This is a genomic window from Rossellomorea sp. GQ25, from assembly GCF_059758515.1.
In genome coordinates this window covers 1-57,671 of sequence record NZ_JCAXEQ010000006.1, presented here as the reverse complement: position 1 = coordinate 57,671, position 57,671 = coordinate 1, and the positions used below count along the sequence as shown (strand labels likewise).

The following is a 57,671-nucleotide window of genomic DNA, read 5'->3' as shown; positions in this document are numbered from 1 at the left end:
CAACGAAGTCTTATCCCTTTCATCCATCATGTTCCGGATGAAATCGAACGCCTTATTGCTGACAATCATCACGACGGTATCGGCACTGGCTATAGCGTTATTGTCCCTGAGCTATATAGGCTATTATTCTGCTGAAAAAACAGCTCAAAATAGTGTTCCGACCGATTTTTCATTTACAAATACACAAGACTTCCAACACTTTAAAGATGCCTTACTGGACAATGGCATCCAATACAAGAAGGAAGAAATCGAAGTCATTGAAGTATTGGTCAACCTAAAAGGTATTACAGACTCTGAATTTGGCGAACTGAACGGTTCTTTAGATGCCATGCCAAACTCCGTCATCAGCGAAAAAAGCGTTGAAGGCGTCGATGTAAAAGAAGACGAAACGATCTTTACAGGCTATAACGACTTACTTCAAAAGGTCATTCCGTTACATGATTCAGGGGTGACAGAACTGAAAGGAAAAACGGAGGTCACCAAGCTCAAGTACTTGGGAATGCGTGATGAATACCCTATTTCATGGTATTTTACAGCAGGGGGATCACCTGTGGTGATCGTGGATGACAATGTATTCAAACGCCTGAAGAATGATTTAGATCCTGCTATACAGAAGGAATCTTCTCTCTACATCGGGGTGACGATTGAACAAGAAAAAGATATCTTGAAAGCAAACGACCTCTTTCATGAGTTAAGCCTGGACGGGGGATGGGCAAACGACTCCCAGCACGATAGGAAAGCAGAACAGAAACAAAATATCGGACTCATCATGTTCATCGTCGGGTTCCTTGGTCTCACCTTCCTGATCACATCCGGATGCATCCTGTACTTTAAACAAATGGACGAAAGTGAAGATGAGAAACCGAACTATACAATTTTAAGAAAACTGGGCTTCACTCAGGGTGACTTATTGAGAGGCATTCAAGCCAAGCAGCTTTTCAGCTTCGGAATCCCTTTGCTCATCGGTCTCCTGCACAGTTACTTCGCGGTTCAATCCGGGTGGTTCCTGTTCGGTGCCGAGGTTTGGACGCCGATGATTATTGTGATGGGGTTATATACGGTGTTGTATTCGATTTTCGGTGTGTTATCTGTGCTTTATTATAAAAAAGTGATCAAAGCATCACTTTAATGGAAAGAGCCATCCCTTAAAAGCTGGGATGGCCCTTTCTCTTTGCCTTTCTTTATGTAGTCCGGGGTTACTTCCTTTTCTGGCTTTTCAACTTATTCATTTCAAGTTCGGCAGCATATTCTTCCTGGGATTTTCCTTGTTTGAAGCTTTCAGATTGGATTTTTTTGAATTTGTTATCATTTTGATTTGGCATGTCCACACCTCCTGATATTTGGTTATTATGGACATGTCTTTGACATTTATTCTTATTTTTCATAATCCAACTTTATTCTTTTTATCAAGGATACTTACTATCTCTCTTAGGTGAACCGAAATCAGGGAAAAGTCTTTTTACAGTTTTAATATTTCTTTTTACATAAAAGATGTATCTACTTTATGATCGACGTAAACAAGCAATAAACGATAAGATAATAAGAAAAAAAGACGATAGGATCATTTGCGCCAATACATAGCCGATACCAGAGGCAGCAGTAATAGGAGAAAGGTTTAAAGTCTTTTTTCCTTTTTGAAGTCGTGAGTAAGTACCGGAATTCAATGAACGTATGTTAATCCAATTCATTACTAAAAGTAGCGAAATAAACATTATCAGCCCTATAACTGCTGGTACTACCCCATTCATTTGAAAATGAATATATATTAATTTTTGTATAACTAAAAAATACACATATGTATTAATAACACCATACACACCGAAAAAAAGATAATATGATTTTTCGAATGTATATGGGGCAACAATAAACTGAATTGCCCATAAGTGAATAAAAATTACTGGATACCAGACCAAAAAAACAAGGGAATCAATGGTTCACCTAAGAGGAAAATCACCCCAATGATATCCAGAAATATTTAAAAAAAGACAAGTATATTCCCTCTATTATCTCTCGGTTTTTGAAACCTTAAATAAGACAATGTAATCTCATCTATTTTTTCTTTCTTCAAATAAGCACACCTCCTATAACAACATCATTCATATTGAGTTTTAGTTATGCTTTTGTTTTTCTAGAAAAGTAACGACTTCTTCAACATTCTTTGTATAAAGAAGGACGTATCGGAAATCAAACATGGTTTTTGTTTCGACGATAAGGTATTCTTCATGAGGAATTGAATTAAAGAGTTTTTTCCACTTGAATTTTTTCTCCATTTTCTTTGTTTCTTCTTTTATCCTATCCATATCCAACCTAAGTACCGCAAAGCTTGGAGAAGAAATTTCAGTTTCTGGAAATCTTTTTTTTAGAATCTCTATATTTTTTTCTGATAGATTTACCTCGGAAACCACCTCAATGTTTCCCGCCTTTTCGAACCTATTACTGTAATCGTCTAGCTCATCAAAAGTTAACTCTTTTTCTGGAAAGACAGCTATACAAAAAATATCCTCTGTATCCTTCTTTTTTAAAAACAATGTTAAGCCACCCTTCTAATTCACTTCTTGTTTCATTTTTACTCTCTCAAAAACTCCTGCTATTTCCTGTACTAACGCTTCTCCCGTTGCCTGACGGGCACTCAACCACTCCATACCGTCTTTACTAACTATTCTTAATGTCCAATTATAGGAGGGTGAGGAGAGGACATGTACACCTTCGATATTCCAATCATGTTCATCTTTGTAGAACATCATTAATCGAGTGGTATGAATTATCCTTTGTAATGATCTATTAAACTGTTTGACTATTAAACTATCTTGGTCCATTCCATTATTTAAAGATAATTCATCCAAGTTGAATATGGCTTGTTCTTTACAGTAGAGAAGATAATCACTTGGGAGTATGTATAAGAGATCATTTAAACGTATAGATCGATTTTCAATACCTATAAGCATTCTAGGAAAAATGACTTGCTTAAGGGTCCATTCAGGAGCCAGATGAGTATAGATTTTATAACTTGTTTCATTCTCTTTCATGCATTCGATGACCTGATTGTCACTGAAATAGAAAATGCTTTGTTCCAGCTGATCCGTTACAATTTCTGCGACCAAATTGCTCTTTGCAATAACCCACATGGCCCCAATGAATTGATCCTCGAATCTAAGTTCACCTTCAATATAATCCACCAGTTTAAACTTTTGCAGCTTTTTAAACATTATTTCCCATTCTTTTTCCAGTTCATCATCTCGGTAGTTAGGAAAAGGGTTATTTATACCTATCAGAACTTTTCCACCTAACATCTTTACAAGTAAATATAAATCTTTGTTAGTTAATGTCCAGTTAATCAATCATAATCCCCCTTAACCGAATTTTCTCGACGCTTTGGGTTTTCCAAATTCAGGATACATTTTTAGTACTTTATCATAATTTTTTCGAATGTATATAAACCGGTGGATAAAAGTAGCTAAATAGGCTGTCAAAATGGATACAATCGAATATGCGATAATCATTGCAATCATAAAAGCTGAGTCAGTAACCAGATAGGACATAAGAAACTGTGCAATCACATACCCAAAACTTGAAGCAGCAACTATAGGAGTAACATTAATCTTAGATTTTCCATTTTGAAGCTTGGCATATGTACCTGAATAGAGCATTTTCACGTTGAAAATTTGAAAGAAAGCCAGTATAAAAATCATAAGCAATAGTCCCATATAAAAGTAGCTGTTGCTTTCTACACCAATGTGCATATATAAAAATTTCTGAATGACAAGGAAATAAACGTAAGTATTTACAACCCCAAAAATACCAAGGTATAAGTAGTAAGACTTTTCAAATTTATAGGGAGCGATTATATAGAGAATGGCCCAAAGATGAACACATATGATGGGTGTTAGAGCTGCCCAAAAAAAGGGGGCAAAAAAAGGAATGCTAAGTAATGGCAGTAACCCTACAAAGTCCATGCATATTAATAAAAAGCCTATTACGTTTCTTCTGTTTTCTTTAGGGAATTGCATATTATTTAGATAAGACATTGTAATATCATCTATATCTCTGTATCTTTTCAAATTCTTTCACCTCAATAATTGGAATCTCTGTGACTAGCTAAACCAAGACCCTACCTTATTAATGATTCCAGTAGTCCCTTTTTTAATAGCATCTCCGATGGAATCTCCTTTACCATCATTATCAACATCCATAAATTTCAAATCACTTAATAATGATGTTGTAATCATCCCAAAAGCAGCACCTGCTACAGCCCCCACAGCCAAACCAACTGGGCCTCCGATAGCGCCACCTGCCAGTGCACCAACATATGCTGATGAAGCTATAGAAGCCCCTGCTACGGCAACATCTCCTGTAACATTCCCCGCAATTTCACTCGCTGATTGATCATTTTGAACGCCATGTACAATATCACCGACCACAGTAGTTCCAACTCCAATATATCCAATTTTATTTCCAGCCCATTTAAAGGATTGTTTTACCCCTGTCATGGGGTCAACTAACTTATAAAGCTTAGGATAATTAGTAGCGTTGGTCCCGCTATAGTTATTTTTCTTAAAGTCCATCAGTTCAGGATTAGTTAATGAAACACGAACACGTCTTTTCCCTTGAGCCGTCGTATAATAACTTTTGGTTGCCCCAAATCCTTTTTGAGCTATGTTCACACTCTTCGCAGCCCCATACCCGGCTGCAGTCGTAATACCCAAATTCGTCGCAGCATTAATCGGCTGCTCACGCCACTGATCAAAATTGATTCCCAACGTCGGTGTCGGGTCCCATTCCGGCTGCAGTCCATTCACGGTATCTGCTGCTTCAACGCCATTTTCGACAAATCGGGGATTGTTGGTTAACTCGAAATAAGGGTTCGTCGACCCGCTGTCAGCCCTATAATTAGGGTTATAGCAGCTATTGGGCTGATACGTATCGATTGAGATTTTCCCGTTGGAGAAGAGACCTTGAATTTGGTGAATGTATTGGTTCATCGTGTGGACATCCTGTTGGATTGGCTCTAGGTTAGCAGATTGACTTTGATCAAACTGGTGGAGTTTTTCGACGGTTTGATCTTTTTGCTGCCTCGCAACGTGAACCTGTTGAAGAAAAGAATCGTCCTGTAATCTTGGTAATGAGACGATATCCTGAACACTTTGAATCGTTTCATTGGACTCACTTGTTAAGTCCATGACAATATCTCTTCCTCGATTTAATCCATTTTCCACATCGTGCTGCAAAAAGTTTTCCTGTATATATCCATTTTGGGCTGGCTCCAACCCTTGTAGTTCATTTTTAATGGCTTTCAGGGTAGATTCATATGTCTCCACCAGTTGCTGATAGAACTCCAGGAAAGATTGATGGGAATCCTGATAGAAAGCCCGTATCGATTGCCCCCCTTTTCCTTTGAAAGAGGCATCTTGAGAAATAAAGTCACTTATGGCTGATTCGATTTCAATCATCTGTTCTTTTTGCTGATTTAACTTTCGAAGAACTTGTTCTAATCCTGACTCCAGAGACATGACATCCAGTGTTTTCATCCCTATTTCTCTCCTTACCTGGCTTTGATATGTGAAGACAGTTCCTGATCGGCAAACGCCATATCCTGTACAGCCTGTCGTGTCAATTCTTCATTTCTAATAAGCAGTTCTTTATAACTCTGTACCATCTGTTCCATGCTTTGGTTCAACTCGTTTAATTTTGTTACCACTTCCAGGTGATTTTCAAGACCAATGTTTTTAGGTACATCCGGTTGAAGAGATTCTGCAGAGGATTTAATTTTTGAAAGGTGTTGGTCTATCTCACCTTGTACTACCCTGATTTCATTAACCATACAAGCTACCTCCCGCTATATTAAATACATTTCTTTCTATTCAGTTTTTGCTTCTGCCTCAGATTCCAACCTGCGAATGGTATGTTCAATCGCCTGGATTTCACTTCGTATGGTTTGCATCTTACTGCTCAGCATAGAGAACACTTCACTAAACTGGTTATTTTCAATGTCCGTAAAATAATGAAGCATACCTTCAAGCCTTATTTCATCAAATTTATTTGCAAGCGTTCCTTGCCAAGTGAATGTTGATAATTCAGGATTTGTAATAGATTCCTGATAACTTGAAAATTCCTGTTTGTTGCCTTGAAGTTTGCTATGACATTCCTGAAGCCTTTGAAGTTGCTCACGCTTCTCTCTTAACAACCCGTAGTAAAAAAATAAAGACAAGGACCTTCACCTCAATTGATTACTCTAATTTATAAAATTTTCCAATCTTTTTAACTATAACATGGATGAAATCGTGTCAGAATGATAGAATCTGTTTATTTTTAGACCATGCGAGTAATTCTTTTTACCTATTCTATTCGTTTTTTATCAATGAATAATACAAATTATTAATTAAGTATCACAGTTTTTGTAAAATGAAACCTATTTCTTAACTATTATTTTCCATATTATGAAACTTTTCTTTTGCTAAACGCGTATTTTAAGTCAGAGGTGAAAAAAATGTACATAAACATACATGAACCGACTCAAACCATATCAAAAAAGGCCACTAAAGTCTGGCGGATATCCAACACGATAGGACATACAACAGCACTGATCATCATCGGGGTCCTGATTATGTGCAGTGTTCGATTCGATTGGTATGACTGGGTTGGGATTGTTCTTTACGTTCTGGGTGGGCTGTTCATTGTTTCTTCCATTTTCTCTATCTTCATTGAACCCATTTATCTTCAAAGAACCTGGCGCTATCAGGTCGATCAGGAATTCGTTCAGTTGAAATTCGGGAAGTTTCAGCGACAGCACATCCTGATCCCCATGGAGAAAGTGGAATACGTCCGTACTGAGCAGGGACCCATCATGCGTCGGTACGACCTTTATGACCTTGAAATCGGAACTACGACCTCTAACCACAAAATACCTGCCATACCGGCAAATGTAGCGAAGACATTAAAAGCAGAGATTGCCACCTTCGCAAAGATTCGGGAGAAAGATTCAAAGGAAGGAGAAATAGGAGCATGACCCATTCTGCCAAACGATATCACCCAGCCTATATCATCGTGGAATTGGTATCATCTGCAAAGAATCTCTTTGGATTCTATATCTCCTGTTCCTTCTGAAGGCGAATTCAACAGCCGGATGGGTAATATGGGGCCGCTCCGCCCTGTTGATTGCAACAGTGGGGGCTGTACTATCCATCTTTGCCAAGTGGGTTTTTAACCACTATGAATTAGGAAATAAAACTATCCTCTTCAGAGAAGGGATGTTCGTTAAAAAGCAAAAAACGGTCTCCTGGGATCGGATCCACAGCCATAGGTCCAATACGGCCTTCATTCATCGCTGGTTCGGATTAACTTCTTTAACCATGGAAACAGGGACGAGTGGAGAAAATGCCCAATTTGAATTTCCCGTCATCACACAAGGAGAGAAAGATCGCATTTTATCTTACCTCGAACGGAAGCAAGAAAGAGATGAATCGGAAGAAGGTATAAAGCCAAAACGCACGGTACACTTTCAAACAACCAGGAAAGACCTGATTAAAGCATCCTTCACATCACTCAGTTTCCTGGCGATCTTCCCATTAGTAAGTGCCATCTATTTCAATCTGGCCGATTTCTTTGCCATCGAAGAATCAGCAGAAAGTGCCTGGCACTACTTACTGAATCATGTGTGGATCCTGATCCTCCTTTTCCTCGCTACCATGACCCTGTCCATCTTGATCGGTTTCGTCAAGACTTCTATCAAGTACGGAAACTATGTCATAAGTGATGACCTTGAACGAATTTATATCGAAAAAGGGATTGGGAATGAGGTCAGCTACTCAATCTCAAAGAATAAAGTACAAGCTGTCAGAGTGGAACAAACCATTGTGAAAAGGATTCTCGGCCTTGTGTCGATCAAGTTGATCAGTGCCGGCTCCTCTGAAGGTGGAAAAGAGGAAATAAGTTCTTTATATCCCTTTATGCCAAAACGTGAAGCTTATGACATGCTGCACACCATCCTTCCCCACTACCCAATCAAAGAGGAGATGGTACGCTTTCCACTAAAGGTCCTTTGGCTGAAGCTCTTCCAACCTTATTATTTGACGATTGCTGCTGGAGTGGGCCTATGGATCTTTAAAATGGAATGGATATGGATCGCAGGGATTGTCTTTGGAGTATCCATCCTCCTGCGAATCCTTGATTACTGGTTTACAAGTTACACCCGCAACGGTCACACCGTGCAAATTCGAAAAGGAGGCTGGTTGAACGAAACCTTCGTCACCCATCGGGACCGGATTCAGCAGGTGACCGTGAAACACTCATGGCTGGAGCGGAAGGTTGGAGTGGCTACCATCATGTTCTCGAATCGGTCAAATCCGACCCACGAGAGTTTATTGTTTGGGGTGTCGAAAGAGGAAGCGGGTACGTTTTATGAGTGGTATCATAAGAAATCCACCCCAGGATGAGGTGGAGCTTTACACATTGTTTATATGCATTCGTTCGATAAAGGATTCATCACTCACCAATAAAAAATCCGTATGAATATAATCTGTTCCAAACAAATTTTTCAGGTCCATATGGTTGTAATGGACTGCCTTTACCAGGCTATGGTCTTCCTTATATACGTAGATCGTAAAGTACGTTTGTAGAAACAGGAGAAACTCATCTACACTGATACCCAGCTTTTCAAGGTACTCACTATTAAACTCAATGAATCCAAGGATTGACTTACTTGTTTTGAATAAGTTGGTCATCCCTTTTAAAACAAACGCTTCATATCCTTCAACGTCCACCTTAAAAAGGACTGTTTCATAGGTTTGATCATGACAGATGGTATCAATGGTGATGGACTGGACAGGTACCTTATCTATTAACTTATGAGAAGGTTCATAAGTGGCTGAAGAGGTTCCTGACCAATGCCTATCAACAAAGAAAACTTTTTGTTCATTGTCTCTATCCGAAGCGATTGCGTTGTAGATTGCTATTTGTGACCGGTTAGGATGGGCTTCTTTGGATTGTTCAATAAATGGTAATAAACGGCTGTTCGCCTCAACGCCTATTATCCTGGTCTCGGATGAATACTGAATAGAGAAGATACACTCCCCATAATTCACGCCTACATCTATGACCAGGTCGGGATTCATTTTCTTCACAGCCATGGACCAAAATCGAGCGAGCCTTTTTTGAGTCACCCCATTGCTGATCAGTAGTGCCCTTCCCCGATTTTCCCCAGAATCTATATAGAGAACAGTGGAACTGGGTAGTGTTAACGTTTTAGGCAGCTTTTTTCTATTCAACGTTTTGTACTTTACTAAAATTCCTACATCAATCATAAATTTCCAGGTCTTCGGATAGTTCTCCCACCCTCTCATAAGAAAAGGTTTGCGAATAGCTACATTCCACTTCATGTTTGACTCCCCTTTTAATAAACCTGTTTTAAAGGTATACATTCTTAGATGCCAATGGAAAATCCTTTATAATGGGGGTTTCTTCATGAAATCTTTACAAAAGAATGGAGAAGGCGCACTTTCTTAATTTACCGGCTTTTCTATCTACCAGTAACCTAGTGTAGATTTACCAAGATAGAATTCTGATAGATTACAATAAATAAACCCAAGCCGATATTGATAATAAGCTTGGGTTTATTTCGAACATATTTACCTGTTAAAGGTTTGCAGGGAATTAACTGTAAGCTAACTCTTTCTCGCTTAGACCAAGCGTCTCTGCTGTTGAAGAATGAATTTCTTTAAACAACTCTGGGTTCTCCACTAGTGACACCCCATATGAAGGAATCATTTCTTTCAGTTTCGATTCCCACTCATTCATATGCTGCGGGAAACATTTTTCGAATAACTCAAGCATAACGTGAACGGCAGTAGATGCTCCTGGGGAAGCACCAAGTAATGCAGCTACCGAACCATCAGCGGCACTAACCACTTCCGTACCGAATTGAAGTGTTCCTTTCCCGCCTGCCTCAGTATCTTTGATTACCTGCACACGTTGGCCGGCCACTACGATATCCCAATCCTCAAGTTTAGCATTAGGGATAAACTCCCGTAGTTCTTCTATGCGCTTTTCATTCGACAACAACACTTGCTGGATCAGGTATTTGGTCAATGACATCTCTTTGGCACCTGCCGCGAGCATCGTGAGGACGTTATTCGGTTTGACGGAACCGATTAAATCCAAATTTGATCCCGTTTTTAAGAACTTGGGCGAAAATCCGGCAAACGGTCCAAACAGTAACGATTTTTTGTTATCAATATATCGTGTATCAAGATGTGGAACGGACATTGGAGGAGCCCCCACCTTGGCTTTACCATATACTTTGGCATGATGCTGCGCTACTACTTCCGGATTGTTACATACCATAAACAGTCCACTTACCGGGAACCCTCCAATATGTTTCGATTCAGGAATACCGGTTTTTTGTAGTAAAGGAAGACTTCCGCCCCCACCGCCGATAAAGACAAATTTTGCGGTGTGGTGTTCGATTTTACCACTGTCGATATTATGCACCTTGACTTCCCACGATCCGTCACTGGTACGTTTAATATCCTTGACACTATGCTTGTAGTTTATCTCGACATTTTGCCTCTTTAAATGGTCAAACATCATTCGTGTTAATGCCCCGAAGTTGACGTCCGTCCCAGAGTCGATTTTGGTTGCCGCTATCGGTTCATTCGATGTACGGCCTTTCATGATGAGCGGCATCCACTCTTTCAGTTTTTCAGGGTCATCGGAAAATTCCATCCCTTGAAACAAGGGATTGCTTGACAGCGCTTCCAATCGTTTTTTCAAAAACGATACATTTTTTTCCCCTTGTACCATACTCATATGAGGGATAGGCATGATAAAGTCTGTCGGATCACCTATCAGATTACGGGTTACAAGATACGACCAAAACTGTCTTGAAAGCTGGAACTGTTCATTGATTTTAATTGCTTTACTTATATCTACCGATCCGTCAGATTTCTCGGACGTATAGTTAAGCTCGCACAATGCAGCATGCCCCGTACCCGCATTATTCCATTCGTTCGAGCTTTCTTCTCCTGCACTTGCGAGCTTCTCAAACACTTTGATTTCCCATTCAGGTGCTAACTCTTTCAGCAAAGATCCCAAAGTCGCGCTCATGACTCCGGCACCAATTAAAATAACGTCTGTTTTTTTCTGTATGCTGCTCATGATAACCTTCCTTACTCTTAATATTTTCAAAAAAGAGTAAGCGCTCCTGCTCGGGTCTCACTTAAAGCAAGGCGCCCCCCTGGAATTCACTTGTTCTGTTATAACCATACCATATTCTATTATAATGATTTAGGGATCAAAATATCTACCATTATCTGATAATTATATACTATTTAGAGCTCTTAAAAAAGTGCAAAGTCCACTTTCAAAGATCTGGAAACCTAGTAAACAAAAATATGGAAATAGGAATCTTCCCACGCCCATCAACTCAGCCCCTGGGGATATTAAACGGATCGTACTTTTTGTTCACTCGGTCCAATCTCTTTGCATTGCCTCCAAAGTACTCATGAGGGTGGGGAGGGGTGTGGATTTTGGGAAAAGCATCCTAACGACAAAGGGCTGTACTGTCATCAGTACCGCCCCCATTATTAATCTCTTTCTCTAGCCAACTGCGTATCTCGAATATTTTTCTGAATGGTGATTGCCGCAAATAGACTAAGAACAAATGACATACCATAAAATCCTTTTTCACTTAAGATGATACTACCGGCATTGTAAAGTCCGATCGCCATCAAGGAAATGGCTACAATCACTGCAAACCAACTTAGCCCGTAATAGATGCCCGAAACAGGGATATCCTCTTCCTTGTCCCTTACTGCTTTTTGCAGGGATACAGCTGAATACAATCCGAATACCAGTACAGCAAAGTAATACCCCTTCTCATTCAGTTCCATTCCCGCATTGAACAGGCCGATCAGATAAGCGGATACACCTATTACCAAAGCTGCCCAACTTGCCCCTTTGAAAGCAGAAGTCGGTTCCCCTTCTTTTCTTTCCGCCTTAATCTTTGGTTTCTTTTCATCGCTCTTCATTAACGGGTTTTCATTCAACTCAGACATTTACCGCTCCCCTTTACTTTCATTCAATATGCAGGAGTTACCCTGCTAACCTAAAAATCATTATAGCAATTTTTTACAGAATTTGTTTACTATTATTGAGTGAAATTTTCATTTTCAGGTATGATTTTTAAAGCAAAAAGAGCCAGTCCCCAATGTGCGTAGCGTTAGCTGACTGGCGGACCGACTCTTTTTTCGTCTATCTTTTATAGTTTTTCTTTTATTAATGAGGAAACAAGACGACTCGTCCCCTTGCACTTTTCGTATATTACTATTAAAGTATATACTGGTTGAAATCCAGCCTAACTGGGAATGGATAAAACTATAGCACTTTACTTTTTAATTTTGGGAACATGTTTTCCTTAAGGAAAGGGTTTAAATATATTATGAAAGATAATTTTTGGCATGAGTTGCCTCGGCCGTTTTTTGTTCTGGCACCGATGGAAGCCGTAACCGATATCGTTTTTCGCCATGTCGTGAGTGAAGCGGCGAGACCTGACGTGTTTTTTACAGAGTTTACGAATACGGAAAGCTACTGTCATCCGAAAGGAAAAGACAGCGTGCGTGGGCGTCTGACGTTCACGGAAGATGAACAGCCGATCGTCGCCCATATTTGGGGGGACAAGCCCGAATACTTCCGTGAAATGAGTATCGGTATGGCAAAAATGGGCTATCGCGGAGTTGATATTAATATGGGCTGCCCTGTGCACAATGTCGCAGCGAATGGGAAAGGATCCGGCCTGATCCGCCGTCCGGATGTCGCAGCGGAAATCATCGAGGCAGCCAAAGCGGGAGGACTTCCCGTCAGTGTGAAGACCCGTCTCGGTTATACCGAAGTGGAGGAATGGCGCGACTGGCTGAAGCACTTATTGGAACAGGATATTGTCAATCTTTCCATCCATCTCCGTACAAAAAAGGAAATGAGTGATGTCGATGCTCACTGGGAGCTGATTCCTGAGATCAAGAAACTTCGTGACAAAATCGCTCCTAATACGCTTCTGACCATCAACGGCGACATCCCTGACCGCCAGAAGGGACTTGAACTTGCGGAGAAATACGGCGTGGACGGCATTATGATCGGACGGGGGATCTTCCATAATCCGTTCGCTTTCGAAAAAGAGAGGAAAGAGCATACCAGCCAGGAACTGCTCGACCTTTTAAAACTCCAGCTCGATCTTCATGATAAATACTCCGAAGAACTCGAGCCGCGGCCCTTCAAACCACTCCGCCGCTTCTTTAAGATTTACGTACGCGGGTTCCGGGGAGCGAGTGAGCTGAGAAATCGTCTGATGGACACAGAATCCACCGGTGAAGTACGTGCTCTGCTAGATGAATTTATAGAGAAAGATGGATTGAAAGAAGAGGGAGGCTTTTCTGTGTCTTAGTAAAGCTCATCTCTTTTGAAAAAAGGGGGCAGATCTCCAGTGAGCATTAACTTACCGGCGGTCTGACCCCTTTTTCCCTTATTTAAACTTTTATTGCCTTTTTACAATTTAACTGATTCCTAAACCACTCTATGTTCCTTTTTGCTATCAGAACTTTTGGATGACCATATTAATATTGCGATACCTAGCATTAAGAGGAAAATTCCTAACCAAGAAGTTAAGCTTAAGTATTCGCCTAATATGAAAACTCCTAATAATGCTGCCGTTAATGGTTCTAAACAAAGATGTAATAAAGAATTGGAAAAATAAGGGCGAGGATTGATTTATATCTCGTTTAATATATCTTTTTGATAACAACTTCAACCCTCTGTTTTACCACTATTTGTGGTACGGTTCACCGTGAATATTCTAAATGAGGTTAATAATCTTTGAGTTTCAATTATAGGGGATCATATATTCTTTATTTCTACTTCACTATTATTTCCTATAATTAATCAATATGCCAGATTTGGACATAAAATCTACTCCAAGGATACCTTTAAATCCATGAGTTTCCTTTGTTATTCCTAACTAAACCAACCTAAAATGACCTTATATGAAGTTCACCTTCATCTATCCCCATCAGAGTCTTCTCTATGATTACAACCAACATCTTCCTATTTCATAATAATAACAATAGTGGACATTCTATTCCAATTAGAAAATTTGTCCAAACCAATGTTTACCTTGACCATAACATAAAAATAAGAGTGAACTTACTATCTTTCAGAAAAAAATCTATGAACGGATGGTTATCATCATCTTAATATTACGTTTCTCATTACTCCATTCTGCCTGGATTAGCACTCCCCGGATATTTACTAGCTAGATCGTGATGAGTAACATCTTACATCATCTACAACTATTATCTTTTTTCATTAGATTTGTTTTGTTTTGAATGATAGGCCTCTTAACGAGTTTTTAATCAATTTTATAAAAGGAGAGGAATAACCATGTCCAATGGATGTAATCAAAATCCTATAGGAACTTGTTCGGAAGCAGAAGGAATTGGCACAGTCGCCAATGGGTCAGCCTCACATGCGGAAGGAATCAATACAAGAGCTGTGGGAAATGCTTCCCATACAGAAGGTTATATTACCGAAGCGACGGCTGATATAGCACACGCCGAGGGTGCCTCTACCACAGCCAATGGAGTGGCTTCCCATGCAGAAGGATACGCCACAACGGCCGGTGGAGCACATTCTCACGCTGAGGGAAACCATACAATGGCTAGTGCTCAGGACTCTCACAGCGAGGGGCGGTTTACAACAGCTATAAATTTAGCTGCCCATGCAGAAGGAAACTTGACTACAGCCTCAGGCATTGCGTCTCATGCCGAGGGAGAAAATACGGTTGCTAGCGGGCTCGTTTCTCATGCAGAAGGACAAGGTACGATGGCTCAAGGAGAATCTTCCCATGCAGAAGGCGACCAGACGGAAGCAAACGGAAGAGCTTCTCACGCTGAAGGGAACTTGACAGTGGCTAGCGGCATTTTTGCCCATGCGGAGGGGCAGCGCACCGTGGCTTCTGGCGATCTTTCCCATGCTGAAGGAAATCAGACACAGGCAATCGGCCAAAGCTCTCATGCAGAAGGCGCTCTTTCCATTGCGAGCGGTTTCACTTCGCACGCGGAGGGAGTGAACACAATTGCCTCCGGATTATTCTCCCATACGGAGGGGCAATCGACGGATGCGGATTTTTTGGAGGGCGTTCATATCATGGGACAATTCGGCGCGGCAAACGAGCTTCCTTATTCGTGGTACTTGGCTAATGGTACAGATGCTTCGAATCCAGGTTTGGCAGCTAAAATATTAAGCGACGGTAACGTCAAAATTGATGGCGCCGTCACCACCCCGGCAGCAGACTATGCGGAAATGTTTGAAACGATGGATGGAAATCCGATTGATTTCGGCTACTTCGTTACATTGGAAGAGGATAAAGTGCGTATAGCGAATAGTCAAGACGATTATATGCTGGGAATCACAAGCGCAAAGCCGGCTTTCTTGGCCAATAGCGGAGAGCTACGATGGAAGCATAAGTTTGTGACTACTGAATGGGGTGAAATTTTGTACGAAGATGTCTCACTCCCAGCAGTATTTGACTCTGGCGGTAATGTCATCGTGCCGCAACGGAGAGAACGGAGGCCGATATTGAACCCTAATTGGGAATCGACTAAGGAATATATTCCACGCTCCAAAAGACCGGAATGGGTGGCGGTTGGTCTAATGGGGCAACTTCTAGTTCGGGATGATGGCACATGCAAACCGAATCATTATTGCAAACCAAACAATGAAGGGATTGCAACAGCCTCAGACCAAGGTTATAGAGTCACAAAACGTATAAGTCAAAATCAAGTCTTGGTAGTTGTTCCTCAGCATTATAGTAATCCTAATAAGCAGACTGTTGATCAACTGGTAAAACTAGCAAAATTAAAAGAACAGGGCTACCTTACTGAAAAAGAATTTCAGATTGAAAAGAACAAGCTATTAAACTCATAAGAATTTTGTTTCTTCGTACAAGGATAACTATCTAGAATGGAGAGAAGGGGCTGGTTTATTTAGCACAACTTATTAAAAATTCTTCTATGAATTGAATTTTCATTGAGGATACCGTACTAATGAAGTACGGTATCCTTATTTTTATAAAAGTCTATATAATAACTCCTTATCTAGGACAAGTTCAACCTTTTGTTTTACCACATTTGTGGTACGGTTCTTCGTGATAAATCTAAATGAGCGATTTTTAAATAAGTGCGTAAAAACACATTTCTTTAATCTGAATTTGTGAATATGACCCCTCTTGCTTCATTCAATAATTAGTTATTACATACTTATTTTAATAATTTTAATACAATGGGCAAAAATAGAATCGATATTTCCACTAGATTTGAAATGAGGTGAATGGTTGATGCTTCTGAATAATAAAAACTTTTTTTCAATTCTTGGTCAATGGGTTCTCTTTGGAAGCATAATTGGAATAGTTGTTGGTTCGACAACCTATTTCCTTTTAGAAACTAACGATTATCTCGGAGATGATATCCGTTTAAAACGAGATTGGCTCATCTTCCTTCTCCCCATAGGAGGAATCCTTATAGGATACATATATATGAACTACGGAAAGGTATTTTTGAATAATACTTTGAATGATACTGCTGAATTAAATAATCTCGTAATAGACTCAGTCCATGGAAAAAAACAGGTGCCGCGGAGAATGGGACCTATCGTCTATTTCGCAACTTTTGTCACAGTCCTTTTTGGAGGTTCAACAGGAAGAGAAGGTGCCGCTGTCCAAATGGGAGGAAGTGTAGCTGCAACTGTCAACAAATTTTTTAAGGTGAACCGATTCGACAAGAAAATTTTAATTATGAGTGGTATAAGTGCTGGGTTCGGGGCTGCCTTTGGAGCACCCATAACTGGTGCTGTTTTTGGCATGGAAATGGCTGTTTTAGGAAAGCTGAAATTTGAAGCACTTGTTCCTTGTCTTACGGCCAGCTTCGTTGGCCACTATGTAACTACAGCTGCCTGGGGACATAAACACGAAGAATTCATTATACAAACCGTACCGGAAATATCATCTATTACGTTTATAAAAGTTATTCTTTTAGCAGTCATTTTTAGCATGATGAGTGTTTTATACTGTCAGTTGAGGCACGGAATACAAAATTTCTCTGAAAAGCTTTTTAAGAAAAACCATATGAAGAGAGCCTTTTTTGGAGGAATTGTCATTGTGGCATTAACTTTAATTGTTGGTTCACAAGACTACAATGGCCGGGGATTACAAATGCTGCACCAATCTTTTTCAGAAGAGGTGCCGCCTTTTGCTTTCCTGGGCAAGCTGGTATTTACTGCGGTAACCTTAGGCAGCGGCTTTGTCGGCGGGGAAGCCATTCCTTTATTTTTTATCGGGGCAACATTAGGTAATGCCTTACACACGTTCATTGACTTACCTATGTCATTTCTTGCCGCTTTAGGATTAATCGCGGTTTTTTGCGGGGGTGCCAATACCCCTATAGCCGCTTTCCTGCTGGCAATGGAAATGTTTAACGGAAAAGGATTAGAGTACTTTTGGGTTGCATGTTTAGTCAGCTATTTATTTTCAGGACATCATGGACTATGGCCTTCTCAAAAAATATATGACCCTAAGAGCAGGTTATATAATCTTCCCCCTGGAGAAACCATAGAAAATGTAGAAAAAAAGAAAAAAAGCACTAAACAAAATTGATTATTCAGAAAGGGGGGTTCTTATGGATTTTCACTTCATATGGAAAGCAATTGTCGTTGTCATTGGAGGAGTCCTTATTTTACGGTTAGCTGGAAGAAAGTCAATCTCACAGCTTACGGTTGCTCAGACTGTCATGATGATAGCGGTCGGATCATTGATTATTCAACCTGTGGGTGACAGAAACATCTGGATCACAATGGTGATTACCTTTTTAATGGTACTTACGCTTATTTCTATTGAGTATGTGGTTTTGAGGTCGAATGCTCTAGAAACTTTTATATATGGAAAATCACTTTTAGTAGTCGAAAACGGGCAAGTTAATGAAAGCAATTTAAAAAAGCTGAGGTTAACTGTTGATATGCTTGAAGTACGAATGAGACAACAAAACATTCAGCATTTTACTGATTTACAATGGGCAACAATAGAATCAAACGGGCAGTTAGGTTATATGCTGAAATCTGATAAGCAATATGCTACGAAAGAGGATATCCAAATGTTGAAAGCATTGATTGAATCAAATCAATCTAATCCCCCAATTGATACATCAAAAACACAACCAAGTGCCTCAGATAACCTATTTACCGAGGTTAAAAATAGGAAGCATAAAGAAAAACCTAAAGAGAATTTGGATTAAGAGTAAATGCTCAATGGTACCCAATTAAGGCGACATAATTTTTAAAGTTGTGGATCAGGGATATTTCAGAGTGTTGTTCGACTATGAGTTTCCTTTTGGTGACAAACAGGAAAACAGAATATTGTCTTCCTGTTATGTCAATTGTCTACCCATTAAAAAAATAAAGTATATATCAGCATTTAAATAGAAAGCACCAAGCTTAAATGGTATATAAAGAATGAGATAAAATCCTAAATCGTAGCCAACCGCAAACATTATTCCCAATTGGAATGTTATTCTGCTTAACCAAGTCGGTGTTTCAGTTACTTTTATCGGATAAATCGAATAAATATATTAACCGTGAGTAACACTATACATAAAAATGATGTGGGGTATTAATGACATGAAACAGATTATTCTCTGGTCACTCTTGGTATTGCCTTGGGCGTCCTTGTTTTTTTTGAAAATGGATACTGTACGCAGGTACATGCCGGTCGCTCTATTTATGACCGTTATTCATACCTTGGCATATCAAGCGGCTTACCATTACGGATGGTGGAAAGAGACAGGTTCCAGTCTGTTCGGGTGGGATAAAGTCGTCCCGGTTCCTTGGGTGTATGGAGCATATTTAGTTATAGTTATCTGGATATTCCGCTTTACTTTCGGGAAATTTTGGATGTATTTGACTGTCAATATACTTTTGGACGGGTTATTTATGTACATCGTTTACCCGGTATGGCAACGGATGGGGCTTGTTTCGAGTGAATCGACTTTGTCTACAATAGCTATTGTTGCTATGATGGTCGGTTTTGCGTTTATCATCTATCTGTATCAACTGTGGCAGGACGAAGTGTTCAAACAACCCAAAGCGAAACGAAACTCATAAATGACCAAGAACTGACTTGACGTCCCCTTCATTGGAGAAGGAAAGCGAAGTAACCGAAAACATGGAGATTTCCGAGTCGAAGACTTGTCCACGTTGACTCCACAACAGCGATAACATTGCTCCACAGATTGTACGAAGCAGTAGATTCCGCATATTCTTCATTGGTTTGGCCTGCACCTTGCTAGGCCTTTTTTTGCGATGATGGCCGCAGCTGTTATAATCATTGCATTTCCACAAGGATTCTCCTCTGAATCAAATGATACTCCTTGCTTATGACTCTATTTATGATAAGGTTCACCGTGACGATTTAAGAGGCAAAAAAGGCATTAGTAAATGTGCCAATGGCTTTTTTATAATCTTTTATTCAAATTTAATATATATAACATCTCCATTTATTCTAAAAAGATTTTTATTTAATCTTAATTAGGAGAATAAAAAGGTATAAATCCAGTTTTATTATTTTCTATAATTAAATTTTCAGAATGATCAACTTTTAGTCCTAAATCTTTATATTCATCGTCATCAAATATTAATATCTGTAAATTTTCTTTTCCAAGCATATCATAAGCCGTAATTAAAGCCGATATAGTTCATTTTTCGCATGATTTCAATTATCAATTTCATCTAATTAATCCTAAACAGTATGTCTTCAAGTAGTCTATCACCTTGATATTGCAATTATATCTTAACATCTGACTTACTATTTTTATTTAGTAATAAGATTTTTTCGATGCTACTCTCAAGACAATTTTTAATTACATTTTTACACAAAATATTACAAAATCTGATAATATATAGGTAAAAGGAGGTGTGTGTAATACAGGAATTCACTTTGGGAAGTCGAATTAAATTTGAGAGAAAGAAACAAGAGATCCCACAATCCGCTTTGGCCTACGGGGTATGTTCTATATCTTATCTTAGTAAAATCGAAAACGATAAACTAAATCCGAATCCTGAAATCGTTTCTCTTATTTGCGATAAGCTAAATATACAGAACATCGAATCGGTTGATCCTACAAAGCTAATTCCAAGGTTTAGGGATGATATCGAAAGGTTATATACTGCAATTAAATATTCTGGGGAAGAAGAAGCCGTCTCCTTATTCAACAGTATTGAGAGAAACTATAAATCTCTCACTCTCCCTTCGTTCTATCTTGTGAAGAAACTATTTTCATTAAGAATCGAGTTGCTAAGAGGTCGAGTTGAAAGGTCTGAACAAACCTATTTAGAAATCCTCACTTTAACTGATTATCTCGAGCCATTTTCATCTGACTTTTATCATCGGTTCTGTGGATTATATAATTATATGTTCGGAGATCTAGAACTTTCTCTCAAGCACTATAAAGAAGCAGAACTCTCAACGGAGAGGCAGGACATCGAAGAGATATATTACCAGATGGGCCTTGTATATACTAAACTTGAAAACATATCTATATCAACCTACTACACAACCATGGCTCTCTCACGATATGAGAGTAAGTTAAATTATAGATTATGTAAAAATTGCAATCTTCTCCTGGCGGTAAACTATCGCAAAATGGGTGAAAATGATAAAGCTTTAGCTATGTACCAGGCCATCTTATATGGATTAGACAATAATTTAGATAAAAAATTAAAAGCAAAAGTATATCACAATATGGGTCTCATACATAACCAAATGGAGAACTATATAGAAGCAGTTAAATATTACAAAAAATCTATTTCTTATAAAGGGGAAAACGGTGACCTAAGTAATACCTTGTACCTTTTAGCAAAAACCCATTTACATTTAAATGAACATAGAGAGGCTCAGGAAATCGCGTCAGAGGTAAATAGATATTCTACAGGTAAAAAAAACACTGACTATCTTATAAAATTTCAAGTTCTTCAATTCTTTATAGATAAAACAGAGAGGTCCGCCACGTTTGAAGAATACATGTATTCAACCGCTTTACCCCACTTTAAAGCAAAAAAAGATCGCGCCACTATAGTCGAGTTTACTCAATTACTAGCGGAGTACTATGAAAAAAAACATAAATACAAAAAAGCTTATTTTTTACTTAAAAGCTTAACAAAGGAGAAATAAAGATGAAACTTAAATTCAAATACTTATTTATGACTGCAGCATTACTTCTGGTTGGAACTTCTGTTGGTACCTCTACATACGCGGACGATGAACTGCCGGATCCTCAAGGGGGCGATATTAATATAACGACGGCCAACACATCCCCTTCAAAGTAACCTGTTGTGTAAATGGCTATGTTAAGAAATGTATTAAGCAACCTCCCCTATGTCATATTAATCAGGAGGTTGCTTTTTGTTTTGGATTCCCAATAATTAAACCCCTTTGACGTTTAGGGGTAAGCCGAACCGTTGTGAGGGAGAAAAAGCATATTTGCAGTTGATTTTTCAAATCCCAATAATTGAATAAGGAAAAGCTGAAGACCAGTTGCCCAATCTCCATTATCACCGTGCTTTTTACCGAAATGCCGAGAAGCTTTTATTACACATTTTTCATTGGTAAACGCAGCTGTTTGAACTGCTTATAGAGTATAGTATCCTCTTTTCAGTAAGCCACTTGTTTAGTCTGAGCCTATGTGGTTGTTTTTAGTCGAATGCTATGAGGTGTACGCAGGTTGAACTGCGTTGTATTTCATTTTAGTATTGTTTTGAGCTGGAAGCCCTAATACAATGATAATGCTTTTCCTGTTTCATCTATGAGTAGTTTTTCATCCACTTTTTTTGTTATATACAATTGCAGTAATTACATTAAGTACAATAGTTACTACAGCTAGTAGGAATGAAAGACGAACCACACCTTTAGAAGTGTCCATAAGCGCCGACCAATCCTCTATCCTGACTAAGTAATCGTTGTATAAAATTTGAAAACATAGTGAGATTACACAGGCAGTAATACTTGCTATCGAAAATAAAACCCAAGTTGTGTTATTATCCTTATTATGCTTTGCCAGACTTGCAATAGGTAATATCCATGCAATCAAACCCAGCACAAGGCTTCCGATATTTAACCAACCATACATAATCATGTCTCCTTTCTAATTCATATTTTCTTCGATTATTTTCTTGAGTTTGAAAAATCCTGATAAATATTTCATTGAGTAAAGAGTCAGTATTAATCCGCCAAGCCATATCAACGATACAATGAAAATGATGCCTAATGGGAAGAATCTATATTGAAACATATTTAATGCTATTGCACACGAAATGAAAACCGAGATGACCGATAGTGGGATAAGTTGAACCAGCTTGCGCTTGATAATCTTTCTGCACATGACGATTTTCGTTTCACGATCACTGAATATTTTCTCTTCGCTACAATGTAAAGCAGGTTTTGAAAAATAAAATCTGCCGTCTTTTTCAGTGATGAATTCCCATCCAAAATCAGTAAATAATTGTACATATTCACTTTTACGCTGCTCTTTCGGATTAAAGTCTATCTGATAGATAACAGTTTCTTTATCGCACTTTTCAAATAAATATCTCTTATATCTTATATCAGCCAATTTCCATCCTGCGTTGTGTTGAGAGGATAAAAATTCTTGCTCCTCCTCAAAATCGGATATATAAAAACTCCTTCTGATTGTTTTCTTTTTAAGCATTATTGCATCCCTCCCTATGTTCTTGAGTTTTTATATAATCTTTCAATACGCAGGATTTCAATGTCTAATATTTCACGTCCTAAGTCAGTAATTTTATAAAACTTTCGATTGCTCTCTGTTTTCACAAGAACAATTAGCCCATCTTTCTCCATTTTGGACAAACTGGTATAAACCGTCCCTGCTCCTAAAGCTATTTCACCCTTTGTAAGGGCTTTTACATACTGCATGATACTATAACCATGCATTTCATTTTGTAAAGCAAACAGGATATAAAAGCTAGTTTCCGTCATTGGCATATAAAATCTACGTATTCTTTTGTCCAATCAAACACCACCTTTTACATAGCGTACTATGATATAAATCATTATAGCGAAGTATGATATATTTGTCAAAACCTGATTTTAGCCTTGTTCTTTAGAGGATGCCGAGAGTGCGAGTTGAGTTTCCCCGCAAAACTTCCGATAAACGCCGCGACAATGAAACCCAAATTTATTGTATAAACAGGTCTTTGATATTTGAATAACGGATTAATCACTGAAAGCCGTGAAATACGCTTATTTATTGCTATTAATTCTGACGCTGTATCTGTGAATGTTTTCTCTTGTCAATCTACAAGTGTCGCTTCTATTTGCAGCAAGCGCACCTGAACTATAAATTGTAATAATGGGTACATGTTTGGCCATTGTAGGAACAGCAAAAAAGTACCTCTGCTAAGTTGATGCTGCGAATAACTAAGCTCTTTTTTAGCTGGAGATCTCTTAGTACGTCTTTAAAAGGCTTGCTTATTAACAACTTCAACTCGAAGCGATCATAAGATTTGGGATGATATTGCAACTACAGTTAGCGAATACAGTAATACATTTCATATAGTGATGAGGCGTAATAAATAAAAAAATCCACTGAATGGGAGGATGCACGACTTGTGGTACTTTCAGGTATCCCTCCGACACCAAAGCGTAAATACCAAAGAGCACATTTCCCAATATTGCTTCCTGAATGATAAAAATTAGGAAGTCGCATTTTCAGTTTTAAAACATGATGATATAGCAATTAACTAAAGTTTCACTCTAATATGTTGGGCAATTATTACATTTCACACTAAAAAGGAGTAGTTTTTTTAATAAAATAAGTAGACGAGTAATAGGACTTTTTAATTATTTTATCAGTCTATGGTCTAGTTTCTAATCGAAGCGAGCTTCTACCATTTTTACAGTTGTTTTACGGACTGCTTATGTTAGTTAGCTCTATGTATTGAATCTTTTAAGATAAAAAAAGAACCTGAGAGATCGTATTTATGGGCTGTTCTATTATATCTTTTGTCACATTTATCAATAGCTCAGTATTCAGTTAGAGGGGGCGCTAATTGAAGAGTGATTGGCATTACCAAAAAAGTGTTCCTATAAAAAGGAACACTTTTTTGATAGCTTTGTATAACGCATCTGCCGAATGTGCATACTAGAACCAAAGTTTACTTGGTTGGCAACTTGTAGGAGATGATAGCATGATGAAAGACATCTTTCTTAGGTGAAAAATTGTTTTTTATCAAAAGGCATTCAATAAATTTGATTATTTAATTACTCCGGATTGCAACGTGACGTAAACATTTTCGTGCCAGAAACAATCGGTCTACCCACCTCTAAATCCCAGCTTCCTGCTACTGCACCAAAAACATCATAATCCCAATGGCATTTATATTGGTTCCATAAACTTCCGTTGTCATTGCGGATACCATAATAATTTCTTCCTAATTCATCCCAAGCAGCCTCCATTGTTGGCCCCCAAAGTCTGACGGACCACTTCGGATACATTGAATATGTCCAATAATCACCACGGTAATGATACCATACGTCAGTAAAGTATTCGTCAAGATTTCCACTAAGACTTGCGATTTGTACCATAGAGTTATCGCTAAGACTTGCACTTTTATCCATAAAGTCATCGCTTAAAAGACGTTTAACTACATCATTTTGCTCTTCTTCTGGAAAAGTTTCTAAATAAGCTTCCAGTCTATCTCCAACTTCATCAATCCAATCACGGTTATCTTCTTCGTATTGAGTTCTTTCCTCTGAGGGTACAGCGTCAATTGTTGCGATTGCGTTCCTTAAGTACTCAAATTCATTCTTTTCACTTGCTGCGGAAGCGGGAGTGAAATTGCCCAACACCATCAGTGTAGTTAATGCGATGAAAACCATTTTTTTAAATTTATTTTTCATATAGTTTTTCCTCTCATTCCTAAAAAGTAGTTTGTAGTTTCAAATCAATTTTATAATAATTGTTTAAATGCTTTATTATTCTGGATTACAGAAAGCAGCAATTGTCTTAACTAAACCTACATCTGGTCGCCCTTGTTCAATATCCCAATCTGATTCAACGAACGCTTCAAAATGGCACCAATATTGATCTTTCAAACTACTTGTATTAATGTTTGAATAATAGTTTGTCAGTTCAGTCCATCCAGCACTAGCATAAGACCTCAACCATCTAGTAGATGTCTTAGGCCACATGCTATAAGTCCATCTTCCATCTCTTAAGTGGAAATAATGATCATTGAAATAATTTGAAGTGACAGCCATTGTACTAAATTGATTCTCTCCATCACGTAATTTTAGCAATTCGGCTTCTTTTTCATCTTCAGGAATACTAGCCAAATGATCATCAAGTCTGTCGTTTACGTCAGCAATCCACTTTTTGTTTTCCTCGTAAAATTCTTCTAGTTCATCAGAATTTACACTTTCAATTTTCGCAATATCTTTTTTTAACTTTTCAACTTTCTCAACTTTCGCTTTCTCTTTTTTCAGTTGATTAACATCTAAATTTCCTTTAGTGTTCTCAGCAGCGAAAGCAGCAGTAGAGCTAAGACTCATAATAGCTACAAGAAACAAGACAATTATCTTTTTTATTTTAAATTTCCCCTCTAAATTTTTAGTTATGTATCGGATGGCATATTTCTAATTACCTACATTTTTCTCACCCCCTTCAATAACCGATTTACCTAAGCAGTTTGCTTGATAGAAGAATTGCTATTGTCACAAAAGCAATCATCGCTAAAAACGGTATCGTAATAAAACCCCATACGTTTATATATTCCATATTGCAAGGAACCCCATATTTGCAAGACTCTACCTTCATCAATCCTGGAACCTTCTGATGGAGATAATGATAGAATGATAGGAGACTCCCTATTATAGTCATAGGCAAAACATATCTTTTAACCGCAGAATCTTTAAAAAATGTACCAATACCTAGAATAACTATTAATGGGTACATGAGAATACGTTGGTACCAACACAAATCACATGGGATAAATCCTCTAATTTCACTAAAATAGAGACTTCCAAGGGTTCCGGCTATGGATACCATCCATGCAAGGTAGAGCAACCAATTCGACGATGATTTATTCTCTATTTCTTTCATGTCCCTTCTCTGTTCCCATTGATCGCTTTTTCAATCTCTTCATAGTCAAATGGGTTTTCTAACAGTGTTCCATTAATCGTTAGAGATGGTGTTGGAGATACTCCATGCTCTTTAATTAGCTTCTTATCCAACTCCAACTCTCTTGCGAATTCCGGGCTTTTTATATCTTCATTTAGATCCTCTATTGCAATGCTTGTGTGTTTTTTTATAAGTTCTTCTATTCCTTCTTGGTCTATTTCTCTTTCTTTTTTAATTTGACGGAACAAGTTGTCATGAAACTCCCAATAGGAGTTGGGATCTCTCTTGTGTACTACCTCAGCAGCTAAAGAAGCTAGTTCCGAGTCATCATGATAGAGCACATTTACGAAAGAAAATTTTGCTTTCCCAGATTTTATATAATCTTCTTTAATTATTGGAAAGACCGTTTCATTCCACGTCTGACAAGCCGGGCAAATAAAATCTCCAAACTCTACTATCTGAACACTTACCTCCTCATCTCCAAGAGTAGGCTGCTCTTTAATTGAGTTTTCATTGATTTCTACCTCTACCACATCTGTACTATCCTTATCTTCATTCGTGTTTGCTGTACTCGGTGTACTTTTAAAGTTGAAAATAACAATGCCACAAAGGACAATTAAAAATGTTGTAATGATAACTATAAATTTATTCCCTTTAATAATTATTCCCCCTATATGAACAGAACCGAGTAGAGTTTATGTTCAATTGTTTATGATTTCAGTATTTCTTATACATTTAAACTAACAAGTAGAATAAGAAATGTATATGTATTATTGTTGAGAAAATCGAAGGTGAATTTACAACAGAAAAGAAAAAATGCCATATGTTTTTTCAATATATATTTAGAGCAAAATGAATCATTATGATGTATAATATTACGCTTATGGATATTTTTCATTATGATAAGAAACACAAAAAAACTTGTAGAGAAAGCAAATATCCCTACAAGTTTCTAAATTGGAATTGCCTTTTAACGATTTATTAACTTCTTTACAGTAATAATAAGAATAAGAAGAACTAAGCCTACATTTACCCAACGCATATAAAGCCAGAACCATCCACCAGAAGCCTGGATTACGTTTCCACCATAATCATCTGCATACACACCCAGATTAAAGGATAGTTTCAAAGAAATTGTTAAAGAAAACAAACTTGCTATTAAGACCGTAATTAGGAACGATTTATTATTCATATTGCTCCTCACTCCTTCATTTTTAGTTCTAATCACAAAAAACACCAACGCAATACCCAATACAACTAGTGATAGCATTAGGTTAAAGAATACTAAGGAACCAATGAAAACACCAACTAGCAAAGACAACAATATAAGGTTGTTCATACTGCGTTTAACACCCTTTAGTAGCTGCTGATCGGATTTATCGTCAATTGAACCTGTTGATCCGTCTGCTGGCAGAACCTTTTCAATACCCTCCAAGTAATCCTGACATTCTTTGCATAACTCCACATGATCCTCAATAAATTGGTTTGTTTCTTCACTTGTAAGATCCTCTTTATACATCGGAAGTAAATCTTTAACTACACTGCATTGCTTTCTCAAGTTTTTACACCTCCATCAAGAATATTTGACAACTTACTCTTAGCTCTATAGAAGTTAACCCTTACCCATAGATCAGTCTTATCAAAAATGTCACCGATTTCCTTAAAACTCAATTCACTATACAAACGTAAAATCATGATTTCTTGTTGCGGTTGTTTCAGTTTTTTTAATGCATTCATTAAGCGAATAGATTCTTCTTTTTTTTCATATATTTCCTCAGGTGTTTGCTGGAAAGCCAGACTCTCTTGGACAGTAGCGGGATCTACATTTCTATTTCTATCAATCTTCTTATTCTTCCTCATATAAGTATAAAATGTATTCTTGGCAATCTGGAATAACCAAGTAGACACTTTGCTTTTACCTTTAAAACGACGTATTGACTTAAATGCTTGAAAAAATGTCTCTTGGGTCAATTCTTCAGCAATATGTTTGTCTCCAACTAAATAAAAAAGGTATTTAGAAATCTGTTTTTCATGTTTATCGTACAATTGTTTAAATTCATCCAATAATGTACCTCCTTTCGATGCTGTCATTTATTTAGTAACTACACAAAGGAAAACGTTACACATTTTATAAAAAAAAACCAGAGAAAGTACTCTGAGTTTTCACATAACGCTTTCTTAACATACCTCGATTGTATATGATCCGTCCATTTTGCGAAGGGGACCATATACATATCCTGTTCGATGTACCTCCTCAAATAAACTTAGCCAATACTATAAACAGTTATAAGACAGTTACATCTCGTTACATAAGAAAAGAGTTCCCGGAGGAACTCTCTAAATTCTATTGGAAACCATATTTTTGGAGTAAAAGTTACATACTCCTCCCCACTGGAGGAGCAACAATTGAAGTGATCAAAAAATACATCGAGCAAAAAGTAGAATAAGACCTTAGCGTCTAACCCCCAATAATTCGAAGAATTTGAAGGAGAATGAATCGCTAATTTTTGTTCAAAATAATCCAGGGTCTTCTATGCTATGATAGATGATCTGTCCCTCGATTGTATCGACACGTCCACCTTGATTTCCGCTGGGTTCATGATCCTCGATTCTGCATTTTAGTATTTTTCTTTATAATAACGGAACTTTGTTTCCCGTAAAACTTTCCTTCAACAAAAAACTCATGTTCTCATTTCCATGGATACCAACTTCAATCTCCGAAGATGATATCCCTCAACTTTGGACACCATCATAATTTAATTTCGGTAAGATTGTTCTTAGTTCAATCAAGTCATTTATTACTATGTCAGCTTGAGAAAGTTCATCTTCTTGAGCAAAATCAAAATTGCATCCTATAGAGACTAACCCATTATCTTTAGCAGCATTTATATCCGATAAACGGTCTCCTACTACTATCCCTTTACTTATATTATATTTTTTCAAAATGTTCCCAACTAAATGTGATTTATTTAAAGATTCAATTTGTTGAATACTAAATGTTTCAGTTACTAGGCTATCTAACCCGAAATATTTTACAATTGATTCTAAATATTCAGTCAAACCATTACTTGCTATATAAATAGAATAATTATTCTCTTTTAGATAACCTAAAACCTCCATTACATTAGGGTATAAATCCCCTTCGCCATTCATTATATTAACAATTAACCTTCTTAAAAAATAGGCATCTGTCTTTTCCCTCCAGTCAATGGAGTGTTCAGGTAATAATGCTTCCCAGACTTGGGGTAAAGGTACCCCCATAATGTTCCGGTACTGATTAATGGGAGTTGCTGCATCCCACATATTTAATGAACGTAAATAGTTGAAAGTATCATCGAGAGATCGTTCTAAAATTTTTTCTGTTTGAAACAATGTTCCATCCATATCGAATATGACTGAATTATACATAATTTACCACCTTTTCACTTAATAAATACTTAAAAGAATAAAATTCTGTACTAATTAGAGGGTTATAACTACAATCTATTTTTACAGAAGAATGATATAAGTTTTAAATAGATTATAGTGTTAGTTCAGATATGGGCCAATTCCTAAATAACAATATAAAAATTTTCCGATAAGAGTAAAACCATAAATATATAGAAACTGAGGTCTTTGAATTTTTTCACACGAATCTTAGAGTTAACTTGTAAAACAGTGATAACCAGCGCGTATATATATAGGGCGACCATGGTAGGGATAATTGTGATTACCAAAAAAATACTATAGCTAAAATCATAGGTGAATAAAAAACTGGGACTCCATAAAAGTAACCGTCATCTGTTAATCCAACACAATTAAAGTATGCTAATCTTAAGAAGCAGCAAGTCACCATTATTATAAGCAACACACAAGAAATTATAGTTTCATTGGTATAGTAATAGATAAATAAACCAGGAGCTAAACCGCTATGCACGAGATCAGCTAATGAATCAAACTGTACTCCTATTTTTTTAAATATTTCACCTTTTTGTTTCCTGTATCTTCTAGCTACGATCCCATCGCACACATCGCACAAGACAGCTAACAACATAAGTAGTATTGATAGTCCCCATTCATGCTGAACTGTACAAATAATACTAAATACCCCAAAGATCAAACCTGTGGTAGTGACCAAATTTGCTTTATCAAATAATATCCTTATCATAAAATATGGTACTCCTTAAAACAAAAATGAAGTCACTCAGCAGTTAAAACATTTAAAGGAGATATTCTATGCATATATTAATGGTGGGTACAGAGTATTCATCTCCTTCTATATATTCTTCCAATAAAACTTCATTACCGATTTCCTGGCCAGTATATTCAACCAAAGATTGAATTTCTTCGAATGCTGCCTTTAACTCAATTTGATTTTCACACTTCCGAACAAATGCCCCGCCTGTCAAGTTGATTGGTTTTACTACAACTGGATAATGGATATTAATATCTTCTAACTCATTAATTGTATTGAAACGTAAAAGTCGCGGTTTTTTCTTGGAATATAGTAATCAACCAAAACTAGTGCCCACATAATTAGACACCTCAAAAAATTTTTATAAAGAGTTCAACATTTAACCCAACCGACAAAATTATAACAATTATTTACTAATACAGCAATATTATCCAATTTTATTGGGTGATTGCATATGACTTTAAGTTTATATGCTCTTTTTTAATGATAAGTGCTGCGGATACGCTGAACTGGTGATGAGATTACTACATCCTTCGCTAAAGTGACAATGAACAACTTAACTCCAATATTAAAACCCTCCTTTAAGGAGGGTTCCAGACCGTAGACAAACCCCAGCTTCGCACTAAGTGAAGGTGGGGTTTTCTGTTATTTTAAAATATCTTTTCTATTTCTTTCTAGACTGGACATGGCCCTCGCCATGTCCAGTCTGCCAATTTCTTAAGATTCATGGCAGCGTACGTAAGCATCAAACTTTATTAAGACCTCTTAAGGTCGTCCAACGGATGCCATGCTTTTCTTTTTACGTCCGCAAAGACCCGTTTAATCGTCTTACGTTTGTTCTACTTCATCTATGTAATCCTGTCATACATGTCGATGAATTATTTGGTATGATTCTTACTTTACGAACAACGTTCTTGCAGAGGACAGTCTTTACATTTCAAAGGATTTGAAGGCGCACTGTTTGTATCCGTCTCTGGTTGTCGTGCGGTAAGGTAGAATTTCTCCTTCTAGACAAAGATAGCAGTCAAAATATTCATCGTATACGTATTCGTATTTTCTAAGGTACCCATCTCTCGTTCTCGGGCGTGTGTAAGGCATAACGGCTCTGATGTCTTGGTCCATGATGAATTTAACGATATGTGGTGTTTTATATCCTGAATCAACAGCTACTGAATTAGGCTTTCCAACTTTATCCGTGACCGATAAGTTTGCAGTTACTATAAAAGAACATACACTCACTTACCTTTAATTTTACAAAGTGCAGTTTGTTTTTTCACCTCCTTTATTACCTATACTATTAAAAAGATTAAAGGAGCTATAAATATGAATAATATAAAGAAAGTTGCTATATACTGTCACGTTAGCACAGAAGAACAAGCTAGTGAAGGCTATAGTATATCTGCACAACTACAGACTTTGAGACAATATACATCATTATATGGGTGGCAGATTGCTGAAGAATATGTGGATGAGGGTATTAGTGGTAAGGATATATAGGGCCGACCAGCAATGCAAAGACTTATATCGGATGTTGACAAGGGGAAATTCCAAGCTGTACTTGTATCGAAAATATCACGCCTTTCGCGTAATATGTTGGATACCCTTGTCCTGCTAGATAAATTTGAAGAGTATGATGGAAAGTTCTTTTCCTACTCGGAGAACTTTGATACATCGAGTCCGATTGGAAAACTTGTCGTTCAACTGATGGCATCCATTGCTGAAATGGAAAGAAATACTTTATCAGAAAATGTGAAGCTCGGAATGACACAGAGGGCTAGAGAAGGTAGTTGGAATGGGGGAGTGGTTTTCGGATATGATTCTGTGGAAAAAGAGCTTATTGTTAATCCCAAAGAAGCAGAAATTGTTCAACTGATCTTTACTTTATATGCAGAAGGCAACGGTCTTAAGGCTATAGCTAATCACTTAAATAAAGCTCGTTATAGGACAAAACGTGGTAAACATTTTTCAATTAATGGTATTGCTACAATATTAGATAATCCTATCTATAATGGTAAAATCCGATGGTTACAAGTTGAGAACTGGGATAAAAAGAGAAGGCGTGGTAAAAATGTTAACCCCATCCTAGTTGAAGGAAAGCACGAAGTAATTATCGCCGACGAGCTTTGGAATATTGTTCAAGCACGAAGACAGAGTAAGTCTTTTAAGCAGCGTCAGTCAAACGATCCTTTCCTTTTAAGTGGTATCCTTCGATGTCCTACTTGCGATCACGGAATGGTTTCATCTATCACAACTTCTACAAAAAAAGATGGAGAAAAACGAAAACACCGCTATTATGTCTGTGGAGTGTTCCACAACAAAGGATCATCAGCTTGTAAAGCAAATTCGATTAAAGCCTACGATGCAGAAGATGCTGTCATTAACCGTATAACCGCTTTCCTAAACGATTCAGACAGCTTTCATCAAACTTTAGAAAATATAAATAAAGACACAGTTCAGTCGAATGTGAAATTAAAAGAGCAGTTAGAGAATATTGAAACAGAGCTTAAAGAAACCATTGCCATTCAAGAAAAATATATGGAAGCATTTGAACAAAATCTCCTGCCTGTTTCCATGTTACAGGAACGGTTACAGAAGTTAACTAGTTCAAGGAATGACTTAGAACAAAAGAAAAATGAACTTAGTGTTCAACTAAGTTTATCAGATTCGAAAATAATTCCACCAGACGTGGTTAGACATTTATTAGAAAAGTATGTCCAAGCCTTTCAACAGTCTCCAAGAGAAAAGAAAAAACAGCTTTTTCAGCTTCTGCTAAATAAGATCTCAATTAAACAAGCCGATGGCCGTTCTCGGACCATTGATAAAATTGAACTTGATTTTGATTTTACTGAAGTCAATCTGTCTAAGACATTTACACTTCTCCACATATTATATATTGAATCGGATTATTCAGAGGAAAGTTCCTCAATTACTGATTCAAAAGACAAAATGCCACCTTATCTTCAACTTTTTTTGCCTCTATTTATGGTACGGTTCACCCCGATTAATCCGAAACGCCCGATAAATCTGCTCCACCAAAATCAGTCTCATCAACTGATGAGGGAAGGTCATCTTCGAAAAAGATAGCGTCTCATTTGACCGTCTGATCACTTCATCACTCAATCCAAGTGATCCACCAATAACAAATGCCACTTTGCTTTTCCCGTACGTAGCAAGCTTGTCCAGATTATCGGCAAGCTCTTCCGACGAACGCATTTTCCCTTGGATGGCCAGGGCAATGACATGGTGATCAGGAGAGATCTTAGCTAAGATCCTTTCGCCTTCTTTATTTTTCACTTGCTCCATTTCAGATTCACTCAACACTTCCGGAGCCTTTTCGTCGGCAAGCTCGATGATTTCTATCTTTGCATAAGCACCTAAGCGCTTTACATATTCACCTATTCCTTGCTTTAAATACTTCTCTTTTAATTTACCAACCGTTACAATGGTGATATTCACTATCCACACTCACTTTACAATCAATTTACAAACACGTTATCCACAGACTTTATCCACATATCCACAGATCAAATCCACATATCGTATGAGAATATTAGTTCGCCACTATATATATTGCGTTATTCCCACAATATTCACAGGTTGTGGATAACTTCTTTTCTTCAGAAAGCTCTGTCAGTTGAGGCGCTACCTCATGCTCATCCACGACAATATCCATGGCTAATTCTACATGCTCTAAGCAGCAGTAAATCATGTCGTTTCCTCCTAATCTTTAGACTAATTTTAGAGTATATACTTATCCACAGTTATCATATCATGTAAAGAAAAAGCAGGAAAGGGCAACTTGGCCTTCCTGCTTTTCGCTTATCCACATTCTATAATCGGGATTCGTCAGTGAGTTTCATGGTTACTTCTTTCTTTTCACCGTTTCGATAGAGCGTGACTTTCATCTGATCGTTTACGTCTTTTTTGGTATAAAGATGCTTTCTTAACTCAATGACATTTTCAATTTTCTCTCCGTCCAGTTCAGTAATCACATCTAGCTCTTGTAAGCCTGCCTGGGCAGCTGGAGAATTGGGAACGGTTTGTCTGATCATGACACCATAATTGATTTCTTTCGGAAGCTTCAATGTTTCCTGCTGATGATAGGCAGAAATTTTATTCACATCCTCCAGTGTCACACCCATTGCAGGACGCTTGACCTCACCGTACTGCTCAAGGTCTTCAATAATCGGCTGAGCATAGTTAATCGGGATGGCAAGTCCAATCCCTTCTACTGCACTCTGTGCGATTTTCATGGAGTTGATTCCGATTAACTGACCGGAAATATTAATAAGAGCTCCACCACTGTTCCCTGGGTTGATGGCTGCATCGGTTTGCAGAACTTCTGCATTCCAATCTTCCATTCCATCCTGGTTAATATCGACCGGAATCGTTCTCTCTACACCTGAAACAACCCCCTGTGTGACTGAACCGGAAAATTGCAGTCCAAGTGGGTTACCAATCGCAATAACAGGTTCACCGGCTTTTAGCTTGTCTGAATTTCCAAACTCGGCAATGTCATCTTTCTTGATTTTGCTTCCATCAATTTCGATTACAGCCAGGTCTGTCCAAATATCCGCACCACGCATTTCTGCCGGCACCTTGGTCCCGTCCGCAAGCGTCACTTCCAGCTGATCTGCTCCTTCTACCACGTGATTATTGGTCACAATATAGACTTTATTGCCTTCTTTCTTATACATAACCCCGGATCCTGTACCCGCCTGTTGATCCTGAGTTTGTCCTTCACCCTGTCCCCAGAAGCTTTGAGATTGAATGTTTGTGATTCCTACAACAGAATCTCCTGATTTCTCAACGGCTTTCGTCACATCCGTTGTCACATCGACAGAAACATTTTGAGTGGCACCATTATGATACGCATCATCCGTTTCTTTCAGGTCCTGATCGGGTTGAATGGAATACGGTAAGATCTCAAAGTTCGTCAACTGAGGAATCGCCACAATGACCAATATGGCTCCCAGTACCACTCCCAATAACCCGGCAAGGAACATTCCTCCCCGATTGCCCTTTTGCCTGCTCCTGCTTTCAGAATTATGATCTGAATCATAGTATCCCATCTAACTTCATCCTTTCTCACAGCTATTCCTTTTGTTATTTTATCTTTACAAGCATGATTATAGTCAGGTTAAATTAAAAAATGATGAAAAAAGGGTAATAATTTCATAAAGGTGATAGATATGTAAATACCAAAGAAGTCAAAAACAAAAAAAGGTGAAGACCTCAGCCCTCACCCTTTTTCATACCTTCAAAAGAAAAATCGTAAACATTTGAATCGGTTTAAATGGCAACTAAAGGTGTTGGTACTTTAGGATCCGTATCAAATAAATCAATTTGTTCTCCTACTACTATTCCTTTTGACTCGAGTGTCTGGCTGACACTCATCCTTGCTAGATCTTTCATATTATTATCGAGGCTGAGATGGGCTAAATAAAATCCTTTCGTCTTTTCACCCATCACTTCACTCATGGCTATGGCAGCATCCTCATTGGATACATGGCCATAATCACTGAGGATTCGACGTTTGATATTCCATGGATACCGGCACATTCGGAGCATGCCCACATCATGATTGCTTTCAAATACATACGCATCGGCATTGGAAATGATCCCTTTCATCCGATCACTTACATACCCCGTGTCGGTTACCAGGGCCAGCTTTTTCTCTCCCTGGTGGAAAATATAGAACATCGGCTCTGCCGCATCATGTGAAACCCCGAAGGATTCAATGCTCAATCCTCCAAAGTGTTTGGCTGTTTCCATATCAAACGAAAACTTCTGTTCCGTATCTATTTTCCCTACTAACCCGTCCATGGCATTCCACGTCTTATCGTTGGCGTAGATAGGAAGCTTGTACTTTCTCGCAAGTACACCGATTCCCTTAATATGATCACTATGCTCATGAGTGACAAGAATACCCGATAAATCTTCTATCTTCCGGTCAATCTGACTGAACAACCCTTCCATTTGCTTGCCGCTTAAACCGGCATCAACGAGGAAGGAGTGCTCTTCAGACTCCACAAATATCGCATTTCCTGTACTGCCACTGGCAAGCACACTAAAATGCATGGTCATAACTCTCACTCCAATGTTTCTTTTTCTGGTTTGGTTACTTCGAAAATCTGTCCTTCAACTGCATTAATAAATAGGTCTTCCTTATTATCACCTGATTCAACCACAAAGTGCCAGGTTGGTGCCAGGACTTGGGATTCTTCACGGGATAAAAAAGTATAATATCCCAGTTCAGGAGTTTTGATGGTACTACCCGAGCTTATCTTATGATTGGTCCACAAAACCTGAAGAGCTTGCAGTGAAGTAAGCAGACTTTTCTTTTCTCCGCTTAATTCTTCTATATTCTCCAGCAGTGTTTGTTTGTAAGAGACGATTTCATTTTCCTTATTTAGAATAAGAATCACTTTACCATTTGAATTGTTAAAAAGCTGTCTGTCTTTATACGTCTGATAGTAAATAATTGTTTGTTCATCTTGATTATATTTCCAGAAGCTGTACTTTTCACCGCCTGCGACCTGGTTTTTCATAAAAGCGTTTAATTCATCAGGTGAAAATTTTTCACTTATGGAGTATGGCTCTTCTAACGTTGAATGAATCGTATTATCCGTGACGACACTGACATCTTGATTTTTCAACTTTTCAATTTCCTTCTCCGTGAACACCTTCGTTTTTGCACTAATATAGGCTTCTTTCAATGGATCCTTTGATAGATTTTTGGGGTAATCAATTTTATCTGTTTTTAATTGCTCTTCAAAGGAAACTTGACTTAACGTTTCTGGATTGCTTTCAGAAACTTTGTTAATGAACAACGACATTAAAAAGATGTCTAAAATAAGAAAGACAATAATAAAGATGCTCTTTGTTTTACTCCAGTCCAATTCCAAGCCCCTCCTCATCTTCCAAAGGTAGGCGTAACCAATTACCATCGTATTTGTAAAACCAGGAAGGTTCAAATACAAGGAATTTTCTATTCGATTCATTAGAATCCCTTGTCATCTTATATCCGACAATGACATCTTCTACGTAATCCAAGTTGATCGTATCATCCTTGGCCAAAGCATATAAAACCGTTGATCCGGATGGCAATCTGATCTCATCTACACTTTCATTTAACGATAAATCATAATCCAATTTAAAGTACGGACGATTGTATTCGTTGATTGATTCCTCGCCTAGAACTTGAGAGACTTCAGCCATTCCATTTTCATTAAAAACAGGATAATTTTGCATGAACAGTCGATAGACGATTTTATTCTCAAGAGGGCTAATCGAGAAAAATTGATACTGATCAGTCCAGCCACCATGATCATTCACAAACTCCATGCTTTTTTGAAGCAGCTCTGTCGCAGATGATCCTCCATTTTTTTCTTCTGATGGATTAACATAAGACAACGTGTTATGTTCTTTATTCGTTTTTAATAAACTATATACATTTGTAAATTTTTCGCCCTGCTCTGTAAATCCCTTATCTACACTATTGGGGTCACTAAATAGTGCTTGAACATATTCTTCGGGGGAATCAAGGTCCGAATAATATCTATAGCTGATATAATCCTCAGCATTCTTGGGTAGAAAAATCGTTTTTTTATTATTTAAAGGTTGCTCTATATATTCATCAAAATTGTAAACGGCTTTTTGAACAAAGCTTTTTTGAAATGTTTCTAAACTAGCGCGGTTTACCCGGCATTCGTAAAATTTCTTTTCTCCTTCATCATACAAAACAAAATATACGGAACCTGTATCTGAGCCATTATTATTCAAATCAATAATAATTCGGTTAAAAGAACCGTTCATAGTGTTTTTCTCCTCTAATTTTAACACTTGGCTATAAATAGAGAGTGGAACATTGTCCGGGAATACAATTTCTACCTTTTTCTCACCGTGTATAACAGATTTGATCTCTGACATATTATACTCTCTTGAAAGATCTTTCAGATCGAATAGAGTCCAGCCTCTTAATTGTTCGATTACATTACTGATCTCGAATTCATTTGAAGTCCCGACTGTCTTATTTCCTGAATGATAGAAAAGTTTAAACGGTTTGATTAGAACACTGTTCAGTTCATTCTCAGGTATCTTGTCTCCCACAGACACATCGTAAGCTTCATCTTTATTAATCGTATCGTACCCTGGTTGATACGTCCAAAGATTGAAGGTAAGAAATATACTGATGCATACGAGCAGCGTTAGAATTATCGATTTGATTTTTTCGTAATTCATGACCAATCATCCTCTTGAGTGGAATCATATGGGAGAGTGAATGTAATGGTGGTTCCTTTTCCTTCAGTACTTGTCGCCCATACGTCACCACCATGTGCTGAAATCATCTCTTTTGCTATGGCAAGGCCAAGTCCTGTGCCACCCATTTGTCTTGTTCTGGCTTTATCGACACGATAGAAACGCTCAAAGATTTTCTCCAGATTTTCTTTCGGGATCCCTAACCCTTGATCTGATACACTGATTTCAATATATCCATTCTTTTCTATAGCTTTAAATGTTATGGTTCCGCCCTCTGGTGAATATTTCAAGGCGTTCGAAATGATATTATCCAAAACCTGTGTGATTTTATCCTGATCCACTTCCACAAACATTGCTTTGTCTGGTAAGAAACGGTTAAAGGTTACATTCACATTTTTGGTCATTTCAAACCGATCAATGATTTTATGGAAAAAGAGAATGAAATCAACCCAATCTTTATTAAAGCGATAGTCTTTACTGTCCATTTTCGATAATTGAAGAAGATCATTTACTAACCGAATCATTCTCTCTGTTTCATTTTGAGTAACATCAAGGAATTGAGGTGCGATGTTTTCATCTTGCCATGCCCCTTCAGCCAACGCTTCTAAGTAGCTCCTCATCGTTGTAAGCGGCGTACGAAGTTCGTGGGACACATTTGCAACAAATTCCCGTCTCTCTAAATCAATTTTCTCCTGCTCCGTAATATCATGTAACACCGTTATAAGACCGTTCACAAACCCGGTCTCTTTTTGAATAATGGAGAAATTCGCACGTAAGATATAAGGTTTTTCTTTAGTACTGTAATCTAAAATGATCGAATCCTGTTCATTGGACAGATCATCAAACGTGTATTCCTCATCCAATCCCAGTAAGGATACAATGGGTTGAGAAACGACTGTTTCACGTGAAACATTCAGCATATCCGCTGCAGGATCATTAATCAGAATGACTCGTCCTTTTCGATCTGTCGCAATGACACCATCAGTCATATAGGAAAGCACGGAAGAAAGCTTTCTTCGCTCGCCCTCCGTCGTAGCTTGAGCTTCTTGAAGACGTTTGGTCAAATTATTGAATGTAATCGCAAGCTGACCTATTTCATCGTAACCGTAGACCTTTACTTTCCTAGAAAAATTTCCTTTTGCCATAGCGAGGGCTTGCTTTCTCATATCAGATATCGGTCTTGTCACGGTTTGAGCCAATAACACACCCAAAATCGCTGTTATGACCAGGGCAATTAGGGTGCCATTCGTAAAAATCTTGTTGATTTCACTCATTTGGTCATAAACCGATTCAATTTCACCGACAAGATAAATAGCACCAATGACTTCTTCATTTGAAGTTATTGGTGCTGTATACACCCAGATTCGATCTTTCGTTTGATCATCAAGATAGATATCCTCATGACCTAAACCTATTCCCAGGGCTCTTTTAACTTCTTTCTCCCCACTAACCTGCCCAACTAAACTCTGATTATTGGGATCTGAGGTCCCAATAATCTTAGTTCTATCATTGATCACTCGAATTTCTGAGATGTCTGATGTTTTACTATCATCCAACACTCTCCGAATATCCTCTTCGAGTGTGGGATCATCCTCACTGCGCTTTTTCACAAGCTCTTCACGAATTGTATACTCTAATAATTCCACTCTATTTTTAATAGAAGTTTGAAAGTTATCGACAAGCTTTTCTTCAAGGGCCCTAACGAAATATACCCCAATGATTTGCATGGCGAGAAGTATGAGCAAAACATAAATCAATACGAATTTAAGATGGATGGAACGGGTTAAACCAACTTTCTTCATTACAAATTACTCCTGTTCAGGATTTCGTAAGTAATAACCGACTCCTCTACGTGTTACGATCCAGGTAGGGTGACTTGGGTTGTCCTCAATTTTCTCGCGAAGACGTCGGACAGTAACATCTACCGTACGTACATCTCCGTAGTAATCATAACCCCAAACAGTCTGAAGCAAATGTTCACGGGTCATCACTTGTCCAATATGTTTCGCTAAATAATGAAGAAGCTCAAACTCACGATGTGTCAGCTCAATGGTTTCCCCTCTTTTCGAAACAACGTACGCATCTGGATGAATGGTTAAAGAACCAACCGTAATTTCATTGTTCTCATCTTCAGCATTTTGCTGTGCCCCTTGCTGATGTCTTCTTAAATTAGCTTTCACACGGGCAATCAATTCACGTGTACTAAAAGGTTTCGTTACATAATCATCAGCACCCAGTTCTAACCCCAGCACCTTATCAATTTCTGAGTCTTTCGCTGTCAGCATAATGATAGGCATTTCATACTTCTTCCTGATTTCACGGCAAACTTCCATTCCATCACGATTCGGAAGCATAATATCAAGAAGAACAAGATCAGGCTTGATTTCTTCCGCCATCTTGACAGCTTCGTCTCCATCGTACGCACAATGTACTTCATAGCCTTCTTTTTTCAAATTAAACTGTAGTATATCTGCAATCGGTTTCTCATCGTCAACGACTAATATTTTCTTTTCCATGTCAATTGATCTCCTTTAGAAAAAAGTAATGTATCATATAAAGTTGTGATTAGTATAGGATTCTTCCTTTTAATTTATCACTATCTCCATATTAATTCATCTTTAACTCTATCATAACCTTTATTTCATTTCTTTTTGACTACAATCTAAATATAACAAAGGGGACTGACAAATAAAATGATTGTGTCAGTCCCATGCTTGATTATCTTATACAATTACAGTACATCTAATGGATTGATAAGAGATCCATTTTTGTAAACTTCGATATGCAGGTGAACACCGGTAGATTCACCAGTCCTTCCCATGATACCAATTTTCTGACCTCTTTCCACCGTTTGACCGGCAGAAACAGAGATGGAATCTAAATGAGCATAAATCGTTTTATATCCATTTCCATGATCGATCACAACTTTATTTCCGTAACCGCCATCGTCCCAACCGGCAGAAACAACTCTTCCGTTATCAACGGATTTAATTGTAGGATCATCTGGTCGCGCAATGTCGATCCCTTTATGAACTTTACCCCATCTTGGTCCTTGTTTAGAGGAAATATAACCGCCATTTGTCGGCCATGCAAAGTTTCCTGATCCCCTGGACGGAGTTGCTTTTGTTCCTTTAATGACAATGTATTTCACAGGATCTTTTAGTTTCTTTTCTTCTTTTACATTTTTCTCGATTTGAGAACCGTTCACTTCTGTCGTTTCAAACGTAACGGATTTCTCACCTTCTTGACCTTCTTGCTTCACTTTCGTATCGCCTTTATTCATAGAGGAATCCTCTACTACTTCTTTCTCATAGGCAATCTTTTCGATCTTGTTTGCTTCTTTCTTAACAAGTACATGGACAAGAGGTTCATAGACGGTCACATTTACCTCCGAACCGACTTTCAGGGCATCGTCTTCATTCAGCTCTGAGTTTAACTCCAGCAACTTCCCGGTGGTTAACTGATGTTCTTCTGCAATCGTGCTCAGAACATCACCATCCTGAACCTTGTACTTTTTCTCTTCTAACGTACCTTTCTTAAGAAGATCTGCTGCTTCCTTAGAAGATATCAATTCGTCCGGCTTCACTTGCGCCTTCTTCATCTCTACCTTTTCTTTAAAAGAAACTTCTAATAAACGTGTTTCATTTTCCTTTAAAACGGGTAAAGAAGTGGATGAAGAATCATTTTTTCCGGCTTCCAATTCATTAAGCTCGTTTTCTGAAACATATTTGAGCTTAAAAGACTTTAAAGCTTCTTCAGCAGCCTTTTCGTCTTTTACATAAGCAACCGGTTTATGGTTCACAACAACAGCAAAAGCATTTGCTTCGACTGATACTGATTCATTTAGACTTTCAATAACCTTTTGATTGTTTGTTTTCGCAGCAGTAAACACATTTTCAGGTATGTACGTTACATCATGATTAAAATCAACCTGATAATCTGTGTACTCCTTCTTAGCCTCAGCCAGTTTTTCATCTAAAACTGCTTCAACTTCTTCTTGATTCGTAACAGCTCCTACATACTCACTACCCATGTATACATGATAGATGGTTTTCAGATTTTCATCCATTCCTGTATTCGCTGCAGCCGTTGAAAATGTCAAAGTTGTAAGAGCGAGGGTTGTGATCCCTACTCTTTTGACAAATTGATTTGATCTATGTCGAATATTAAGTTTTTTATATTTTTCTAAAATCGGTGTTAATTTCTCTCCAAAACTCATTGAGTTGCCTCCTATAAACTAAAGCAAAAATCCCAGTTACGGTAGTTCATTAAGCCTAATTTAGTAAAATTCTATAAAATTCGTACTTTACTAATTTACCATAATTCGACGAAATCCGGGACACAGAATCAAGATTGTAATAAAACTGTATAATTGATTAGGAATCTAAGAAAGCGCTTCATCGGGGTTTTTAGCGTCATAGCGGGAACTGCGTGGGTCTAAAGGTGGATTAGCTGTCGAAACAATCATGGTAGAAATTAGAGGAAATTCATTATGTTTTGTTACATTTATGTTACAAATACAAATAAAAAAGTACTACGAGAGTCAAAGTCGTCGCAGTACTTTTTGTAAGATGGCTCAGGACGGAATCGAACCGCCGACACATGGATTTTCAGTCCATTGCTCTACCAACTGAGCTACTGAGCCATATCTTTTTAAAAGAATCAAATATGTAACTGGCGGTCCGGACGGGACTCGAACCCGCGACCTCCTGCGTGACAGGCAGGCATTCTAACCAACTGAACTACCGGACCAAAGTTTTTTTTGCGCTAGCAAAAATAACTTTCAATAACAGCGATAGCAAAATAGCTATCATTAGTTGCGCCAGCAAAATAACTTTCCTTACTTGCACTAGTATAATATTTTTATGAAGTTACATCACTTAAACTATCAATCTCACTTCAAAAAAAATAAAAATGACCCATACGGGATTCGAACCCGTGTTACCGCCGTGAAAGGGCGGTGTCTTAACCGCTTGACCAATGGGCCATATAAGAGAAAAAATGGTGAGCCATGAAGGATTCGAACCTTCGACCCTCTGATTAAAAGTCAGATGCTCTACCAACTGAGCTAATGGCTCTAAGTATATATAAACACGAATAGCAAGCTTGATCAAAGCCGCTTTCGTGACAACGAAATTAATATTATCACAGTATGATTGTCGAGGGCAATAGTTTTTTTGGATTTATTGTCGAAAATTATTTCTTGGGGAATAATTTGGTGGAATCTCCGATATGAGGTAATTTCTCTAAGCTATTTTTGCATAGACGGCAAAGTGTGGACTCGTCCTTTTCCTTTCCCGCGATATCCTACACATACGGAGTTTAATATTCTTGTTGCAAGGGCGGGTGAAGAAATCATTAAAAAATCTTTCAGTTGTTGTCCGGTAATTTCTTCTCCGAAAAGAAGATCGTAATGATCAAGTGCCTTAAGATGAGCTACTTTCGACTTTGTTTTACATTTAGGACAGAACCAGTATCCATGCACTCTATCTAAGGGAAGATAACTACAAATTTCACAAAACACTCCATTTATTATTTCTTGCCTGGATATATTATATTGATTTAGTACTGAGGGATTCAGTGGGGTATCAAACTTTTTAATAAGCTTAATCATCCTTCTAATATCTTTATCTAGTAAAATATTTTTTTGAGATTCATTATACATTTGAGAAATTTTTTGGGGGAGCAAAGCAGCGTGGATAACCTTTTGACTTACATTCTTATCATTTGAGCGAATAATTGTCTGGGGGTTACTGATAACGATGAGTGTGCGAATAGGGATTGGAGGGAAGTGATGCTCATGTAACCATGATCTAAATTGAGATTCTTGTCTGCCAATTTGAATAATAGGATCAGGCAATGCAATTTCAACACCGTTCTTCTTCTGTATCATTTGATTAAAGATTGAATCAAAGTCTATCGACCCGGCTATATTTTTCACTTCTAAAATGAGTGCAAAACTTTTTGTTAATAGTAACGTATCAATCTGGAAATATCGACCGTTTATAAAGAGGCGTAAGTCATGAAGAATATAAAAGGATTTGTCGGGGAGAAGGCTTAAATAATAGTCGATTGATTTCTCTCCATTATAACCGGCTAGACTTTTTGAAAGATTTTCTTTAATAAAGTTTGTTTTAGAATGGAATGGGTCTCAAGGATACGTAAAAGCAGGACCTGCAATTTTTGAATTTTAATCGGAAAAGGACGTTCTTTACTGATCATTTCATCACTCCAATACTGATTTTTTAATTTATATTCTATTTTATTAAAGAAACCCTGCTTTTTTCATAAGATATCTTAACAATAAATTATGGGAGAGAGTTTTATTTTCAAAACTTCAACTTTTATTTTCAAAAAATAGGATTTTATTTTCAAAAACTCAATCTTATTTTCAAAACTGTAAATTTATTTTCAAAAATGCATTTACGCCGAAAATACCTTGAATTCACCAGCAAAAAAGACCCACCACCAGAGCACCAACGCAATCACTCCAACAGCAGATCTCCATCACAACCAATATTAATAAGTCAAACTAGCAGCCACAACCAATCCCACTACAATCGCTGCAGAGAAAAGACTGAATCCAACGGCGATATTTCCTTCTTCCACTTTCTTGGCTAAATTCGTCTTAGGTGTTAATACGTACTCAATGATCCAGTAGGCGATGACTTGAGTCGCGATACCGATGAGTCCCCAGATAAAGGCGTCAAGCAGATTCAGGCTGTTTGCCCAAACGGTGTAGATGACGATGGCGAGTCCGATGGCTTTCCCCCATAGTTTAAGGGCCACGGCAATGTTTCCTTCCCTGATCAAGGTAGCTTCAGAGAATTTGGTGGTAAAGGCGAAAACGGTGATTCCGAGGATCATCAGTCCAAGGCCTGTTCCGACGTGAGCCAGAAAGCTGAGTAGTGCTTCACTTGTTATGATTTGCATGAGTTTCTCTCCTTTTTATTTCTCCTGTAACCCTACAGGCAGAAAGTATGATTCGTTATCGGTGATGGCGTTTCCAGCTCGTATTCCGATTGCACTGGCATTGCCATTAATAATAAAACTACCGACCATCAAGCTAGCATCCTTCATTCCTTCATCCGTTTTAATCGATGTAACAGGCAGAGGGATGTACTGTTGGTATACAGGAAGGGTTTGCTTATAGGTTTCTTTTTTATCTTCTAAGAGGACCTTCCCTGTAGCTTCCATGATTTTGACCGTATCTCCTTCACGGCCAAATGCAGGCTTTTGAACGTAGGTGATCCCCTTCTTCTCGAAGTGATCAGGATCTAAGAAGGTTGGAAGAAAGTGTCGTTCAATCCATAGATGTTCCTCATCTGTATAAAAGGAACTACATGCTTCATGAAGACCCCATATAAGTGCTTGAACTCCTTTAGATTGGAGTAAAAAAGCGGAGGGAGGATTCAAGATGGCAACCTTTTTTTCCAATACCATTTGCATCAGGTCTAAGCCTACATATTCTTCTGTTTGAGGGTCCTTATCATCAATGAGATGTTCGATAGGATACGTCGGCCGGTACAATACATCGATCCGCTCCCCTTGAGGAGTATAAAGACCATCTTCTCGAAGCTGCAGCCGATCCAAGCTTACATATTCAGACGGCACACCTGAAAGCTTTTGTAGATATTTTGTTGTCAGGTGATCCTCTTCGTGATCCTGGTGAGAGGTGAAGACGATCTTAGGTTCGCCATCCCTTTGCAAAGACTTCCAGGAAGATAAGAGTGCCCGCTTTAGCTCTTTCGTTAATCCCACCTCGAATCCCTCATTGGGATTGGAACACCCAAAATACTGACAAACCTTTTCATTCACATGATAAAGCTCCTTGATAAAGGTGGGGGTGTCGCTATTGAACTCTAAAAGCTTGATTTCCCCACCACTTACAACGAAATCAAAGCGACCAACAATGCACTCTTGAGGAATGGATTTAAATCTTATATAGGAAAGAGATTCCTTTGGAAAACCAAGCTCCAGAAGGGTGTCATCCTCCAGCTCACGAAGCAGATCCGCACTTTTTTGGTAAATAGTGTACACTCTTCGGGATGCTTCATGAATCGCTGAAATCGTGTCACGTGATTCTATTTTAATATCCAATAACGAGTACTCCATGTCATACAAATCATGCCAATATTCTGGAATGCGCTGATAGAAAGAGTTTCTTTTTTCGCGGTGAGAGGCTATCATATTATCCTCCGAATCCGCCTTTGGAGCCACTTCCGATTCCTGATTTGTAACTCTTAGAGTACGATTTATAGCTTGAATAATTTTTTAGACTGGATTTATTTTTGAACATTCTACCTGCAAACCAAAAGTAGCCGAAGTGAGGGGAACGGTCGTCATCACAATAATAGGTGCCGCTTTCGTCATCCCAATCCCAGTCGTCACAGTCAACATCTGTCGGTTCAGGTGGAAGCTCCTGATTTCCACAGCCTGTTACCGATATCGCCATAACGGATGCGACTACCCCGGCCATCATTTTCTTCGTTTTGTTCATTGGCTTTCCTCCTCTAGCTTATAGCCCGTTGCTTTTACATATAATATATACACATAGCGATCCTCATCGATTTCAGCAGAATCACGTTCCCATTCCACCCCATCAATATAATAATAAACAGAACCGATGACGCTTAGAATATCGAGATGATAATCATGGTGTTCTATTTTTAAGATAGGGTGGTTGTTTCGTGGATTCAGTTCACGAATCTCCAGTCTCAATCCTTCAGGTGGAAACAGGGGATCCGTAACAGGTTCTTCTTCATATAATTCTACATATAGTATAAATCGATTCCCTTCAATCGCTGAAGAAAGCTGACGATACGTCACACCTTCTTTCACAAAAAATTCGCATTCCCTTCTTGCCAGAATTTGTTCTAATTCGATATCAGGGTAATGATAGATCGCTTCATACGTTTCGTTGCCTTTTCGTAAACGGTATTCCAGTACAGGATGTTTCATTTTTTCACTCCAGCCTCCTGTTTTGAAGGATATGATTTCTTTAAATATACGAACCAATGAGTAAAAGGTTTCATTCCTCAGGGATTCATTGGTATTATTGAACTATGATTTTTTCGTAAGGAGGGTATGTATGATTATATTCCAAAGGCTTTGGAAACAGATTACGAAGATGGACTTCGGTTTCATTCTTCTATTATCCCTGATTATTATCCTGTTTGGAACCTTTGGCAGCCATTTTTTGGAGCCTGAGACATTTCCAACGCTTTTTGATGGGTTTTGGTGGACGATGACGACATTGACCACTGTTGGATACGGGGATTATTTTCCCGTTTCGGTGGGAGGAAGGTTATTGGGAATCTTCCTATTCATCTTTGGGATCGGTATTATCGGGGTTTTAATCAGTAAAACCGTTGATTCCATTACCACATTTCAGAAATTCAAGAGGGAGGGAAAGTTAGTGTATACATATGAGGATCATTATATCTATATCAATTGGTCGAAGAAAACGGAGAGAGCCGTTGAAGAAATTCTTGCTCATGTGCCAGACGCTGAAATCGTGCTCATTGACATGCTTCCCATCACACCCATTGAGCATGAGCAGATTCATTTCATCCAAGGGGATCCTTCTGATGAAAATGTATTACTGAAGGCCAATATCTTTGAGGCGAAACGAGTGGCGATTTTCTCCGATTCAAAGATTGAAGATCCGTCCCTTGTTGATGGGAAAACCTTATTAATTGCGTCTGCCGTTGAGGGATTATCGAAGACGCATGGGAAAGGAGTCCATACGATCGTGGAAGTGTCTGAAGATCGTCATATTCCAAAATTCCAGCATATTGCTGTTGAGGATTTTATTTTATCGAATGATTCTGTTTCCCTATTGATGGCAAAAGCGACCCTTCATCCTGGAACGACTAATTTATTCAGACAGTTACTCAGTAAACGATACGGCAATAATATTCACGAATTCAAAGTAAAAGAGAATTGGAAGACCATTAAGCAGGCTTCTGAGGAGCTGCTGGAGAAGGGAGCTATTCTGCTCGCTGTGAATGATAATATGGATTTCACCGATGCCATGAACCGGGAGCTGCATGCGGATGATATTCTCTATGTCGTTTGTCATGACAGGGTGTACGAACAATTAAACTCATAAAAAACTCTCAGCCTAAAAAGGAGGCTGAGAGTTTTTTTTGAATTAATTCGGGCTCCACACGCTTCGCACCACATTTGTTTGAGAGCGGTCCGGGCCAACTGAGAAGATGGAAAGAGGAATACCAGTTAATTGAGATACGCGCTCTAAGTAGTGACGGGCGTTTTCTGGCAGGTCCGTTAACGTTTTACATCCTGTAATATCTTCTGTCCAGCCTGGAAGCTCTTCATAGACTGGTTCACATTCAGCTAGAATGTTCAGGTTAGCAGGGAATTCTTCCATGACTTCACCTTTGTATTTGTATGCTACACAGATTTTCAAGTTTTCGATTCCAGTTAATACATCGATCGAGTTCAATGAAAGATCCGTTAAGCCACTAACACGACGGGCATGACGTACCACCACGCTGTCGAACCAGCCGACACGACGAGGGCGGCCGGTCGTAGTTCCGTACTCACGGCCTACTTCACGGATTCTGTCTCCGATTTCGTTCGTCAGTTCAGTCGGGAAAGGTCCGTCCCCAACGCGGGTTGTGTATGCTTTTGATACTCCAACTACGTGGTTGATTTTTGTCGGGCCTACTCCAGAACCGATTGTTACTCCACCAGCTACCGGGTTAGAAGAAGTAACAAATGGATATGTACCTTGATCGATATCAAGCATTACCCCTTGAGCTCCTTCAAATAAAACGCGGCGGCCGTTATCAATCGCATCGTTTAATACAACGGATGTGTCCACAACGTAGTGCTTAATTTGTTGACCGTACTCATAGTACTCATCCAGGATATCTTCAATATTGAAGCCTTCTGTTTCATAGAATTTTTCAAAAAGGCGGTTTTTCTCTTCCAGGTTACGAGCAAGCTTTTCTTCAAAAGATTGACGATCCAGAAGATCTGCGATACGGATTCCGACACGTGCTGCTTTATCCATATAAGCAGGACCGATTCCTTTTTTCGTTGTACCAATTTTATTGGCACCTTTGCGTTCTTCATCAATTTCATCAAGCTTTAAGTGATATGGAAGAATCACATGTGCACGGTTGCTGATTCGCAGGTTGTCTGTTTTCACATCGCGATCGTGAAGATACTTTAACTCTTTCACAAGAGCTTTAGGATCGACAACCATCCCATTTCCGATAACGGATGTTTTTTCGTTATAGAAAATACCTGATGGAATTAAGTGTAATTTATATGTTTCTCCGTCAAACTTAATGGTATGACCCGCGTTATTCCCACCTTGGTAACGCGCGATAACTTCTGCATGTTCAGAAAGGAAGTCAGTGATCTTTCCTTTTCCTTCGTCTCCCCATTGCGTACCTACTACTACTACTGAAGACATATTAAGCACCTCCGACGGGAATTAGTATTCCCTCTTTTATCAAACAAACTCATTTTATCAACACTAAAAAGGAAAGTCAATGAAAACACGAACGTTTATATAGGTAATTATATTTATGTTCGTATAATTTCGGGCTTTTGTCCCGAAATTCATCTAGATTAAGAATTTTGAGACAAATAAATTAGCTTCTATCATTAATACTGGTTCACAAACTTTAAGAAGAGAGTAATAGTTGATTTCCGCTACAGGATGCTCGCTTTCCTCTATCTCCCGCAGGAGTCGAGCACCTTCCGCTCCAATCAAGTTTCCAAGCATGAATCTTCTATGAAATCTAAATATAATCAACAATCTTCTAGAAAATAGCCTTTTTATAAAGAGAATAGTGCAATTTACACTTGGTTACAAGAAATTCAGTTTTTTCTTTAGAAATCTCTGTCACAAAAAATTCCTTAAGATGATGAGAGGAACTGCGTAGATTCCTGCGGAAGTTCGGGCTAAGCTGAGGAGGATCGGCCGAACGCTAGCTGCAAGCGATGCGGTTCCCCTCACCATCTAAGCACACACTCTGATGAGAGAGCCACTGGCAGATCTTATGTTAAAACACAACAAACTTCGCGAAAAGCTTCCGAAAAAAGAAACTTTAAGAAGGTGTCTAAAAGTAATATCGTCAGGTTATGATAGCGCAATTTAGAAACTTTTGCTAATCTTAAATAAGCATTTTGAATTTTACATACAATTGAATACCGAGGTGACGATGTGATGATTAAACGTTTTTTCAGCTATTACCGGCCTCATCGACGGCTTTTTTACATTGATTTTGCCTGTGCCGTGTTAGTCGGACTTTTAGAATTAGGGTTTCCCATGGCGGTATCATGGTTTATCGACTCCCTTTTACCTGAGGGAAACTGGAGTACCATATTGGCCGTTTCTGCCGGCCTTCTTGTTCTGTACCTACTCAGTTCCAGTATGCAGTTTGTCGTGAACTATTGGGGGCATAAGCTCGGGATCAATATCGAAACGGATATGCGACGGGAATTGTTTCACCATGTTCAAAGACAGTCCTTCCGCTTCTTTGATAATACGAAAACGGGTCATATTATGAGTCGTGTGACAAACGATCTGATGGACATAGGGGAGCTCGCCCATCATGGACCCGAAGACTTGTTTATCGCGGTTATGACTTTTATAGGGGCGTTTTGGATCATGCTCACGATTAATATGGAGCTTGCTCTGGTCGCTATTATTATTGTTCCTTTTCTTGTTTGGCTTATTTCATATTCGAATATTAAAATGAATGCAGCCTGGACGAAAATGTACGGAAATATCGCCGATGTAAACAGCCGCGTTGAAGATAGTGTTTCTGGGGCGAGAGTGGTTCAGTCTTTTACGAATGAATCATATGAAATGGAACGATTTAATGAAAATAATCAATTCTTCCGCAAATCCAAACTGAAAGCCTATAACGTGATGAGCGTGAATTTATCCGGTATCTACATTACGACTCGATTGATGACCTTGATCATTCTAGTATACGGAGCCTGGTTAAGCTTTTCCCGGGTGCTCTCTTATGGGGAACTCGTTGCCTTTATTCTTTATATCAATGTCCTGTTTAAACCGATCGACAAGATATCAGCCCTCCTTGAGTTATATCCGAAAGGAATGGCCGGTTTTAAACGGTTCACCGAGCTCATGGATGTGGAACCTGATATTGAAAACCGTCCGCATGCCATAGAAGTTCCCACTTTACGTGGAGATATTGCTTTTGACGACGTTACGTTTGGTTATGAGTCAAACCGTCCTATTCTACGGGATTTATCCTTTACCATTCAATCAGGGCAGACTGTGGCGTTTGTCGGACCTTCAGGTGCAGGGAAAACAACGATCTGTTCATTGATCCCACGCTTCTATGATATAGAAGAAGGAGCCATCACCATTGATGGCATCGATATTCGAGAGATGACAAAGGAATCCTTGCGTGCTCAAATTGGCATCGTTCAGCAGGATGTATTCTTATTCACCGGGACTCTTCGGGAAAATATCGCCTATGGAAAACTTGATGCTACGCAGGAAGAAATTGAAGAAGCAACGAGACGTGCTCATCTGACCGATCTCATAGCATCCCTTCCAGACGGATATGATACCCAAATCGGGGAAAGAGGACTGAAGCTGTCCGGTGGTCAAAAGCAGCGCTTATCCATCGCCCGCATGTTCCTGAAGAATCCTCGAATCTTGATTCTGGATGAAGCCACTTCCGCCCTGGATACGGAAACGGAAGCGATTATCCAAGAAGCTTTAAATGAACTGGCAAAAGACCGGACCACCCTAGTCATCGCCCATCGATTGGCAACGATTCGCAAGGCTGACCGCATTCTGGTCGTCACCGAAAACGGAATTGCTGAAGATGGTACACATGAAGAACTGCTCTCAAGAGAGGACGGTATCTTCACAAGACTTCATGCCCATCAGCATGCAACCATTCTATAAAGAAAAAAATCCAAGCATCTGCACTAGCAGGGCTTGGATTTTTTTCTATTAAGCCGGAGCGTCGTCAAATCGCCGCTCCAGATTCACGAATTTATTGTATTCCTTCACAAACGCAAGCGACACATTTCCAACCGGGCCGTTACGTTGCTTGGCAATGATGATTTCGATAATATTTTTGTTTTCCGCTTCTTTGTCATAGTAATCTTCACGGTATAAGAAGGCTACGATATCCGCATCCTGCTCGATACTTCCTGATTCACGAATATCAGACATCATCGGACGCTTATCTTGACGCTGCTCCACACCACGGGAGAGCTGGGATAAAGCGATGACCGGTACTTGAAGCTCACGGGCCAGTCCTTTAAGAGAACGGGAGATTTCAGAAACCTCCTGCTGCCGGTTTTCTCCTGAACGCCCACTCCCCTGAATCAGCTGCAAGTAGTCAATGAGGATCATTCCAAGTCCGTGCTCTTGAGCGAGACGCCGGCATTTCGAACGAATTTCCCCCACTTTAATACCGGGAGTATCATCGATATAAATCCCGGCATTCGAGAGGCTTCCCATTGCCATCGTAAGCTTTCTCCAGTCTTCGTCGGTTAAATCACCTGTTCGAAGGTTTTGGGCATTAATATTGCCTTCTGCACACAGCATACGCATAACGAGCTGCTCAGCTCCCATCTCCAGGGAGAAGATCGCGACGTTTTCTTTCGCTTTAACGGCTACGTTTTGAGCGATATTCAGGGCGAAGGCTGTTTTACCCATGGAAGGACGGGCTCCCACAATAATCAAGTCATTTCGCTGGAATCCAGCCGTCATATGGTCAAGGTCTGCAAACCCCGTTGAAATCCCTGTTACGTCACCCTTACGATTCGTTAAGGTTTCGATGTTGTCATAGGTTCTGACAAGGACATCTTTAATATTATGGAAGGCACCGGCATTTTTACGCTGTGCCACTTCCATGATGTTTTTTTCTGCTTCACTCAGAAGGCTGTCGACTTCATCCTCGCGGGCATAGCCGTCAGAAGCAATATCGGTCGCTGTGCGGATCAATCGTCTCAGTAATGATTTTTCTTCCACAATCTTTGCGTAATATTCAATATTCGCAGCCGTCGGAACTGAGGCTGCAAGCTCACTTAAATACGCGACCCCGCCAACATCTTCAAGCTCTTTCGCTGCTGCCAGCTCTTCTGTCACCGTAATTAAGTCGACGGCTTTTCCCCCGTCACCCAAATTCAGCATGACATTGTATATTTTTTGATGAGAATGACGATAAAAATCCTCTGGAATCAATATTTCTGAGGTGGTCGTTAACGCGCTAGGCTCTAAGAAAATAGCACCTAATACCGCTTGTTCTGCCTCAATATTCTGAGGCGGAATCCGTTCCTGGAACACTTCATTCATCTATGCATAACCTCCAATTCAAACTGCGAAGGGGCTTCGCCACGTCTATAGGCATCTGCTGCCTGCGTCAAAGTTAACACCTTAATCTATATAAAAATAAGAATTTAGTCCTACCGAAAAAATGTGATCGGGATAGTATCCAGATCACATTTTTTATCAAGCTATATTCATTTTAACATGTTTTTCTCAAAATGAAGTTACCAAATTTCGTATATTTTCTCTGAAAAAATCTTATTCTTCTGTTACATGTACCTTTAAGGTTGCTGAAACGTCCGTATGAAGCTTCACAGGGACATTCGTATAGCCAAGGGCACGAATGGCATCGTTCATTTCAATTTTACGTTTATCTATTTTTAGATCATGTGCCTTTTTTAGGGCATCAGCAATTTGCTTGCTTGTGATGGAACCGAATAAACGACCGCCTTCACCAGATTTTGCTTTCATTTCAACCGTGATTTCTTCTAAAGTCGCTTTTAATCTTTTTGCTTCTTCCAATTCTTCCTGAGCCAGTTGCTCTTCTTTCTTCTTTTGACCCTCAAGCTGACCCATGTTTGCATTTGTTGCTTCAACAGCCAAGCCCTTTTTTAATAAGAAGTTATGTGCATAGCCATCTGCTACGTTTTTTACTTCTCCTTTTTTCCCTTTACCTTTAACGTCTTTTAAGAAAATTACTTTCATGTCTCTTTTCTCCCTTCAAAATAATCATTTAGTGCTTCCTTCAGCTGTTCTTCAGCTTCCAATACAGATACTTGCTTTATTTGAGTAGCGGCGTTGGTTAAATGACCTCCACCGTTTAAGTTTTCCATAATGATTTGTACGTTCACGTCACCTAAAGAACGGGCACTGATCCCGATTGTTTCCGGATCCCGCTTAGAGATGACGAAGGAAGCAATCACTTCATCCATGGTCAATAACGTATCCGCTGCCTGTGCAATAAGAACAGGATCATAAATGACATCATTCTCTGCTTTCGCAATCGCAACGCCTTCACGGAAAAATTTAACCGATTCAATTAACCTCGAACGTTTTATATAGGTAGCGACATCCTCTTTCAGGAACTTTTGGACTAATACGGTATCTGCCCCTTGTGCCCTTAAATAGGAAGCAGCATCAAAGGTTCTTGATCCCGTTCGAAGTGTAAAGCTCTTCGTATCCACAATGATTCCTGCCAGCAGGGAAGTGGCTTCCAGCATGGTGATTTTTTCATGTTTAGGCTGATACTCCAATAGTTCCGTCACAAGTTCAGCTGTTGAAGAAGCATATGGCTCCATATAAACAAGTAATGGGTTTTTAATAAAGTCTTCTCCGCGTCGATGATGATCGATCACCACGACTTTATCCATTTTATTTAAAAGCCTTTCTTCAATGACCAGGGAAGGCTTGTGGGTATCGACGACCACGAGCAGCGTATCCTCTGTCGCCATTTCGAGTGCTTCCTCGGGGGTGATGAATCGGGAATGAAGATCGGAATTTACTTTAATCTCCTTCATCAATCGTTTCACACCATTATCGATTTCATTAAAATTTAAGACAACGTATCCTTCACGCTGATTCATTTGAGCCACTTTTCGAATGCCGATGGCGGCTCCAATGGCATCCATGTCGGGATGTTTATGTCCCATAATGATGACCTTGTCACTTTCGATCATGATTTCCTTTAAAGCATGGGAAATGACTCTGGCACGTACCCGGGTACGCTTTTCCATTGGATTGGTTTTTCCACCGTAGAATTTAACCTTTCCATTGGTTTGCTTAATGGCCACCTGATCTCCACCACGACCTAAGGCGAGATCCAGGCTTGATTGAGCCAGGGTACCCAGTTCAGGCAGGGAAGATACCCCAGTTCCTACTCCAATACTTAAGGTCAGGGGAACATTTTGCTTGGAAGTGGTATCCCGGACATCATCCAATATACCGAACTTTTCCTTCTCCAATACTTGAAGGATCTTCTCATTAATGACGGCTATGAACCTCTCAGAAGAGACCCGCTTCAAAAACACGCCATATTCTTTTGCCCACTTATTCAGAATGGACGTCACTAAACTATTTAAGCTGCTTCTGGTTTGGTCGTCCATCCCTTGCGTTAATTCATCATAATTATCTAGAAAGATGATTCCAATATTCGTGCGTTCATCATGATATTGCTTTTCTATTTCTTTTTGTTCCGTGACATCAAAGAAATAGAGAAGTTTTTCTTTGAGCTTCAATACGACATGATACTTTCTCTCATTAATCGTCACAATTTCTGAATCTACTTCCTGCTTGATTAATGGAACAAGAGATTCTGCCACATCGTATAAGGATCTTCCAACGACTGTGTCTTCATTGAAACAAGAGGCCAGAAAAGGATTTGTCCATTCTATGTAATATTCATCATTGATCAGCATGATCCCAATGGGCATCTCCATTAACGCCTCTTCCCCTACACGTTTTACACGATAGGATAAAGTAGAGATATACTCCTCTGTTTCTTCGTGCGATCTTCTCTCAAAATAGAAAGCGAGAAAATACACGATTCCAAAGACAATCAACCCTATTAACGAAATGATCCATTGGTAAAAGGAAACCGATACTAACAATAGAGCTGTTAATATAGCAAGACCGTACAATGGGTAGCGGATCATTCGCTTATTAAAATAAGATGGCATGATTTCAGCTCCTGGACCTTAAATTTCTATGACTTACGTTGTAGGCGTTGTCTTAGATCAAATCCTAAGTCAATTATACCTAAAATTCGCACGAGATAAAGAAGAGGAATCGAAATGATTGTAATTAATACCAAAATTCCTTTTGACCATCCTTTTATATGAGCGAAGAAATAGAGGAATGACAAGCCTTGTACCGCCATCAAAGTTTGCAATACATACAGCACATTAAGAAGAGCCGTATAGGCATACGTTCCTTTCTCCGGCTGCAGAATCATGGAAAGGACTAAGGTAAGTAAATAATACCAAAGGATACTCTTAGGAAGCTTCCATTCTCTAAATGGTTTAAATACGGGTACATCTCTCCCTAAACGCTTCATAATAGGAAAGTTGATCAGCATAAACAATAGAGCCATTACGACAGCAATTCCCAGGAACAATGTAGGCATCAAGGTCTGTATAAGATCAATGGAGCTCTCCAGACTTTCCACCAGTCTCTTGTCCGGTTCCTGACCAAGCTTCTCATATAAAGAATAATAAGCGGCCTTCGATTCAGCTAAGCTATCTTCTATAATATTAACATCGAAGAGTAGAATAGAAAAAACAAAACCAATTACAATATTGATGACAAGTGTGAGACTTGACGCCATAAATAGCCTCATTTTATCTACTTTCGCTTTCACACACCACCCAATCACGACCCCTGTCGTCGCTACCATGAAGGCAACAGGCAACGCAATGAGCCCTCCAAACAAGAAGGATAATCCTAACGATCCGATCAATACGTAAAAAGAATTCAGTAACGAATACTTAGAACTAAACAGAATAAGAGGGAGGGGCAATACGAAAAATGCAAGAGTCCCAATAAGCGGAACATATAAAGCCAACAACAGTAAAACAGTAAAGATGGCGAGCATAAGCGCACCTTCCGTTAACACACGGGGATTTTTCAATTGAAACGCTCCTTACGATAAATTCAAAAACATACAATAGCACTATCATATCAATTTTGAAGATAGATTTCATCTTAAGTACTC

56 protein-coding genes, 4 tRNA genes and 3 pseudogenes (1 of these 63 running past the window's edge) are annotated in these 57,671 nt (G+C 38.8%); 15 read left to right on the top strand and 48 right to left on the bottom strand.

Annotated features, from left to right (window positions below):
• On the top strand, positions 1 to 1,129 hold the 3' portion of the coding sequence (locus AC6CIB_RS18040) for an FtsX-like permease family protein (RefSeq protein ID WP_498282994.1). 818 nt of this gene lie to the left of the window's left edge; only the last 1,129 of its 1,947 coding nucleotides appear in the window; its start codon lies off the left edge, out of view; the stop codon is at positions 1,127 to 1,129.
• 67 nt (positions 1,130 to 1,196) lie between these two features.
• Here the strand turns inward: AC6CIB_RS18040 and AC6CIB_RS18035 are convergent, their stop codons facing one another.
• From AC6CIB_RS18035 to AC6CIB_RS18005, 7 genes are all read right to left on the bottom strand, one after another.
• The gene (locus AC6CIB_RS18035) at positions 1,197 to 1,322 is read right to left on the bottom strand and encodes a hypothetical protein (protein WP_498282992.1); all 126 of its coding nucleotides are present in this window, start codon (positions 1,320 to 1,322) and stop codon (positions 1,197 to 1,199) included.
• 786 nt (positions 1,323 to 2,108) lie between these two features.
• Positions 2,109 to 2,528, bottom strand: coding sequence for a hypothetical protein (locus AC6CIB_RS18030; RefSeq protein WP_498282990.1), 420 nt, complete (start codon positions 2,526 to 2,528; stop codon positions 2,109 to 2,111).
• A 15-nt stretch (positions 2,529 to 2,543) separates the two neighbouring features.
• A complete protein-coding gene (locus AC6CIB_RS18025) occupies positions 2,544 to 3,338 on the bottom strand; it encodes a hypothetical protein (RefSeq protein ID WP_498282988.1) in 795 nt (264 codons plus the stop codon).
• 12 nt (positions 3,339 to 3,350) lie between these two features.
• Complete coding sequence (locus AC6CIB_RS18020; protein WP_498282986.1) at positions 3,351 to 4,058, bottom strand: hypothetical protein; 708 nt, start codon at positions 4,056 to 4,058, stop codon at positions 3,351 to 3,353.
• Between the two features lie 33 nt (positions 4,059 to 4,091).
• On the bottom strand, positions 4,092 to 5,525 hold the full coding sequence (locus AC6CIB_RS18015) for a ribonuclease YeeF family protein (RefSeq protein ID WP_498282984.1): 1,434 nt from the start codon (positions 5,523 to 5,525) through the stop codon (positions 4,092 to 4,094).
• A gap of 14 nt (positions 5,526 to 5,539) precedes the next feature.
• A complete protein-coding gene (locus tag AC6CIB_RS18010) occupies positions 5,540 to 5,818 on the bottom strand; it encodes a YwqI/YxiC family protein (protein WP_498282982.1) in 279 nt (92 codons plus the stop codon).
• Positions 5,819 to 5,854: 36 nt separating this feature from the next.
• Complete coding sequence (locus AC6CIB_RS18005) at positions 5,855 to 6,205, bottom strand: YwqH-like family protein (RefSeq protein ID WP_498282980.1); 351 nt, start codon at positions 6,203 to 6,205, stop codon at positions 5,855 to 5,857.
• A gap of 279 nt (positions 6,206 to 6,484) precedes the next feature.
• Between AC6CIB_RS18005 and AC6CIB_RS18000 the strand changes: the two genes are divergently transcribed.
• Both AC6CIB_RS18000 and AC6CIB_RS17995 read left to right on the top strand, forming a co-directional pair.
• A complete protein-coding gene (locus AC6CIB_RS18000; protein WP_498282978.1) occupies positions 6,485 to 7,003 on the top strand; it encodes a PH domain-containing protein in 519 nt (172 codons plus the stop codon).
• 145 nt (positions 7,004 to 7,148) lie between these two features.
• Positions 7,149 to 8,429 carry a PH domain-containing protein gene (locus AC6CIB_RS17995; RefSeq protein ID WP_498282976.1) on the top strand — a complete coding sequence of 427 codons (1,281 nt, stop codon included), beginning with the start codon at positions 7,149 to 7,151 and terminating at the stop codon, positions 8,427 to 8,429.
• A gap of 9 nt (positions 8,430 to 8,438) precedes the next feature.
• On the opposite strand, the gene AC6CIB_RS17990 is transcribed toward AC6CIB_RS17995, so the two are convergent.
• The 4 genes from AC6CIB_RS17990 to yiaA all read right to left on the bottom strand — a co-directional run bounded on the left by AC6CIB_RS17990 (position 8,439) and on the right by yiaA (position 12,047).
• A complete protein-coding gene (locus AC6CIB_RS17990; protein ID WP_498282974.1) occupies positions 8,439 to 9,371 on the bottom strand; it encodes an FkbM family methyltransferase in 933 nt (310 codons plus the stop codon).
• Between the two features lie 274 nt (positions 9,372 to 9,645).
• On the bottom strand, positions 9,646 to 11,172 hold the full coding sequence (locus AC6CIB_RS17985; RefSeq protein ID WP_498283495.1) for a malate:quinone oxidoreductase: 1,527 nt from the start codon (positions 11,170 to 11,172) through the stop codon (positions 9,646 to 9,648).
• 244 nt (positions 11,173 to 11,416) lie between these two features.
• Positions 11,417 to 11,518, bottom strand: a complete 102-nt coding sequence (locus AC6CIB_RS17980) for a BBE domain-containing protein (protein ID WP_498283493.1) — start codon at positions 11,516 to 11,518, stop codon at positions 11,417 to 11,419.
• A gap of 58 nt (positions 11,519 to 11,576) precedes the next feature.
• Positions 11,577 to 12,047: an inner membrane protein YiaA gene (gene yiaA / locus AC6CIB_RS17975; RefSeq protein WP_498282972.1), complete on the bottom strand. Its 471-nt coding sequence runs from the start codon at positions 12,045 to 12,047 to the stop codon at positions 11,577 to 11,579.
• 383 nt (positions 12,048 to 12,430) lie between these two features.
• Between yiaA and AC6CIB_RS17970 the strand changes: the two genes are divergently transcribed.
• Positions 12,431 to 13,429 carry a tRNA dihydrouridine synthase gene (locus AC6CIB_RS17970; protein ID WP_498282970.1) on the top strand — a complete coding sequence of 333 codons (999 nt, stop codon included), beginning with the start codon at positions 12,431 to 12,433 and terminating at the stop codon, positions 13,427 to 13,429.
• Between the two features lie 119 nt (positions 13,430 to 13,548).
• Here AC6CIB_RS17970 and AC6CIB_RS17965 read toward each other — a convergent pair whose 3' ends face one another.
• Positions 13,549 to 13,671, bottom strand: coding sequence for a hypothetical protein (locus tag AC6CIB_RS17965; protein ID WP_498283491.1), 123 nt, complete (start codon positions 13,669 to 13,671; stop codon positions 13,549 to 13,551).
• Between the two features lie 750 nt (positions 13,672 to 14,421).
• Between AC6CIB_RS17965 and AC6CIB_RS17960 the strand changes: the two genes are divergently transcribed.
• From AC6CIB_RS17960 to AC6CIB_RS17935, 6 genes are all read left to right on the top strand, one after another.
• Positions 14,422 to 15,966 (top strand): peptidase G2 autoproteolytic cleavage domain-containing protein, encoded by a 1,545-nt coding sequence (locus AC6CIB_RS17960; protein WP_498282968.1) that lies wholly within the window; start codon positions 14,422 to 14,424, stop codon positions 15,964 to 15,966.
• 409 nt (positions 15,967 to 16,375) lie between these two features.
• On the top strand, positions 16,376 to 17,689 hold the full coding sequence (locus AC6CIB_RS17955; RefSeq protein WP_498282966.1) for a voltage-gated chloride channel family protein: 1,314 nt from the start codon (positions 16,376 to 16,378) through the stop codon (positions 17,687 to 17,689).
• Positions 17,690 to 17,711: 22 nt separating this feature from the next.
• A complete protein-coding gene (locus AC6CIB_RS17950) occupies positions 17,712 to 18,323 on the top strand; it encodes a DUF421 domain-containing protein (RefSeq protein ID WP_498282964.1) in 612 nt (203 codons plus the stop codon).
• A gap of 382 nt (positions 18,324 to 18,705) precedes the next feature.
• Positions 18,706 to 19,188 (top strand): hypothetical protein, encoded by a 483-nt coding sequence (locus tag AC6CIB_RS17945; RefSeq protein ID WP_498282962.1) that lies wholly within the window; start codon positions 18,706 to 18,708, stop codon positions 19,186 to 19,188.
• A gap of 832 nt (positions 19,189 to 20,020) precedes the next feature.
• The gene (locus tag AC6CIB_RS17940) at positions 20,021 to 21,253 is read left to right on the top strand and encodes a tetratricopeptide repeat protein (RefSeq protein WP_498282960.1); all 1,233 of its coding nucleotides are present in this window, start codon (positions 20,021 to 20,023) and stop codon (positions 21,251 to 21,253) included.
• A 2-nt stretch (positions 21,254 to 21,255) separates the two neighbouring features.
• Complete coding sequence (locus tag AC6CIB_RS17935; RefSeq protein WP_498282958.1) at positions 21,256 to 21,408, top strand: hypothetical protein; 153 nt, start codon at positions 21,256 to 21,258, stop codon at positions 21,406 to 21,408.
• A 488-nt stretch (positions 21,409 to 21,896) separates the two neighbouring features.
• Here the strand turns inward: AC6CIB_RS17935 and AC6CIB_RS17930 are convergent, their stop codons facing one another.
• From AC6CIB_RS17930 to AC6CIB_RS17890, 9 genes are all read right to left on the bottom strand, one after another.
• Positions 21,897 to 22,208, bottom strand: a complete 312-nt coding sequence (locus AC6CIB_RS17930) for a hypothetical protein (protein WP_498282956.1) — start codon at positions 22,206 to 22,208, stop codon at positions 21,897 to 21,899.
• A 15-nt stretch (positions 22,209 to 22,223) separates the two neighbouring features.
• Entirely contained in the window at positions 22,224 to 22,787 is a 564-nt protein-coding gene (locus AC6CIB_RS17925) for a DUF2812 domain-containing protein (RefSeq protein ID WP_498282954.1), read from the bottom strand.
• 14 nt (positions 22,788 to 22,801) lie between these two features.
• Entirely contained in the window at positions 22,802 to 23,110 is a 309-nt protein-coding gene (locus tag AC6CIB_RS17920; RefSeq protein WP_498282952.1) for a PadR family transcriptional regulator, read from the bottom strand.
• A 1,251-nt stretch (positions 23,111 to 24,361) separates the two neighbouring features.
• Positions 24,362 to 25,000, bottom strand: coding sequence for a DUF2599 domain-containing protein (locus AC6CIB_RS17915; protein WP_498282950.1), 639 nt, complete (start codon positions 24,998 to 25,000; stop codon positions 24,362 to 24,364).
• A 75-nt stretch (positions 25,001 to 25,075) separates the two neighbouring features.
• On the bottom strand, positions 25,076 to 25,669 hold the full coding sequence (locus AC6CIB_RS17910; protein WP_498282948.1) for a DUF2599 domain-containing protein: 594 nt from the start codon (positions 25,667 to 25,669) through the stop codon (positions 25,076 to 25,078).
• A 106-nt stretch (positions 25,670 to 25,775) separates the two neighbouring features.
• The gene (locus AC6CIB_RS17905) at positions 25,776 to 26,201 is read right to left on the bottom strand and encodes a disulfide oxidoreductase (protein WP_498282946.1); all 426 of its coding nucleotides are present in this window, start codon (positions 26,199 to 26,201) and stop codon (positions 25,776 to 25,778) included.
• Positions 26,198 to 26,752 (bottom strand): DsbA family protein, encoded by a 555-nt coding sequence (locus tag AC6CIB_RS17900; RefSeq protein ID WP_498282944.1) that lies wholly within the window; start codon positions 26,750 to 26,752, stop codon positions 26,198 to 26,200. The genes AC6CIB_RS17905 and AC6CIB_RS17900 overlap by 4 nt, the downstream gene beginning before the upstream one ends.
• Before the next feature lie 437 nt (positions 26,753 to 27,189).
• Positions 27,190 to 27,777, bottom strand: a complete 588-nt coding sequence (locus tag AC6CIB_RS17895) for a zf-HC2 domain-containing protein (protein ID WP_498282942.1) — start codon at positions 27,775 to 27,777, stop codon at positions 27,190 to 27,192.
• Positions 27,774 to 28,283 (bottom strand): RNA polymerase sigma factor, encoded by a 510-nt coding sequence (locus AC6CIB_RS17890; protein WP_498282940.1) that lies wholly within the window; start codon positions 28,281 to 28,283, stop codon positions 27,774 to 27,776. The genes AC6CIB_RS17895 and AC6CIB_RS17890 overlap by 4 nt, the downstream gene beginning before the upstream one ends.
• Before the next feature lie 152 nt (positions 28,284 to 28,435).
• On the opposite strand from AC6CIB_RS17890, the pseudogene tnpA reads away from it, so the two are divergent.
• A pseudogene (gene tnpA / locus AC6CIB_RS17885) lies at positions 28,436 to 28,666 on the top strand (IS200/IS605 family transposase); the annotation flags it as partial.
• A gap of 286 nt (positions 28,667 to 28,952) precedes the next feature.
• On the opposite strand, the gene AC6CIB_RS17880 reads toward tnpA, so the two are convergent.
• From AC6CIB_RS17880 to AC6CIB_RS17865, 4 genes and pseudogenes are all read right to left on the bottom strand, one after another.
• A complete protein-coding gene (locus AC6CIB_RS17880) occupies positions 28,953 to 29,627 on the bottom strand; it encodes an HAD hydrolase-like protein (RefSeq protein WP_498282938.1) in 675 nt (224 codons plus the stop codon).
• Positions 29,628 to 29,928: 301 nt separating this feature from the next.
• Positions 29,929 to 30,366 carry a CDP-alcohol phosphatidyltransferase family protein gene (locus AC6CIB_RS17875; RefSeq protein ID WP_498282936.1) on the bottom strand — a complete coding sequence of 146 codons (438 nt, stop codon included), beginning with the start codon at positions 30,364 to 30,366 and terminating at the stop codon, positions 29,929 to 29,931.
• A gap of 52 nt (positions 30,367 to 30,418) precedes the next feature.
• Complete coding sequence (locus AC6CIB_RS17870; RefSeq protein ID WP_498283489.1) at positions 30,419 to 30,640, bottom strand: ATP-grasp domain-containing protein; 222 nt, start codon at positions 30,638 to 30,640, stop codon at positions 30,419 to 30,421.
• 427 nt (positions 30,641 to 31,067) lie between these two features.
• A pseudogene (locus AC6CIB_RS17865) lies at positions 31,068 to 31,593 on the bottom strand (transposase); the annotation flags it as partial.
• Between the two features lie 123 nt (positions 31,594 to 31,716).
• On the opposite strand from AC6CIB_RS17865, the pseudogene AC6CIB_RS17860 reads away from it, so the two are divergent.
• Together AC6CIB_RS17860 and AC6CIB_RS17855 are read left to right on the top strand one after the other, a co-directional pair.
• Positions 31,717 to 32,172: pseudogene (locus AC6CIB_RS17860) on the top strand (recombinase family protein); the annotation flags it as partial.
• The gene (locus tag AC6CIB_RS17855) at positions 32,155 to 33,477 is read left to right on the top strand and encodes a recombinase family protein (RefSeq protein ID WP_498283487.1); all 1,323 of its coding nucleotides are present in this window, start codon (positions 32,155 to 32,157) and stop codon (positions 33,475 to 33,477) included. The pseudogene AC6CIB_RS17860 and the gene AC6CIB_RS17855, both read left to right, overlap by 18 nt.
• Here AC6CIB_RS17855 and rlmH read toward each other — a convergent pair.
• The 18 genes from rlmH to AC6CIB_RS17765 form a co-directional block, all read right to left on the bottom strand.
• Entirely contained in the window at positions 33,370 to 33,849 is a 480-nt protein-coding gene (gene rlmH / locus AC6CIB_RS17850; RefSeq protein ID WP_498282934.1) for a 23S rRNA (pseudouridine(1915)-N(3))-methyltransferase RlmH, read from the bottom strand. The two genes, AC6CIB_RS17855 and rlmH, sit on opposite strands and share 108 nt — an antisense overlap.
• A gap of 94 nt (positions 33,850 to 33,943) precedes the next feature.
• Complete coding sequence (locus AC6CIB_RS17845; protein WP_113969385.1) at positions 33,944 to 34,102, bottom strand: CxxH/CxxC protein; 159 nt, start codon at positions 34,100 to 34,102, stop codon at positions 33,944 to 33,946.
• Between the two features lie 121 nt (positions 34,103 to 34,223).
• A complete protein-coding gene (locus AC6CIB_RS17840) occupies positions 34,224 to 35,465 on the bottom strand; it encodes a S1C family serine protease (protein ID WP_498282932.1) in 1,242 nt (413 codons plus the stop codon).
• Positions 35,466 to 35,685: 220 nt separating this feature from the next.
• A complete protein-coding gene (locus AC6CIB_RS17835; protein WP_498282930.1) occupies positions 35,686 to 36,480 on the bottom strand; it encodes an MBL fold metallo-hydrolase in 795 nt (264 codons plus the stop codon).
• Positions 36,481 to 36,485: 5 nt separating this feature from the next.
• Complete coding sequence (locus tag AC6CIB_RS17830) at positions 36,486 to 37,295, bottom strand: two-component system regulatory protein YycI (RefSeq protein ID WP_498282928.1); 810 nt, start codon at positions 37,293 to 37,295, stop codon at positions 36,486 to 36,488.
• A complete protein-coding gene (locus AC6CIB_RS17825) occupies positions 37,282 to 38,637 on the bottom strand; it encodes a YycH family regulatory protein (RefSeq protein ID WP_498282926.1) in 1,356 nt (451 codons plus the stop codon). Before AC6CIB_RS17825 ends, AC6CIB_RS17830 begins: the two co-directional genes overlap by 14 nt.
• Positions 38,634 to 40,457: a cell wall metabolism sensor histidine kinase WalK gene (gene walK / locus AC6CIB_RS17820; RefSeq protein WP_498282924.1), complete on the bottom strand. Its 1,824-nt coding sequence runs from the start codon at positions 40,455 to 40,457 to the stop codon at positions 38,634 to 38,636. The genes AC6CIB_RS17825 and walK overlap by 4 nt, the downstream gene beginning before the upstream one ends.
• A gap of 6 nt (positions 40,458 to 40,463) precedes the next feature.
• Positions 40,464 to 41,171, bottom strand: coding sequence for a response regulator YycF (yycF, locus tag AC6CIB_RS17815; RefSeq protein WP_113969391.1), 708 nt, complete (start codon positions 41,169 to 41,171; stop codon positions 40,464 to 40,466).
• A gap of 215 nt (positions 41,172 to 41,386) precedes the next feature.
• The gene (locus tag AC6CIB_RS17810; protein ID WP_498282922.1) at positions 41,387 to 42,874 is read right to left on the bottom strand and encodes a peptidoglycan DD-metalloendopeptidase family protein; all 1,488 of its coding nucleotides are present in this window, start codon (positions 42,872 to 42,874) and stop codon (positions 41,387 to 41,389) included.
• Positions 42,875 to 43,227: 353 nt separating this feature from the next.
• Positions 43,228 to 43,300 (bottom strand) — tRNA-Phe (locus AC6CIB_RS17805).
• Positions 43,301 to 43,330: 30 nt separating this feature from the next.
• A tRNA-Asp gene (locus tag AC6CIB_RS17800) sits at positions 43,331 to 43,407 on the bottom strand.
• A gap of 163 nt (positions 43,408 to 43,570) precedes the next feature.
• Positions 43,571 to 43,642: transfer RNA gene (locus AC6CIB_RS17795), tRNA-Glu, on the bottom strand.
• Between the two features lie 15 nt (positions 43,643 to 43,657).
• Positions 43,658 to 43,733 (bottom strand) — tRNA-Lys (locus AC6CIB_RS17790).
• Positions 43,734 to 43,906: 173 nt separating this feature from the next.
• Positions 43,907 to 44,779 carry a nuclease-related domain-containing protein gene (locus AC6CIB_RS17785; protein WP_498283485.1) on the bottom strand — a complete coding sequence of 291 codons (873 nt, stop codon included), beginning with the start codon at positions 44,777 to 44,779 and terminating at the stop codon, positions 43,907 to 43,909.
• Positions 44,780 to 45,174: 395 nt separating this feature from the next.
• Positions 45,175 to 45,588: a DUF350 domain-containing protein gene (locus tag AC6CIB_RS17780; RefSeq protein WP_430313505.1), complete on the bottom strand. Its 414-nt coding sequence runs from the start codon at positions 45,586 to 45,588 to the stop codon at positions 45,175 to 45,177.
• Between the two features lie 15 nt (positions 45,589 to 45,603).
• Complete coding sequence (locus tag AC6CIB_RS17775) at positions 45,604 to 46,845, bottom strand: glutathionylspermidine synthase family protein (protein ID WP_498282920.1); 1,242 nt, start codon at positions 46,843 to 46,845, stop codon at positions 45,604 to 45,606.
• 1 nt (position 46,846) lies between these two features.
• Positions 46,847 to 47,155: a hypothetical protein gene (locus AC6CIB_RS17770; protein ID WP_113969395.1), complete on the bottom strand. Its 309-nt coding sequence runs from the start codon at positions 47,153 to 47,155 to the stop codon at positions 46,847 to 46,849.
• Positions 47,152 to 47,616: a hypothetical protein gene (locus AC6CIB_RS17765; RefSeq protein WP_498282918.1), complete on the bottom strand. Its 465-nt coding sequence runs from the start codon at positions 47,614 to 47,616 to the stop codon at positions 47,152 to 47,154. Before AC6CIB_RS17765 ends, AC6CIB_RS17770 begins: the two co-directional genes overlap by 4 nt.
• Before the next feature lie 130 nt (positions 47,617 to 47,746).
• On the opposite strand from AC6CIB_RS17765, the gene AC6CIB_RS17760 reads away from it, so the two are divergent.
• The gene (locus AC6CIB_RS17760) at positions 47,747 to 48,769 is read left to right on the top strand and encodes a potassium channel family protein (protein ID WP_498282916.1); all 1,023 of its coding nucleotides are present in this window, start codon (positions 47,747 to 47,749) and stop codon (positions 48,767 to 48,769) included.
• Between the two features lie 42 nt (positions 48,770 to 48,811).
• On the opposite strand, the gene AC6CIB_RS17755 is transcribed toward AC6CIB_RS17760, so the two are convergent.
• A complete protein-coding gene (locus AC6CIB_RS17755; protein ID WP_149154935.1) occupies positions 48,812 to 50,104 on the bottom strand; it encodes an adenylosuccinate synthase in 1,293 nt (430 codons plus the stop codon).
• A gap of 759 nt (positions 50,105 to 50,863) precedes the next feature.
• Between AC6CIB_RS17755 and AC6CIB_RS17750 the strand changes: the two genes are divergently transcribed.
• Complete coding sequence (locus AC6CIB_RS17750) at positions 50,864 to 52,588, top strand: ABC transporter ATP-binding protein (RefSeq protein ID WP_498282914.1); 1,725 nt, start codon at positions 50,864 to 50,866, stop codon at positions 52,586 to 52,588.
• Between the two features lie 48 nt (positions 52,589 to 52,636).
• Here the strand turns inward: AC6CIB_RS17750 and dnaB are convergent, their stop codons facing one another.
• The 4 genes from dnaB to AC6CIB_RS17730 form a co-directional block, all read right to left on the bottom strand.
• Positions 52,637 to 53,989 carry a replicative DNA helicase gene (gene dnaB / locus AC6CIB_RS17745; RefSeq protein ID WP_498282912.1) on the bottom strand — a complete coding sequence of 451 codons (1,353 nt, stop codon included), beginning with the start codon at positions 53,987 to 53,989 and terminating at the stop codon, positions 52,637 to 52,639.
• A 231-nt stretch (positions 53,990 to 54,220) separates the two neighbouring features.
• Positions 54,221 to 54,667 carry a 50S ribosomal protein L9 gene (gene rplI, locus AC6CIB_RS17740; protein WP_498282910.1) on the bottom strand — a complete coding sequence of 149 codons (447 nt, stop codon included), beginning with the start codon at positions 54,665 to 54,667 and terminating at the stop codon, positions 54,221 to 54,223.
• Complete coding sequence (locus tag AC6CIB_RS17735) at positions 54,664 to 56,637, bottom strand: DHH family phosphoesterase (RefSeq protein WP_498282908.1); 1,974 nt, start codon at positions 56,635 to 56,637, stop codon at positions 54,664 to 54,666. Before AC6CIB_RS17735 ends, rplI begins: the two co-directional genes overlap by 4 nt.
• 26 nt (positions 56,638 to 56,663) lie before the next feature.
• On the bottom strand, positions 56,664 to 57,587 hold the full coding sequence (locus AC6CIB_RS17730) for a YybS family protein (RefSeq protein ID WP_498282906.1): 924 nt from the start codon (positions 57,585 to 57,587) through the stop codon (positions 56,664 to 56,666).
• Positions 57,588 to 57,671 lie beyond the last annotated feature (84 nt).

Coding starts and splice junctions, on each gene's coding strand:
- AC6CIB_RS18035 (WP_498282992.1), bottom strand. CDS start 1,322: ATGCCAAATCAAAATGATAACAAATTCAAAAAAATCCAATCTGAAAGC.
- AC6CIB_RS18015 (WP_498282984.1), bottom strand. CDS start 5,525: ATGAAAACACTGGATGTCATGTCTCTGGAGTCAGGATTAGAACAAGTT.
- AC6CIB_RS18010 (WP_498282982.1), bottom strand. CDS start 5,818: ATGGTTAATGAAATCAGGGTAGTACAAGGTGAGATAGACCAACACCTT.
- AC6CIB_RS18000 (WP_498282978.1), top strand. CDS start 6,485: ATGTACATAAACATACATGAACCGACTCAAACCATATCAAAAAAGGCC.
- AC6CIB_RS17990 (WP_498282974.1), bottom strand. CDS start 9,371: ATGAAGTGGAATGTAGCTATTCGCAAACCTTTTCTTATGAGAGGGTGG.
- yiaA (WP_498282972.1), bottom strand. CDS start 12,047: ATGTCTGAGTTGAATGAAAACCCGTTAATGAAGAGCGATGAAAAGAAA.
- AC6CIB_RS17970 (WP_498282970.1), top strand. CDS start 12,431: ATGAAAGATAATTTTTGGCATGAGTTGCCTCGGCCGTTTTTTGTTCTG.
- AC6CIB_RS17960 (WP_498282968.1), top strand. CDS start 14,422: ATGTCCAATGGATGTAATCAAAATCCTATAGGAACTTGTTCGGAAGCA.
- AC6CIB_RS17955 (WP_498282966.1), top strand. CDS start 16,376: ATGCTTCTGAATAATAAAAACTTTTTTTCAATTCTTGGTCAATGGGTT.
- AC6CIB_RS17950 (WP_498282964.1), top strand. CDS start 17,712: ATGGATTTTCACTTCATATGGAAAGCAATTGTCGTTGTCATTGGAGGA.
- AC6CIB_RS17945 (WP_498282962.1), top strand. CDS start 18,706: ATGAAACAGATTATTCTCTGGTCACTCTTGGTATTGCCTTGGGCGTCC.
- AC6CIB_RS17935 (WP_498282958.1), top strand. CDS start 21,256: ATGAAACTTAAATTCAAATACTTATTTATGACTGCAGCATTACTTCTG.
- AC6CIB_RS17930 (WP_498282956.1), bottom strand. CDS start 22,208: ATGTATGGTTGGTTAAATATCGGAAGCCTTGTGCTGGGTTTGATTGCA.
- AC6CIB_RS17925 (WP_498282954.1), bottom strand. CDS start 22,787: ATGCTTAAAAAGAAAACAATCAGAAGGAGTTTTTATATATCCGATTTT.
- AC6CIB_RS17915 (WP_498282950.1), bottom strand. CDS start 25,000: ATGAAAAATAAATTTAAAAAAATGGTTTTCATCGCATTAACTACACTG.
- AC6CIB_RS17905 (WP_498282946.1), bottom strand. CDS start 26,201: ATGAAAGAAATAGAGAATAAATCATCGTCGAATTGGTTGCTCTACCTT.
- AC6CIB_RS17880 (WP_498282938.1), bottom strand. CDS start 29,627: ATGTATAATTCAGTCATATTCGATATGGATGGAACATTGTTTCAAACA.
- AC6CIB_RS17875 (WP_498282936.1), bottom strand. CDS start 30,366: ATGATAAGGATATTATTTGATAAAGCAAATTTGGTCACTACCACAGGT.
- AC6CIB_RS17855 (WP_498283487.1), top strand. CDS start 32,155: ATGACACAGAGGGCTAGAGAAGGTAGTTGGAATGGGGGAGTGGTTTTC.
- AC6CIB_RS17845 (WP_113969385.1), bottom strand. CDS start 34,102: ATGATTTACTGCTGCTTAGAGCATGTAGAATTAGCCATGGATATTGTC.
- AC6CIB_RS17840 (WP_498282932.1), bottom strand. CDS start 35,465: ATGGGATACTATGATTCAGATCATAATTCTGAAAGCAGGAGCAGGCAA.
- AC6CIB_RS17835 (WP_498282930.1), bottom strand. CDS start 36,480: ATGACCATGCATTTTAGTGTGCTTGCCAGTGGCAGTACAGGAAATGCG.
- AC6CIB_RS17825 (WP_498282926.1), bottom strand. CDS start 38,637: ATGAATTACGAAAAAATCAAATCGATAATTCTAACGCTGCTCGTATGC.
- walK (WP_498282924.1), bottom strand. CDS start 40,457: ATGAAGAAAGTTGGTTTAACCCGTTCCATCCATCTTAAATTCGTATTG.
- yycF (WP_113969391.1), bottom strand. CDS start 41,171: ATGGAAAAGAAAATATTAGTCGTTGACGATGAGAAACCGATTGCAGAT.
- AC6CIB_RS17810 (WP_498282922.1), bottom strand. CDS start 42,874: ATGAGTTTTGGAGAGAAATTAACACCGATTTTAGAAAAATATAAAAAA.
- AC6CIB_RS17780 (WP_430313505.1), bottom strand. CDS start 45,588: ATGCAAATCATAACAAGTGAAGCACTACTCAGCTTTCTGGCTCACGTC.
- AC6CIB_RS17775 (WP_498282920.1), bottom strand. CDS start 46,845: ATGATAGCCTCTCACCGCGAAAAAAGAAACTCTTTCTATCAGCGCATT.
- AC6CIB_RS17770 (WP_113969395.1), bottom strand. CDS start 47,155: ATGAACAAAACGAAGAAAATGATGGCCGGGGTAGTCGCATCCGTTATG.
- AC6CIB_RS17765 (WP_498282918.1), bottom strand. CDS start 47,616: ATGAAACATCCTGTACTGGAATACCGTTTACGAAAAGGCAACGAAACG.
- AC6CIB_RS17760 (WP_498282916.1), top strand. CDS start 47,747: ATGATTATATTCCAAAGGCTTTGGAAACAGATTACGAAGATGGACTTC.
- AC6CIB_RS17755 (WP_149154935.1), bottom strand. CDS start 50,104: ATGTCTTCAGTAGTAGTAGTAGGTACGCAATGGGGAGACGAAGGAAAA.
- AC6CIB_RS17750 (WP_498282914.1), top strand. CDS start 50,864: ATGATTAAACGTTTTTTCAGCTATTACCGGCCTCATCGACGGCTTTTT.
- dnaB (WP_498282912.1), bottom strand. CDS start 53,989: ATGAATGAAGTGTTCCAGGAACGGATTCCGCCTCAGAATATTGAGGCA.
- rplI (WP_498282910.1), bottom strand. CDS start 54,667: ATGAAAGTAATTTTCTTAAAAGACGTTAAAGGTAAAGGGAAAAAAGGA.
- AC6CIB_RS17735 (WP_498282908.1), bottom strand. CDS start 56,637: ATGCCATCTTATTTTAATAAGCGAATGATCCGCTACCCATTGTACGGT.